The sequence below is a fragment of the Pseudomonas sp. NPDC089569 genome (genome assembly GCF_050280625.1).
Classification (GTDB): Bacteria; Pseudomonadota; Gammaproteobacteria; order Pseudomonadales; family Pseudomonadaceae; genus Aquipseudomonas.
In genome coordinates, this window is the sequence record NZ_JBNNVQ010000016.1 from 1 (window position 1) to 56,456 (window position 56,456).

Below are 56,456 nucleotides of genomic sequence, written 5' to 3' on the forward strand. Positions count from 1 at the left end.
GGGTTTTGATGTCGATCCATACCCATCGCAAGTGGATCGCGCAGGTTTGAATAAGGTGAAGAGTTCAATGCAAGTAATGCGTGGCTGGGCGACGCGAAACGCGCCGTGGGTCAGCCTGGTAAGCATCCTTGGCATCGCGCAGGAAGCGTTGGCCGGCGATTACGAAGGTTCACCCCAGGTGGCCGAATTTGTCGGTGAAATGACTCGCGATTATGGTTTTGCCGGCGAACAACTGATGGGCGTGTTCCGCGAGGCCGAGCGCAAACAATCGATTCTTGACGCGATTTCCAAACCTGCCGAACGGGTCAAGCAGTGGAGCGAATACCGCCCGATGTTCATCACCGACGCGCGCATTGCCCGTGGCGTGGACTTCTGGCGTCAGCATGAAGCGGTGCTGGCCCGCGCCGAGCAGGAGTATGGCGTGCCGGCCCAGGTCATTGTCTCGATTATCGGCGTTGAGACCTTTTTTGGCCGCAATACCGGTAACTATCGCGTCATTGATGCGTTATCGACCCTGGGTTTCGACTATCCTCCCCGCGCCGAGTTTTTCCGCAAGGAGTTGCGCGAGTTCCTCTTGCTGGCGCGTGAAGAACAAGTCGATCCTTTGACCCTGAAAGGCTCCTATGCCGGTGCCATGGGCTTGCCGCAGTTCATGCCCAGCAGTTTCCGCGCCTATGCGGTGGACTTCGACGGGGATGGCCACATCAATATCTGGAATAATCCAGACGATGCCATCGGTAGCGTTGCCAGCTATTTCAAACGCCACGGCTGGGTCGCCGGCGAACCGGTGGTCAGTCGTGCCGATGTGCGCGGCGAGCAGGTTGATGACGGTTTGACCGATGGCCTTGAACCGACGAAAACCGTTGGAGAATTGCGGGCCCTGGGCTGGTCAAGTCATGATGCGCTGCGCGATGATATGCCGGTTACCGCATTTCGCCTGGAAGGCGAGAATGGCCCGGAATACTGGATGGGTCTGCAGAATTTTTACGCAATCACGCGTTATAACCGCAGCGTGATGTACGCCATGGCCGTGCATCAACTGTCTGAACAGCTGGTCCAAGCACGGGGCGTCAAGTAATGCGGGCATTGCCTATGAGTAAACCCCTGAAGCTGATGGCATTTGTCACGCTGGCCGTGCTGGTCGCCAGTTGTTCGACCAGCCGCTCGCCGAAGCAATCATCGTCCAGCGCCGTGCGCTCGGCACCGGGACTGGACATCAACCGCGCCCACAAGGATGGCGCCCCCTGGTGGGATGTCGACATTTCCCGTATCCCGGACGCCACGCCGACCCTGCATACCGGCCCTTACAAGGCCAACCCCTACACCGTGCTGGGTAAAACCTACTTTCCATTGCAGGACTCCAAGAGTTACGTGGCTTCGGGCACGGCGTCCTGGTATGGCACCAAGTTTCACGGTCAGAACACCGCCAATGGCGAAGTCTATGATTTGTACGGCATGAGCGCCGCGCACAAGACCTTGCCGCTGCCGAGTTATGTTCGGGTGACCAACCTGGACAATAACAAGACCGTGATCCTGCGGGTCAACGACCGTGGTCCGTTCTACTCGGACCGGATTATCGACCTGTCTTACGCGGCGGCCAAAAAGCTCGGTTACGCCGAAATCGGCACCGCCCGGGTCAAGGTCGAAGGCATCGACCCGCAAGAATGGTGGGCCCAGCGTGGCCGTCCGGCGCCTTTGATGCTCAACGAGCCAAAAGTCGCGCAGAATAGCGCCCCGGCAATTACGGCTTCGGCCGGAACGGTCGAGCAATGGACGCCACCGCCGCAGCAGCATGCCGCCGCCGTTGTGCCCGTACAGGTCGACGCTAGAAAAAGCGCTTCCGCACCAGGGGCTGGCCAGTATCTGCAGGTCGGCGCGTTCGCCAACCCGGACGCTGCGGAACTGCTGAGGTCGAAGCTTAGCGGGATGGTGAGCGCTCCAGTGTTCATCAGTTCGATCGTGCGTAATCAACAGACCCTGCATCGGGTGCGCCTGGGGCCGATCGGTTCACCGGGTGAAGTCCAGCAAGTGCAGAACAGTGTGCGCATGGCCAATCTGGGTTCGGCGAGCGTTGTGACCGAATAAGCAACAGGTAATACGTAGGACTTGATTGACGGTTCGTTTGCGGTATGGGGAGCGAACCATGTTGTTGACTCGTTGAAGAACAAGAGCCCGGCAAAGGGTGACTGGAGTGAACAACTGAATACGCGATGACCCGTTAGAGGTCATTTGATTAGTTTTGCCCTTGGGCAGTTTCCATTAGCGATTTCGAGAGACGGATGAACATCACCACCTTTGCCAAACGCCTGTGCCTTTTAGTCCCGCTGCTTCTCTCACCTGCCGCATTTGCGGCCGAGATGATGCCGTCGCCACCGCAACTGGCCGCCAAGGCCTACGTGCTCATGGACGCCAGCAGCGGCAACGTGCTGGTCGAAAACAATGGTGACCAGCGTCTGCCGCCGGCCAGCTTGACCAAGCTGATGACGGCCTACATCGCGACCCTGGAAATCCGTCGCGGCCAAATCGGTGAAAACGATCCGGTGACCATCAGCGAAAACGCCTGGCGTACCGGCGGTTCGCGGATGTTCATCAAGGTCGGCTCGCAGGTGACCGTCAGCGATCTGCTGCACGGCATCATCATTCAGTCGGGTAACGACGCCAGCGTGGCGGTCTCCGAGCACATCGCCGGCAGCGAAGACGCATTCGCCGATCTGATGAACAAAACCGTCGCCGATCTGGGCATGACCAATACCCACTTCATGAACCCGACCGGTCTGCCGAACCCCGAGCATTATTCGTCGGCTCACGACATGGCTATATTGGCTCGCGCGATCATTCATGAGGATCCGGCGCACTACGCCATCTATTCGCAGAAAGAGTTCTTCTGGAACGGCATCAAGCAGCCGAACCGCAACCTGCTGTTGTGGCGCGACAAGACCGTCGACGGCCTGAAAACCGGTCACACCGACGAAGCAGGCTACTGCATGGTGTCGTCGGCCGTGCGTGATGGCATGCGTCTGATCGCCGTGGTGTTCGGCACCAACAGCGAGGTGGCCCGTGCTGCCGAAACCCAGAAACTGCTGACCTACGGTTTCCGTTTCTTCGAAACCCAGACTTTCTATCAGAAAGGTACCGAACTGGCTCAGGCCCCTGTCTGGAAGGGTTCCACCGGCCAGGTCAAGGCCGGTCTGGCTGAAGACCTGACCATGACCCTGCCAAAAGGCCAGCTGAAAAAGCTCGCTGCCAGCATGACCATGAACCCGCAACTGGTTGCGCCCATCGCCAAGGGTGACGTGATCGGTAAAGTCGAAGTCAAACTGGACGACAAGGTCGTGCATAGCGCTGATCTGATCGCTCTGGACGCTGTCGAGGAAGGTGGTATCTTCCGCCGCATGTGGGATAGCATCCGTCTGTTCTTCTACGGTTTGTTCAACTGAATTTAGTGTGCACCTGCATGCCCCTGCGCTGACCCGGCGCAGGGGCATGCCCGTCGCCACGGCTTACGCTTACGAGGCCGTTACGCCATGTCCGATACTGAAGTAAAGGCGCCAAAGATCGAATTCCCCAACGTTGATTATCCCGTTAAGGTGATCAGCGACACGGGTGTGGGCAACAAAGACAAGATCATCGAAATCGTCAAGAAACACGCGACGATCAATCATGACCGCGTGGATGAACGCCAGAGCACCAACGGCAAGTACACCACGATTCAGTTGCACATCGTTGCCACCGACCAGGACCAGCTGTACAACATCAACAGCGAACTGCGGGCTACCGGCTTCGTGCACATGGTGTTGTGATGTCCGGCACGCTGGGCTTCCGCGAGCTCGGCCAGATGGCTTACGAGCCGGTCTGGCATGCCATGCAGCGCTTTACCAACGAACGCGGCAGCGATGCCGCCGACGAAGTCTGGCTGGTCGAGCACCCCCCGGTGTTTACCCAGGGCCAGGCAGGCAAGGCTGAACATCTGCTGCTTCCCGGTGATATTCCGGTTGTGCAGGTCGATCGTGGTGGTCAGGTGACTTACCACGGTCCCGGCCAATTGGTGGCTTATCTGCTGCTGGACGTGCGCAAGCTCGGTTTTGGTGTGCGAGATCTGGTCACCCGGATGGAACAGTGCCTGATCGAACTGCTCGCCAGTTATGGCGTGACAGCCGCAGCCAAGCCGGATGCACCGGGTGTCTACGTCGACGGGGCGAAAATCGCTTCATTGGGCTTGCGGATCCGCCACGGTTGTTCCTTTCACGGCCTGGCGTTGAACGTGGACATGAACCTGGAGCCGTTTCGACGGATTAATCCCTGCGGCTATGCCGGACTGGCGATGACCCAGTTGAGCGATCACGCAGGATCGATTGAATTTGCCGAGGTAAGTGCCCGGCTGCGCGCGCAGCTCGTCAAACACCTCGACTATGCTGAGCAGACGACCCTAACGGGCGGAATCGACTGAATATGACTACTGATGCAGTGCAAACCATGATCCCGACGCAGGATGTCACCGAGCGTCCGGCCCCGCGTGCCAAGGTTGAAGCCGGCGTAAAGCTGCGCGGCGCCGAGAAGGTTGCACGCATTCCGGTAAAGATCATTCCGACCACTGAACTGCCGAAGAAGCCTGACTGGATTCGCGTACGCATTCCGGTGTCTCCGGAAGTCGACCGCATCAAGGCGCTGCTGCGTAAACACAAGCTGCACAGCGTGTGCGAAGAAGCGTCCTGCCCGAACCTGGGCGAGTGCTTCTCCGGCGGCACCGCGACCTTCATGATCATGGGCGATATCTGCACGCGTCGTTGCCCGTTCTGCGACGTGGGGCATGGTCGTCCGAAGCCGCTGGACGTCGACGAGCCGGTGAACCTCGCCGTGGCCATCGCCGACCTGCGCCTGAAATACGTGGTCATTACCTCGGTGGATCGCGACGACCTGCGTGATGGCGGTGCCCAGCATTTTGCCGACTGCATTCGTGAAATCCGCAAACTGTCGCCGAACGTGCAGCTTGAAACCCTGGTTCCCGACTATCGGGGCCGTATGGATGTCGCACTGGAAATCACCGCTTCCGAGCCGCCGGACGTGTTCAACCACAACCTGGAAACCGTACCGCGCCTCTACAAGGCTGCGCGTCCGGGGTCTGACTACCAGTGGTCGCTGACGCTGCTGCAACGCTTCAAGCAGTTGATGCCGCACATTCCGACCAAATCCGGCTTGATGCTGGGCCTGGGCGAGACCGACGACGAAGTGATCGAAGTCATGAAGCGCATGCGCGAGCACGACATCGACATGCTGACCCTGGGGCAGTACCTGCAACCGTCCCGTAGTCACCTGCCGGTGCAACGTTTCGTGCACCCGGACACCTTTGCCTGGTTCGCCGAGGAAGGTTACAAAATGGGCTTCAAGAACGTCGCTTCCGGTCCGCTGGTACGTTCCTCGTATCACGCCGACGAACAGGCGAAGCTGGTCAAGGCCGAGCTGATGTCGTCCTGATCGACAAACCGTCATGAAAATGCCCGCACGGCTTTGCGTCTTGCGGGCGTTTTTTTGCCTGGCTTACAGCAATGGCAGGCGTTTGCTCCAGTAATCAGGGTGACAGACCTCTTCTGTTTGTCCCCAATCCTGACTACTGTGTATTGATGTTTCACAGGGAGATTCATGGATGACCGCAAGCGTGCCATATACCCTTTGTCCTCACGCTCCGGTTCCGGCGTTACCGTCGCAGGGACTGATCGGCGTCATTGCACCTGCCGGTCCTGCTCCGCTGGACACCAACAAAGCCGTGAACTGGATGCGTGCCCGTGGCTATTTGCTGAAAGTGTTTCCTGGCGTATACGAAAAGGAAGGCTATCTGGCGGGCAGTGACGAGGTACGCCTCAATGATCTTCATGCCGCATTTGCCGACGACGAGGTCGATGCAATCATTTGCCTGCGCGGCGGTTACGGCACGCCCAGGTTGCTCGATCGCATCGATTTCGAGCTGCTGCGCGACAACGCCAAGCCATTCGTCGGCTACAGCGACATCACCGCGCTGCACCTGGCCATCAGTCGTTACGCAGGCTTCGTGACATTTCATGGCCCGTTGCTCAACGCTGACCTGCTGGGGGACAGGCAAAAACCCACTGAGCCTTCGTTTTTCAACATGCTGCGCGGGCAGATGAAAGCCGGCAGTGTCCTGGCGCATCCGGCAGCCTACCCGTTGACGACGATCGAGCCAGGCATCGCCCACGGGCGTCTGCTTGGGGGCAACCTTTCGATGATCGCTGCCACCATGGGCACGCCTTACGAGATTGATGCCGAAGGGGTCATCCTGTTCATCGAGGACATCAACGAGCCTTTGTATCGTATAGACCGGCTGCTGACCCATTTACGGCTGGCGGGTACCCTGGGCAAGTTGCATGGAGTGCTGGTGGGGGACGTGGCCGGGGTTGATGTGCTGGCACTGGAGCGCTTGCTCAAGCAGACGTTCGAGCCACTGCGCATTCCTGTGTTGTCCGGATGGCGCAGCGGGCACTGCGATCCGAACCTGACGTTGCCGATGGGGGCGCTGGTCAGGCTGGATGCAGGAAACAGGCAATTGGTTCTGGAACAGGATGTGGTGATCAGAGCGTAGAAGTCATTGTCCGACAGTCAGTCTTCGCGAGCAGGCTCGCTCCCACATTCGAGCGTATTTCCATGTAGAAATGCGTTCACCTGTGGGAGCCGACTTGCCCGCGAAGCTTTCAGCGGTTGCGCAGCCCTTCCAGCAACTTGTGCGTTGGATAACCATCCGCCGGCCAGCCGAATGACTGTTGTGCGCTGCGGATCGCCTTGCGCGTGTTGGCGCCGATAATGCCATCCGCCGTCCCGGCATCGTAATTCTGGGCGCTCAACAGATTTTGCAGCTCGATTCGCTCGGTGCGGCTCAATGGCAGGTCATCTTTGGGCCATGTGCCGCTGATCAGGCCGGCGCCGTTGAAGCGCTGGGACAGCAGGCCCACCGCTAGGGCGTAGGACGACGAGTTGTTGTACTTGAGGATTGCGCGGAAGTTATCCAGTACCAGGTAGGCCGGGCCACGATAGCCGGCCGGCAGCAGCAAGGCCGCGGACAGTTGCTCGGTACCTGCCGGAGCCTGGACACCATTGGGCAGTGTGATACCCAGTTGCCGCCATTCGGCGACACTCTTGCGAATCGTGCCGTCGGCAAGCACGTAATTGAAGTTGCCGGGCAACTGCACTTCGAAACCCCACGACTGGCCTTTTTGCCAGCCGGAGCTTTGCAGGTAGTGCGCAGTCGACGCCAGGGCGTCGGTGGAGCTGCCCCAGATGTCGCGGCGGCCGTCGCCATCGAAGTCTACGGCGTGGGTGTTATAGGTCGTTGGAATGAACTGGGTCTGGCCCATGGCGCCAGCCCAGGAACCCAGCATTTTCTCGGGTTCGATATCGCCCTGTTGCAGAATTTGCAGCGCGGCGATGAGTTGCGCGTGAGCGAAGGCTGGGCGCCGGCCTTCGTAAGCCAGGGTCGCCAGTGAGTTGATCACCGACTTGTTGCCCTGGAACTGGCCGAAGTTGCTTTCCATGCCCCATACCGCAACCAGTGCTTCACGGTCCACGCCGTAGCGCTGTTCGATGCTTTGCAGGATGCCGGCGTACTGGCTCAGCAAAGCCTGGCCCTTGCGCACCCGCACAGGCGACAGGGCGCCGTCGAGGTATTCCCACACCGGGCGGGTAAATTCCGGCTGGCTGCGGTCGGCACGAATCACGCTGGGGTCGAAGCTGACATTGGCAAACGCTCGATCAAAGATATCGGCACGGATACCGGCGGCCAGGGCGTCCTTGCGGAAACCGGCCTGCCATTCGGCGAAGGTCTGGGTCGGCTGAATGTAGAGGTTGTCATCGCTCGGTACGACAGGTGCAACGGCTGCCGGGGCAGTGTTGACAGGAAGGCTCTGAAGCGGTTGTGCGTCGGCGGCGGTGGGTTTTTCCGCGCAGGCGACCAGCAGGACGAGACTGGAGGCAGCAAGCAGTTGGCGCAGATGCCAGCGACGGGGAAGACAAAGGAGCATGCACGGTTCCAGAGAATACGGATCAGGTGCAGACCTTAACATGTTGAGCGGTTGCTTGCCTTTCAGGCTGCCAGAAAGTAAGAAGCCTCCCAGTTTTTCGACTGGAAGGCTTCGCGGCGGTAGCTGCCTTTGCCCTTGCCGGGGCGTTCCTGGCGGCTTCGGAACAGTGGCTGGGCGATGATTGATTTGGCCTTGTTGGGGCCATGTCCGGACGGTTTCTTGCTCATGAAAGGCTCTCGCGCTCAGGTGGTTTTTGCGGGGCAAATCATCGGCTCAAGTGAGAGGTCTGTCCAGTCCTCAAGTTATGTTTGACCTTTCCGACGCCTTCGCGGGCAAGCCTCGCTCCTACAGCGAACAGCCGCACCACGGTTGAATGTCTTACTCGGCCGGCAAATTCAACCGCTGCCCAGCCATCAACAACGTCAAGCGACTCAGGCTCATCCACGCAGAGCCAGCGGCCTGCCCCTTGATCTGCGCGTCAATGCGCTGCGCTTCGAGCAGCAATTGTGCCCAGCGCTGCGCCGAATAGCGTTGCAAGGCCTTGCTCATCAGCGGTTTGCGCTTGTCCCAGACTGGTGGTTTGGCCTGGCTGAAGGCTTTGTCCAGCGGTGTGCCCTGGCTGTATTGCAGCGAAATATTGGCCAGCAGGCGCAGCTCGCGTGCCAGGGCCCAAAGAATGACGGGAGGCTCGACGCCTTCACCACGCAATCCCTCGAGCATTCGCAGGGCGTGGGAGGCCTCTCCGTTGAGAATGGCGTCGGTCAGTCCGAAAACGTCGAAGCGCGCACTGTCGGCCACTGCAGCCTGCACGGTTTCGACGGTGATCTGACCCCCCTCGGCCATCAGCTTGAGTTTTTCGATTTCCTGGGCGGCGGCCAGCAGGTTGCCCTCGACTCGCGCACCGATCAGTTCGACGGCGTCCTGGCTGGCGGACAGTCCGGCCTGGGACAGACGCTGGCGGATCCAACCCGGTAGTTGGCTGGCATCCACCGGCCAGATCTGCACGAACTGAGTCTGCTGACCTTCGATCAGTGCCTTGCCCCACTTGGTTTTCTGCGCGCTGCCATCCAGCTTTGGCAGGCTGATCAGCAGCAACGTGTCCTCGGCCGGTCGCGAGCAGTACTCAATAAGTGCGGCGGCGCCTTTGTCGCCGGGTTTGCCGGACGGCAGGCGAAGTTCCAGCAAGCGTTTTTCGGCGAACAACGACATGCTGGCCCCGGCCTGCAGCAACGTGCCCCAGTCAAAGCTGGCGTCGGCGGCAAAAACCTGGCGTTCGTCGAAACCTTGCTGGCGGGCAGCGGTGCGTATGGCGTCGGCGGCTTCCTGACACAGCAGGGGATCATCGCCACTGATCACGTAGACCGGTGCGAGCGGACCTTGCAGGTGTTTGCCGAGTTGGGCGGGTGCGAGCTTCATGGGAGAGGGCGAACGGGGCGCCTGAGCGCCCCGTAAGGCTTACTGCTGCGGCAGTTCGAGTGGGGACTGACGCGGGGTTTCCGCCTCAGCCTTCTGCGCCGCTTCCACTGCCGCGGCTTCCGCCTTGGCGCGGGCTTCGGCAGTCTGCTGCAGCTGCGCCAACTGGGTCGGCGAGATCTGTTGCAGGCGCAACATCATGCGTTGTACCAGTTCACGACGCATTTCCTTGCGTGCATCGCCGGCTTCCTGGTCGGAGCCCACCAGGTTGTTGCCGTCGTGCATGAAGACGCGCTGCACTTCGAGCTTGTCAGCCATCAGCGACAGGTTGCCCTGGCTGAGGATGCTGTAGTTGAGTACGGTGCTGATCTGGTATTCACCGGTGCGACCGGCACCTGCGTAGCTGAGAATGCGCTGGCTTTCCTGCTCATCGGTCAGCACCAGTTTGTAAGGCGCGCCTTTGTAGACCTTGACGCCGCTGCTATCGAGCACCTGACGCAGCTGAGTGACGGTTTCGCCATAGGCGTTACGGGCGCTGAGGTCGATTTCCTTGATCGCCAGCTCCGTGGTGCCGGTACCGCGCAGCTGGAAACCGCAGGCGCTCAGCAGGACCGCGAGGCCCATCACCAGCAAGTTGCGTTTGATCATTGTGTTGCTCCCCTTGAAACCATGTGGGCCGTTCGAGCGACCCGAAAGGTTTTACATGGCGCCGGCATCACCCGGCGCCCGATCCGATTAGCTGGCGACGATGTTGACCAGTTTGCCCGGTACAACGATCACTTTACGAATGGTCAGGCCATCGACGAAGCGCAGCACGTTTTCGTTGGCGCGTGCGGCGGCTTCGATTTCCTCGCGGCTCGCGCTGGCCGGCATTTCGATCTGGCCGCGCAATTTGCCGTTGACCTGAATGACCAGCGTCAAGCTGTCCTGCACCAGTGCGCTGTCGTCCTGCATCGGCCAGCCAGCGTCGATCACAGGATCGGCGTGACCCAATCGATGCCACAGTTCGTGGCTGATGTGCGGCGTGATCGGAGCCAGCAGCAGCGTGACGGTTTCCAGACCTTCGTGAATCAGTGCGCGATCCTGTTCGGTCGCTTGCGCGGCCTTTTCCAGTACGTTCATCAGCGTCATCACTTGTGCGATGGCGGTGTTGAACTTGTGGTTCTGGCCCACGTCCTGGCTGGCCTGCTTGATGGCCAGGTGGATCGAACGGCGAACGGCTTTCTGCTCGTCATTGAGGCTGGCGACGTCCAGTTTGCCCGGCAGGCCCTGAGTCACGTGAGCCTGGGCCAGACGCCAGACGCGCTTGAGGAAGCGATGCGAGCCCTCTACGCCGGAGTCAGACCATTCCGCGCTCATGTCAGGCGGCGAGGCGAACATCATGAACAGGCGGCAGGTGTCTGCACCGAACTGGTCAATCATCGATTGCGGGTCGACACCGTTGTTCTTCGACTTGGCCATCTTCTCGGTGCCACCGATTTCCACCGGCAAGCCGTCAGCTTTCAGCTTGGCGCTGATCACCTTGGCCTTGCTGTCACGTTCAAGCTCGACATCGGCCGGGTTGAACCAGGTGTAGGCACCGTTGGCTTCGCGGCGATAGTAGGTTTCGGCGATCACCATGCCCTGGGTCAGCAGGTTCTTGAACGGCTCGTTGGAGTTCACCAGGCCTTCGTCGCGCATCAGCTTGTGGAAGAAGCGCGCATACAGCAGGTGAAGAATCGCGTGTTCGATGCCGCCGATGTATTGATCCACCGGCAACCAGTGGTTGGCCGCGGCCGGGTCGACCAGACCGCCTTCATAACGTGGCGAGGCGTAGCGGGCGTAATACCACGAGGACTCGACGAAGGTGTCCATGGTGTCGGTTTCACGCTTGGCAGGCTGGCCGCATTTCGGGCAGTTGCACTCGTAGAACTCGGGCATGCGCGCCAATGGAGAACCGGCGCCATCGGGTACGACGTCTTCAGGCAGTACCACCGGCAACTGATCTTCCGGTACCGGCACGTCACCGCAGCTGCCGCAGTGGATGATCGGGATCGGGCAGCCCCAGTAGCGCTGGCGGCTGATGCCCCAGTCGCGCAGGCGGAACTGGGTGCGCGAGGCGCCGAGGTTTTTCTTGATCAGTGCCACTTCGATGGCGTCGAAGGCGCCTGCGAAGTCCAGGCCATCGAACTCACCGGAGTTGATCAGCGTGCCGTGCTCGCCGTAGGCGTCTTGCCACGGTGCAGGGTTGGTCTCACCAGAGCTGGTGCGCACCACCGATTTGACCGGCAGGTTGTACTTGTGGGCGAACTCGAAATCGCGCTCGTCGTGGGCCGGGACGGCCATGACCGCGCCATCGCCGTAATGCATCAGGACGTAGTTGGCGACCCATACCGGCAGTTTTTCGCCGGTCAGCGGGTGTTCGACGAACAGGCCGGTCGGCAGGCCTTTTTTCTCCTGGGTGGCGACGTCGGCTTCGGCAACGCTGCCGCCCTTGCATTCGGCGATGAAGGCCTGCAGCTCGGGATTGTTCTGTGCAGCCAGGGTGGCCAGGTGGTGTTCGGCCGCGACGGCAACGTAGGTTGCGCCCATCAGGGTGTCGGGGCGGGTGGTGAAGACTTTCAGTGTGCCGGTTTCGCCGATGGAGTCGACGTTGTACGGGAACTGCACTTCCATGCCGCGGGACTTGCCGATCCAGTTGCGCTGCATGGTCTTGACCTGCTCAGGCCAGCCTGGGAGATCGTCGAGGCTCTCCAGCAGTTCATCCGCATAGGCGGTGATCTTGAAGTAGTACATCGGGATTTCGCGCTTTTCGATCAGCGCGCCGGAGCGCCAGCCGCGTCCGTCGATCACCTGTTCGTTGGCCAGTACGGTCTGGTCGACCGGGTCCCAGTTCACGGTGCCGCTTTTTTGTAGATCACACCTTTTTCGAACAGGCGGGTGAACAGCCATTGTTCCCAGCGGTAGTAATCCGGCTTGCAGGTGGTCACTTCGCGCGACCAGTCCACCGCCAGGCCCAGGCTGCGCAGCTGGGACTTCATGTAGGCGATGTTTTCGTAGGTCCATTTGGCGGGCGCTACGTTGTTCTTCATCGCGGCGTTTTCCGCCGGCATGCCGAAGGCATCCCAACCCATGGGTTGCAGGACATTCTTGCCTTGCATGCGCTGATAGCGGGAGATCACGTCGCCGATGGTGTAGTTGCGCACGTGCCCCATGTGTAGCTTGCCGCTGGGATAAGGGAACATCGACAGGCAGTAGTAAGTCTCCTTGCCTGGCTGTTCGCTGACTTCAAAGGACTTTTGCTCATCCCAGAAAGACTGGGCGGCGGCTTCGATTTCACGGGGCTGATATTGTTCGTGCATGGCTACTTTTGAACTGAATAGGGGTGGCCTAATCCTCTTCAATGCAACGCTGGACGGTGAAGGCGCCAATTCGGCGTTTCAGTGTCCAGTCGAGCTGGAAGTGGAGTTACAGGAAGCGCCGTAGCATACATGACCGCGCTCTACCGAGGGAAACCCTGATTGCTGCCGCGCGTCTTGCAAAAACCGCTGGAAGGGCCGTTGGTCGCGGCGTCCAGCCGGTTTGTTCATGGAAGCTAAGCTCTAACTGGGGAGTAGGTCTTATCTTCCAATGAGGTGAGGGATGGTTGAGTCACGGCAGAAAGCTACAAAACCGGAGCTGTACGAAAGACTGATCGATCGTCTGGGCTTGGCCCTGGAAGCGGCAAGAACCGCGGGCCGGCTGCGTGACGAACGTCCGCTGGAGCTGGAATTGCGTGGCCTGAGCCCCGCAGAGTTTGCCCTGGTAAAGGCGTATCTGGATCGCAGTGAGCGTGAGACACACGGATGCTTGTCAGAGGCAGTGAAGCAACTCGACGCACCGCGTTCGGCCAAGATTATCTGGCTCAAGGACAAAGTACCCGGCAGAGACGCGGTAAAGGTCCGGTCTCTGCAATTCAAATAAGGGCATAGAGCCATGCCCCATGGCTTTTTGAAGCATAGTCCTTGCGTACTGATTGTCGCATTGCGTCAACCCACCTAGGCTTCGAGCATCTTTATGGAGATGCTCGATGCCTTTTCGCTATTTAGTCAAAGCACTGCTTTTGCCGCCTGGCCTTCTGTTGCTGCTGCTGGCGCTTGCCTGGTGGTGGCGCAGCTCAAGGCCGCGTCTTGCCGGTTTTTGCTTTGCCCTGGGACTGGTCGGGTTCTGGCTGATGAGCTTGCCGATCATGGTGCAATGGAGCGCTGCTCTGCTGGAGCGCGAACCGCCATTGGCGCTCGACGAGTGGGCGACGTTGGCCAAACGCGCGGATGCGATTGTGGTACTGGGCTCGGGGCGCGAGCGGGGCGATCCGGCGTGGGGTGGCGATCAGCCGACCGGTGTGGGACTCGAACGCCAGCGTTATGCGGCACGTCTGGCCAAGGCCTCGGGTTTGCCGATTCTGACCAGTGGTGGCCTGCACTACGGTTCACCGCCAACCGAAGCGCAATTGATGGCTGACTCGTTGCGCGACGATTTCGGCGTGACCGTACGTTGGCAGGAGGGGCGCAGCCGCACGACCTGGGAGAATGCGCAATTGAGCGCCGAGGTTTTGTTGCCTCTAGATATCAAGCGCGTTGTACTCGTCACTCAGGCCTGGCACATGCCGCGGGCGGTTTGGAGTTTCCGCAAGGCCGGGTTCGAAGTCGTGCCGGCACCGGTAGGATTTCTGGGTGTTGATAATGGTGAGCCGCTGGGCGGCTGGATGCCGGAGTTCAAGTCGATCTGGCGTAGCGGACAATTGCTGAACGAAGCGGTGGGACAGGTCGGGTATTCGTTGTTTTACCCATGACCCGTAGGAGCCAGCGGTGCGGCGATCCGACTTGCCAGCGAATGCGTTTTGGAAAGCGCCATACGACGTGAGGCCGCATTCGCCTGTAGGAGCCAGGCTTGCCGGCGAATGCGTTTTGGACAACGCCGCATGATATGAGTCCGCCTTCGCCTGTAGGAGCCAGGCTTGCCGGCGAATGCGTTTTGGAAAACGCCGCACGATATGAGTCCGCCTTCGCCGGCAAGCCTGGCTCCTACAAGCGAAGGCGTTTTCGAATGCACCGCACGACGTGAGGCCGCCTTCGCCGGCAAGCCTGGCTCCTACAAGCGAAGGCGTTTTCGAATGCACCGCACGACGTGAGGGCGCCTTCGCCGGCAAGCCTGGCTCCTACAGCGAGGGCGTTTTTGAATACGCCACACGACGTGAGGGCGCCTTCGCCGGCAAGCCTGGCTCCTACAGCGAAGGCGTTTTTGAATGCACCGCACGACGTGAGGCTGCCTTCGCCAGCGTGCTGGCTCCTGCAGGTTGTCAGACGGTCTTGGCCATCCGGCTGGCGATCAGTGCCCAGCCAAACAACAGCAGGCAAACGATGATCAACGGCCACGAACGCCATTGCAGATAAGGCGTCAGGTTGTGCATCGGCACGACCTCTCCGTAGAGAATGCCGCGTTCGAACTGTGGGATCTGTGCGGTGATGCGGCCGAACGGGTCGATCAGGCCGGTTACGCCGTTGTTGGTGGCGCGGATCATCCAGCGGCCGGCCTCCAGTGCTCGCATCTGGGCCATCTGCAGGTGTTGCAGCGGGCCGATGGAGGTGCCGAACCAGGTGTCGTTGCTGATGGTCAGCAGCAGATCGCTGTTGGCGGCGAGGCCGGCGGCGAATTCCGGGTACACCACTTCGTAGCAGATGAACGGTGCAATCTGATAGCCCTTGGCTTGCAGCATCGCCTGGTCGGCAGGGCCGCGGGCAAAATCGGACATCGGCAGGTCGAAGAAGGCGATCAGCCCACGCAACATATCCTGTAGCGGAACGTACTCGCCAAAAGGCACGAGCTTCTGCTTGAGGTAGGTGCCGTCGCCTTCGCCGACCACGGTGATGCCATTGTAAAAGCGCTTCTCGTGACGAACGACTTCCCGGATGGGGACGCCGGTAATGAATGCCGAATCCCTGTCGGCCGCGAATTTGCCCATCATGTCGAGGTAGCCCTGGGCGGACTCCTTGAGCACTGGAACCGCAGTTTCCGGCCAGATCAGGAGGTCGGCGCGCTTGGAGCTGAAGCTCATGTCACGGTATAGCTCCAGTTGCGCATTGAGCTGAGCCGGGTCCCATTTCATGCTTTGTTCGACGTTGCCTTGAATCGCGGCGACGCTCAGTGGCGCACCCGCGGGGCTGGTCCAGGCATGGTGTTTGAGCGCCATGGCGGCCACCCACGGGCCGACCAGCAGCAGGGCACCTGCCGCGATGAAGCCTTTGCGGCCACTACGAATCAGGCGTGCGCCGTTGTAGATCAGCGCCGCAGTCAGCGCCAGGCTGAACGAAATCAGCCAGATGCCGCCGACAGGCGCGAGCCCGGCCAAAGGGCCGTCGAGCTGGCTGTATCCGGAATAGAGCCAGGGGAAACCGGTGAGGAACCAGCCGCGGAAGGCTTCCTGGCCCACCCACAGGGCAGCGAAGGCCAGTGCATCGGCCAGTGGCGCTTCGCTGCGTCGTAGCCAACGGGCCCAGAGCCAGGCGGGCAGGGCGAAGAACCAGGCGATCGCCGCGGTGAACAACAGCATCAGGAAGCCGGCCAGCAGTACCGATGCGCCGCCGAAGTGGTGAATGCTGTAATAGATCCAGCTGGTACCGGCACCGAACAGGCCGAAGCCGAAACACCAGCCGCGACCCAGTGCCTGGCGCGGGCTCAGTTCGCGCAAGCCGGCATAGAACAACCCGACCGCCAGCAATGCCAGCGGCCAGATATCGAACGGCGCCAGGGCCAGTGTGGTGATTGCACCGGCCGCCACGGCCAGCAGGTTACCGGGCCAGCCGGGGCGGGTTATCCAGCGCATTTCTATCCTTGGAAATTATCGGGCAATAGGGGTCAGGCGCAGCAAATGAATCCGACGGCTGTCGGCGTTCAGAATACGGAAGCGATAGGCGCCGATCTCGGTGATTTCATTGCGTTTGGGCAGATGTCCGAACGCGCTCATCACCAGGCCTCCTACGGTATCGAATTCATCGTCGGAAAATTCGCTGTCGAAAAATTCGTTGAAGTTTTCGATCGGCGTCAGGGCCTTGATCAGGAAATCACCGCTGGGCAACGGCTTGATGTAGCTGTCTTCTTCGACGTCGTGTTCGTCTTCGATGTCGCCGACGATTTGCTCCAGCACGTCTTCAATGGTCACAAGACCCGCCACGCCGCCGTATTCGTCAATGACGATGGCCATGTGGTTGTGGTTGGCGCGGAACTCGCGCAGCAACACATTGAGGCGCTTGGATTCTGGCACGAACGTGGCCGGGCGCAGAAGATCCTTGATGTTGAAGTGGTCGCCGTTCTCCTTGAGGATCAACGGCAGCAAGTCCTTGGCCAGCAAAACACCCATCACATCATCATGGCTTTCGCCGATGACCGGGTAGCGGGAGTGGGCCGATTCGACCACGGCAGGCAGGAACTCGCGGGGTGTCTGGGTCGCCTTGATGCTGATCATCTGCGAGCGCGGGACCATGATGTCCCGTACCTGCAGGTCGGCCACCTGGATGGCGCCTTCGACGATGGCAAGCGCTTCGCTGTCCAGCAACTTGTTTTGATGTGCGTCGCGCAGCAGCTCAAGCAGCTCCTGGCGGTTCTTCGGCTCGTGGGCAAAAGCCTGGGTGAGCTTACCCAGCCACGACTTCTGCCCGTTGCTCGATCGATCTTCGCTCATAGCGATTACTCTGAATCCTTTGTTGTAACGGTTGGTGATGTTTCGATTTCGTCGTCCGCATACGGATCGGGGTAGCCCAGCTCTGCAAGCAACGTTCGTTCCAGTGCTTCCATTTCCTCGGCTTCCTCATCCTCGATATGGTCGTAACCGAGCAGATGCAGGCAGCCGTGAATGACCAGGTGCGCCCAATGGGCCTTGAGCGCCTTGCCCTGTTCGGCGGCTTCACGCTCGACCACGGCGACACAGATCACCAGGTCACCCAGCAACGGGATATCGAGAAACTCATCCGGCACTTCGGCAGGGAATGACAATACGTTAGTGGCGTAATCCTTATGCCGCCAGGTGCGGTTCAACTCGCGGCCTTCGGTTTCGTCGACCAGGCGAATGGTCATCTCCGAGTCGGCGCTGCGCTGGCGCAGCGCCAGTTCGCACCATTGGCGGAATTCGGCTTCGCTGGGGGCGGGGGATTCGCTTGCGATTTGCAGGTCAAGCTCAAGCATCGCGGCGGGTTTCCTTTGGCGTTTCATCAGCCACGCGATTTTCGAAGCGCTCATAGGCTTCGACAATGCGCTGCACCAACGGATGACGCACAACGTCCTTGGGCTGGAAGTGGGTGAAGCTGATGCCGGGCACGTCTTTGAGCACTTCAATCACGTGGTGCAAGCCCGACTTGGTGCCTCGTGGCAGATCGACCTGGGTGATGTCGCCGGTGATGACGGCCGTGGAGCCGAAGCCGATCCGGGTCAGGAACATTTTCATTTGCTCGACGGTGGTGTTCTGGCTTTCGTCGAGGATGATGAAGCTGTTGTTCAGCGTACGGCCACGCATGTAGGCCAGCGGAGCGACCTCGATAACCTGGCGTTCGATCAGTTTGGCGACGTGTTCGAAACCGAGCATTTCGTAGAGCGCGTCGTAGAGCGGGCGCAGGTACGGGTCGATCTTCTGGGTCAGGTCACCGGGCAGGAAGCCGAGCTTTTCCCCCGCTTCGACGGCCGGGCGTACCAGCAGGATGCGACGGATCTGTTCGCGCTCCAGTGCATCCACCGCACAGGCAACCGCCAGATAGGTCTTGCCGGTGCCGGCTGGGCCGATGCCGAAGTTGATATCGTTTCCGAGGATTTCCTTCACATAGCGCTGCTGATTCACGCCGCGTGGGCGAATCATGCCTTTTCTGGTGCGCAGGGCGACGGAGGCATCGACGGGCGAATGATTGTCCAGCTCTTCGACGGTGGATTCCTGCAGGAACAGATGAACCATGTCCGGCGACAGCTCGGTGCCCTTGGTTTCCCGGTACAGGCGACGCAGGATATTTTCCGCGGAGGTGGTGTGCTTGCGCTCGCCGATCAGTTCGAACTGGTTGCCGCGGTTGCGAATCTCGATGGTCAGGCGCTGTTCGATCAGGCGCAGATGCTCGTCGAACTGCCCGCACAGATTGGCGAAGCGACGAGCTTCAAACGGCTCGAGGATGAAACGATGGGGTTCTATGGGTGCGTTCAAGGTCGTATTTAGCCGCCCTGGGGCAATAGTGATGAAATCAAGGATAACGCCAGTGGCCTGGGTGCGAAAGGTCTTAAATATCGCATCCTGAGTCACTGCCGACCTCTGTGGGAGCGAGCCTGCTCGCGATGACGGTCTGACATTTGACCTATGTGGTCTGACCTTGCGCCATCGCGAGCAGGCTCGCTCCCACAGGGGGCCGGTATTATTGGATCAGCGAGCCCCGCAGTGAGTGCGGCTGTGCAGAGTCAATGTGCACATCGGCGAACTGGCCGATCAAGGTTGGATTGTCGCAGCGGAAGTTGACGATCCGGTTATTCTCGGTGCGACCTTGCAGCTCGCCCGGATCTTTTTTCGAATAATCGGTGACCAGAATGCGCTGGATCGAACCGACCATTTGTCGGCTGATTTCGAAACCTTGCTGGTTCAGGCGATGTTGCAGGGCATTCAGGCGCTCTTTTTTCAGTTCTTCCGGAGTGTCGTCGGCCAGGTCGGCGGCCGGCGTACCAGGGCGCTGGCTGTAGACGAACGAGTAGGAGAAGTCGAACCCCACGTCCTGGATCAGCTTCATGGTCTGTTCGAAATCTTTCTCGGTCTCGCCGGGGAAGCCGACGATAAAGTCCGAGCTGATGCAGATGCCCGGCACCGCGGCCCGCAGCTTGCGCAACTTGGATTTGTACTCCAGCGCGGTGTGGTTGCGCTTCATGGCGGCCAGGATGCGATCCGAGCCCGATTGCACCGGCAAGTGCAGGTGTTTGACCAGTTCCGGTACATCGGCGTGGGCCTGGATCAGGCTGTCGGAAAACTCCAGCGGGTGCGAGGTGGTGTAGCGGATGCGGTCGATGCCGTCGACAGCGGCCACCACCCGGATCAGTTCGGCCAGGTCCGCCAGACGACCATCATGGGTCGCACCGCGATAGCCGTTGACGTTTTGCCCCAGCAGCGTCACTTCGCGCACGCCGTTTTCAGCCAGGTGAATGATCTCGGCAATCACATCATCGAACGGACGACTGACCTCTTCGCCTCGGGTATAGGGAACCACGCAGAACGTGCAGTACTTGCTGCAGCCTTCCATCACCGACACGTAGGCGCTTGGACCATCGATGCGCGGCTCGGGCAGATGGTCGAATTTTTCGATTTCCGGGAAGCTGACGTCGACTTGCGGCAGTTTGCTGATGCGCGCGGCATCGATCATTTCCGGCAGGCGGTGAAGGGTCTGCGGGCCGAATACCACGTCCACATACGGCGCGCGATCGCGGATGGCGGCGCCTTCCTGGCTGGCCACGCAACCGCCGACGGCGATGACCATGTCCGGGTTGGCCTGTTTCAATTCGCGCCAGCGGCCCAACTGCGAATACACGCGATCCTGGGCACGTTCGCGGATCGAACAGGTGTTGAGCAGAATCACGTCGGCGTCTTCCGCACGAGCGGTGACCTCCAGGGCCTGGTGTTCACCCAGCAGATCGACCATGCGCGAGCTGTCGTACTCGTTCATCTGGCAACCGTGGGTTTCGATGTAAAGCTTCTTGGCCATGGAAAGGGTCATCACGTGATTCGAAGAACCGCGCATTATAGGGAACATGCTCCGAGGTTCCTACCGCTGTGCGTCCGGTGGTTATGCTATAGTTCGCGGCCTCTTTTTATTCCCCGATGTGTTGCTCGCCCACCATGACCAAACGTGAAGCTCCAATCTACAAGGTGATTTTCCTCAACCAGGGCCAGGTGTTCGAAATGTACGCCAAGCAGATCTATCAGAGCGATCTGTGGGGCTTTCTGGAGGTGGAAGAGTTCGTCTTTGGCGAGCGCACTCAGGTGGTTGTCGATCCGAGCGAAGAGAAGCTCAAGGCGCAATTCGAAGGTGTCGTGCGCAGTTTCGTGCCGATGCATTCGATCGTGCGCATCGACGAGGTCGAGCGTTTGGGCACCCCGAAAATCAGCGAAGCCCGCGGCGGGGTCGGCAATGTGATGCCGTTTCCGATGCCGATGCCCGAGAAGTAGGCCTGAAGACCGATTTGTCCCCTTCGCTGTAGGAGCGAGGCTTGCCCGCGAACGAGGGCAATGAAGTACTCAGGGAAGAGGCGAAAACGGCGTGCGCCCGTCGGCGCTTTGCAGTTCCAGCAGGTACTTGCGGAAGATCTGGCCCAGTACCTGGGTGGCGACCTCCAGCTCCTGGCGAGGCATTTGCTCGGTGACTTCATCGGCGGTGTCCAGCGCATCTTCCGCGCCATTGACCGCAGCCATTTTCAGCAGGATATAAGCCTGGATGTTATTGGCCGGGACGCCTTCACCGTGGAAAAACATGGTGCCCAGCTTGAATTGCGCCTGGGCGTGACCCTGCAGCGAGGCCTTTTCGAAGTAGCCAAGGGCTTGATTGAGGTCGCGCGGGGTGTTCCTGCCTTCGTAATAGAACATACCCAACTCGTATTGCGCTTGCGCATCCCCTTCATCCGACGCTTTCTGGCAGGTGGCGAGTGCCTGTGCCTGGTCTTGCGGCTGGGTATTGAGGGTGCAGCGACCCATCGCTGGGATCAACAACGAGTTACCGCCTGCTTGTGCGAGCGCGAGCAGGGGCTGAAGGAGCAACAGGCAGCCCAGTGAAAGGGCGCGGCCGGTGCGGTTCATGGGAATCGACTTACCTCTGAAGGGCGCGCGGACCCATCGAGGGGATCCAATAAGCGCGCATTATGAAATAAGCAGGGCCAACCTTACAAAGTCTTTACTCGTTTTTCTGCTGCGCGGGAAATATATCGCCAGCTTTGCTGGGAAATTTCGGGCAGATGAATCAAAAAAAACGCGAGCGCACAGGTAAAAGCTGACGCTGGCCAACGCCTGCGTCAGCTTCGACACCCTTACTTCAATGCTGCGAAAGCGCGTTCTGCGGCGTCCAGGGTCAGTTTCAACTCGGCTTCGCCGTGGGCGATGGAGGTGAAACCGGCCTCGAAGGCGCTCGGTGCCAGGTACACGCCGCCTTCGAGCATCAGATGGAAGAAACGGCCGAACAAGGCGGCGTCGCTGGCCATGACGTCATCGAAGGTCACGATGTCATCGGCACCGCTGAAGTACAGGCCGAACATGCCGCCGGCCTGGGTGGTCACGAACGGGATGCCCGCGGCATCGGCACGTTCTTGCAGGCCGTCGAGCAGGCGCGTGGTGTAGTCGGTCAGCTCGGCGTGGAAGCCCGGACGACTGATCAGTTTGAGGGTGGTCAGGCCAGCCGCCATGGCCAGCGGGTTGCCCGACAACGTGCCGGCCTGGTAGACCGGACCCAGCGGGGCGATGCGCGACATGATTTCACGCTTGCCGCCGAAGCAGCCTACCGGCATGCCGCCGCCGATGATTTTGCCGAACGTGGTCAGGTCTGGCGTTACGCCGTAATAGGCCTGGGCGCCGCCGAGGGCAACACGGAAACCGGTCATCACTTCGTCGAAGATCAGCACCACGCCGTGCTTGTCGCACAGGGTGCGCAGGCCTTCGAGGAAGCCCGGGGCCGGCGGTACGCAGTTCATGTTGCCGGCGACCGGCTCGACGATGATGCAGGCTACCTCCTGGCCGACCTGGGCGAGCATGCTTTCAACGGCATCGATGTCGTTGAATGGCAGGGTCAGGGTGTGTTTGGCAAAGGCCGCCGGTACACCGGCCGAGCTTGGTACGCCCTGGGTCAGGGCGCCGGAGCCGGCCTTGACCAGCAGGCTGTCGGAGTGGCCGTGGTAGCAGCCTTCGAACTTGATGATGCTGTCACGACCGGTAAAACCACGGGCCAGACGGATGGCACTCATGGTCGCTTCGGTACCGGAGCTGACCATGCGCACCATTTCCATCGACGGCACCAGCGAGCAGACCAGGTCTGCCATTTGGGTTTCCATCTCGGTCGGTGCGCCGTACGACAAGCCGTGCTCAAGCTGCCTGCGCACAGCGTCCAGCACGTCCGGATGGCTGTGACCCAGAATCATCGGGCCCCAGGAACCGACGTAATCCACATAGCGCTTGTTGTCTTCGTCGGTGACGTAGGCGCCTTCGGCGTGCTTGAAGAACAGCGGCGTACCACCGACGCTCTTGAAAGCGCGAACCGGTGAATTCACACCACCGGGAATGTGTTTCTGGGCATTGGCAAACAGCGTTTCGGAACGAGACATGATCGGGCTCTCAAATCAGGTTTTAAGCGACTTAAATGGAAAACAGTTCGTTGAAGGCGCGGGCGCGACGGGTCACTTCAGCTGTGCTTTGGGCGCCGAACAGGCCGTGTACGACGGCCAGCAGATCGGCCCCGTGGGCCACCAGCGGGGCGGCGTTATCCAGGGTAATGCCGCCAATGGCGCAAATCGGCAAATGCACTTGCTTGCGAGCCTGGTCGAGCAGTTCGAGGCTGCAGGTGGGGGCGCCGGGCTTGGTGTTCGAATTGAAGAAGCGGCCGAACGCAACGTAGCTGGCACCTTCCCTGGCCGCTTGTTCGGCGAGTTCGAGTTGCGAGTGGCAGGTCGAACCGATGATCGCCTGGCGCCCCAGCAGGGCACGTGCCGGGGTCAACGGGCCATCGGTCTGGCCCAGGTGCACGCCCACATTCAGACGTGCGGCGAGTTCAGCGTCATCGTTGATGATCAGCCGGGTTTTGTAGCGTTCGCACAGCTCGCGCAGCGCTTCGGCTTCTCGCAGGCGGCGGGCCTCATCGCCGCTCTTGTCGCGGTATTGCAGCAGGGCAACGCCACCTTCCAGTGCCGCCTCCACATACTTGAGCAACTTACCGTCCAGCAAATGACTGTCGGTAATGGCGTACAGGCCACGTAGTTTCATCGAGCAGGCCTCATGATGTTACGAACAGAAATCCAGCGGCAGACGGCGCGGCACGAATTGGCCCTTGCCCAACTGCTCGGCATCACGCAGCGTGCGCCAGGTGTAGCCAAGGGCGGTCTGTACGGCGCTGGCGAGGTTTTCGCCCTGGGCCAGGCGGCCGGCGAGGGCGCTGGCCAGGGTGCAGCCGGAGCCGTGGTAACTGCCGGGTAGGCGCTGGCAGGTGTAGGTTTCCCGCAGACCGTCGCGGCTGTACAGGCGATTGTGGATTTCGGTTTCATCGCCATGACCGCCGGTAATCAGCAGGTGTTTGACGAATGGCAGGAGTTTTTCGGCGCACTGGTCCGCGGTGCCTTCAGGCAACTCCGCGAGAATACGGGCTTCGGGAAGGTTGGGAGTGGCGATGATCGACAGGGGCAGCAGGAGTTCGCGCATGGCGTAACCGACTTCGTCCTTGCCCAGTCGTCCGCCGCCACCGGCGCGCAGCACCGGGTCGCAGACCACTGGCAAATGCGGGTTCGCCGAAAGCAGTTCGACCACGGTGTCGACCATTTCCAGGGAACCGAGCATGCCCAGCTTGACGGCAGCGACTTCGGAGTCGTTGAGCACGGCATTGGCCTGGGCCAGCACCCACTCGCGGTCGAGGACGCGGAAGTCAGTGACATTGACCGTGTCTTGCACGGTCAGGGCGGTGACGGCCGGAGCCGCATGACATCCCTGTGCGAGCAGGGCTTCGATATCTGCCTGCAAGCCGGCGCCACCACTTGGGTCGTGGCCGGAGAGACAGAGGACAACGGGGCGGGAGCTGTAGATATTCATGGTGCGCGAGCTTACCACCAGTCGACCAGCGAGTCATGGCGCGTCCCGACAGCAGCAGGCGAATGCCGTCAGGTTGTTTGCCTCCTCTGATCGAGTCAACAGCTCTAACTCAATGATCTTTGCTGAAACGCCCGTTCTAGAGCCTTTGTAGGAAAAATTTCAGTAGTGCTCATTGGCCATCAACGGCTATGCTAGAGTGGATCCAAATCAATAACAGGTAACACCGGTTCAACGTCTACTCAAAAGGAATGGGGGGCTTCCTGACAGAACCGGACAGGCCACGCTGGGGCATCAATGCGCTATTTGCTGATTTTGCTGTTGTGTTTGCCCCTCCTGGCAAACGCGGTCGAATTCGATGAATTCACTCAAAGCCTGCCCTTGGGCCGGGCCCTGCAAGTCTTCGAAGACACCGCCGGTCAGGCGACCATCGACGACGTGCGTGCACAAGCCGCCGCGGGCAATTTCAAGTCCCACGATAAAGCCACGCTCAATGCCGGTTACTCGCGTTCGGTTTTCTGGTTGAAAATCGACCTGCAATATCGCCCGACCGATCCGGCAGCGAAACGCAACTGGCTGCTGGAGCTGGCGTATCCGCCCCTGGATCACCTTGACCTGTACTTGCCGGATGTCAGCGGACACTATCGATTGGTTCGCCAGACCGGCGATGCCTTGCCGTTCGCCAGCCGCGAGATAGCCCAGAACAACTACCTGTTCAATCTGGATTTCACCCCAGGTCAGGCGCAAACCCTGTATCTGCGTCTGCAAAGCCAGGGCTCGATCCAGGCGCCGGTGACCTTGTGGTCGAGCACGGCTTACCTCGAAGACCAGCCGGTGCGCCTCTATGTGCTGGGGCTGATCTATGGCGTGCTGCTGGGGATGCTGGTCTACAACCTGTTTATCTACCTCAGTGTGCGCGACACCAGTTACCTCTATTACATTTTCTATATCGCTTCATTCGGCTTGTACCAGCTGTCGGTGAACGGTGCTGCCGTGCAGTACTTCTGGCCGGACAATCCCTGGTGGGCCAACGCGGCGACACCGTTTTTCATTGGTTGTGCCGGGCTGTTCGGCAGTCAGTTCGCCCGCAGCTTCTTGCAGACGTCCACCCACAGTCGCTGGCTCGACCGCTTGTTGCTGGTGTTGGCGATGTCGGGTGCGTTGGTGGTCGGCCTGTCGCTGATGACCAGTTACGCGCTGGCACTGCGCCTGGCTACGGCCCTGGCGTTGAGCTTCACCATAGTGATTTTTGCTGCGGGGATCCTCGCCTGGCTGCGGGGGTTGCGAGTCGCGCGATATTTCATCATCGCCTGGTCGGCGTTCTTGCTGGGCGGCATCATCAACACCCTGATGGTGCTCGGCTATTTGCCGAACGTGTTCCTGACCATGTACTCCAGCCAGATCGGCTCGGCGATCGAAGTGGCGTTGCTGTCCCTGGCCCTGGCTGACCGCATCAATGCCATGCGCGAGCAGCAGGCGCAAACCCTCTTCGACGCAGGGCAGAAGCTGGAAGTGCTCAACCAGCAACTGGCGCGCAGCAATCGGCTCAAGGACGAATTCCTCGCGACCCTGACCCATGAGCTACGCACGCCCATGAACGGTGTCATCGGTTCGCTGGAACTGATGCAAACCGTCGAAATGGATCCGGAACTGGAGCAATACCAGCAAACGGCCGCAGGCTCGGCGCGAGACATGATGCGCATGGTCAACGGCATTCTGACCCTGACCGAATTGCAGGCCGGAAAGCTTGCCGTTGCTGCCTCGACCTTCAGCCTGCGCGGCTTGGTGGAGGCCTTGCGTGTGCAGTTCGATGGCAACGCTTCGAGCAAGTCGCTGGACTTCAAGGTCGATGTGGCAGCGGGCGTGCCGGACCGTCTACATGGCGACAGCGCCAAGTTGGCGCAATGCCTGGAGTGTCTGCTGGATAACGCCATCAAATTCACCCGGGTGGGTGGGCTGGCGCTGCGCGTGACCGGAAAACCACTCAATGCCGATCGGCTGGCGCTGTCCTTTGCAGTGATCGACACCGGTATCGGCTTCACCGATCTGGGCGAGGCGACTATGTATCAGCGGTTCTTCCAGCTCGATAGCTCGATGACACGCGAATACGGCGGTCTTGGTGTCGGACTGGCGATCTGCCGGCAGCTGGTCGAGTTGCTCGGCGGTCGCCTGACTCACCGTTCCGAGCCGGGGCGCGGCAGTCGCTTCCAACTGGATGTCGAGTTCGACATCCCGGCGGCTCAGCCCCCTTCGGTGCCTTTGATGGCCCGGGACTTCCCGCGTTTGCGCCTGCCGCAGGATTGCGACGTCTTGCTGGTGGATGACAACAGCATCAATCAACTGGTGTTGCGTGGCATGTTGCTCAAACTCGGATTTCGGGTGCGCACGGCCGACAGCGGTAGCGCCGCGCTCGAACTGCTTGGGCATGAAGCCTTCGATGCCGTGCTGGTCGATTGTCAGTTGCCGTCGACGGAGGGCGAGTCGCTTTGTTGCCAGATCCGTGCCCTGCCGGGGTGTGCGGAGCTGCCGCTGTTCATGATCGCCCTGGGTACTGATCGCGAGCGTTGTCCGACCGGCGCGCTGATCGACCACCTGAGCAAACCGGTGAAATTCGAAGACTTGCAGGCGGCGCTCTATCGCCGGGTGCTCTGTCCAAGGCAGGGCGAAAGCGCCGATATTTAGGCGCATATGACACTTTTTTCAGTCAGGGGGCGGTGCTTAACTGAAATCCCCTGGCTGACCAAAGAAGCCCCGTCATGAACCTGCATCAGTTCGCAGAAACCCACGAAGTCACCAACCAGCCGCCGTCACTGGATGGCGTAAACCTGTATCGCATCGATTTGCCATTGCAGGAGTGGTCGCGGCGTTTCGGTGCCGGTTGGGCCGAGTCGCGGATTGATGCATACGGTGCATTGGCCGGCGGGCCGCTCATGGAAGCGGGATTCCTGGCCAATCAGAACAAGCCGGTATTCAACAGTCACGACCGTTACGGTCACCGCATCGATCTGGTGGAGTTTCATCCCGCCTATCACCAATTGATGCGCACGGCGATCGAGCATGGCCTGACCTCGCTGCCCTGGGCGCATCCGCAGGACGGTGCCCATGTCGCCCGCGCGTCCATGACGTATTTGCACAGTCAGGCGGAAGCCGGCAGCGGTTGCCCATTGACCATGACGTTCGCCAGTGTCCCGGCGATGCGCCTGCAGCCGGACCTGGCGGCTAAATGGCTGCCGAAGATCCTGGCTACCGAATACGACCCGCGCAATGTCGGCATGGCCCACAAGAACGGGGTCACCATCGGCATGGCCATGACCGAAAAACAGGGCGGTACCGATGTGCGGGCCAACACCACCAAGGCTTATCCGGTGGGGGCGAGCGGTCCTGGCCAGGCCTATGAACTGGTGGGCCACAAATGGTTCTGTTCCGCGCCCATGTGTGATGCCTTCCTGACCCTGGCCCAGACCGACAAGGGGCTGACCTGCTTCCTGCTGCCCCGGCATCGTCCGGATGACACACGCAACCAGTTCTATATCCAGCGCCTGAAGAACAAGCTCGGCAACTGCTCCAATGCCTCCAGCGAAGTGGAATTTCGCGGTGCCTTGGCATGGATGATCGGCGAAGAAGGGCGCGGTGTTCCGACTATTATTGAGATGGTGGCCATGACCCGCTTCGATTGCATGGTCGGTTCCAGTGCCTTGATGCGTCAGGCGCTGACCCAGGCCAGTCATCACTGCGCTCACCGCAGGGTTGGCGGCAAACTACTCAGCGAGCAGCCCTTGATGCAGAACGTGCTGGCCGATCTGGCGCTGGAAAGCGAGGCGGCTCTGGCCTTGAGTTTGCGCATGGGGCGGGCGCTCGATCATCTGAATGACCCGCAAGAGGACAAATTTGCCCGACTGGTGACAGCGGTGGGCAAGTACTGGATCTGCAAGCGCGCGCCGGCGATGATCAACGAGGCCGCCGAGTGCATGGGCGGGGCCGGCTATGTCGAAGAAAGCATCCTGCCGCGACTTTACCGCGAGGCACCGGTCAACTCGACGTGGGAAGGCTCCGGAAACGTGCAATGCCTCGATGTACTGCGGGCCCTGTCGAAAGAGCCGGGCGTGCTGGATGCCTTGTTCGGCGAGCTGGGCGATGGTCACGGCGACAAGCGCCTGGCGGCACACATCAATCAGTTGCAGGCGGCCTTCAAGGACACCAGCGATATCCAGTACCGTGCCCGGCAACTGACCGAAGACATTGCGCTCGGGCTGCAGGCCAAACTGTTGCTGGAGGCGGGGAATGAGGCGGTCAGCGATGCGTTTATCGCCAGTCGCCTGAATGGCGGTGGCCGTGTTTATGGTGCGCTGCCGCGCGGGCTGGATGTTGAAGCCATTGTCGCCCGCTCGACTCCGCAGGGGTTCTGATCACATTCAACAAAGCACTGCAGTTCCCTGTGGGAGCGGGCTTGCCCGCGATAACGGTGGTTCAGTCACATATTTGTTGAAACTGCCATCGCCATCGCGGGCAAGCCCGCTCCCACAGGTATCGTTGTGCCTGACAGAATGCTGAATTGCCTACACACCACTGTTCCCGTGACGCGACGATGCAGGCAAGATGAATATCTGCAAGTCAGAACACAGGATGCTGATCGTGACCGAAGCTTTTATTGTCGTTCAAACCGCCGAGCAAGCCGTGGATCGGCTTGCGCTCTTGCACAATCGTGCAACCACCGCATTGAGTCAGGCGCTCAAGCGCTATCTCAAGGATCGAGTCGAGCCGGATGCCGAGCAGCGGGCGATGTTTCGTTATCCAGAGCTGCGTCTGACCTATCACTGCCAGGGCGAAGTCCCGCAGACCACTCGCGCCTATGCCAAGGTCCAGCTTCCGGGCACGTACAGCGTCACCGTCACCCAACCCGCGGCGTTCCGCAAGTACCTGCTGGAACAGTTGGTGCCGTTGATGCACGACTTCACCGTGACCGTCGAAGTCGGTGTCAGCCAGCAGAACATCCCGTATCCCTATGTGGTCGAGCAGGGTGATGAGCTGGCCGGCTCCGGCGTTACTGCTGCCGTGCTGGCGCGGGTGTTCCCGAGTACCGACCTGTCGGCAGCCACCGACGGCATCGCCGATGGCTTGTACGACTGGGAAAACACCGATCCACTGCCCCTGGCGCTGTTCGACGCGGCGCGGGTGGATTTTTCCCTGCGTCGACTGGTGCATTACACCGGCAGCGACTGGCGCCATGTGCAGCCCTGGATTCTGTTGACCAACTACCACCGTTACGTCGACCAGTTCATCGTTCATGGCCTTGAGCAGTTGCGCAGCGATCCGCGATTCGTGCGCATGGTGCTGCCCGGCAACGTGATCATTGAAAAGAGCATGAGCCATGAGCAAGCCACGGCGGTTGCCGCCGGTGTGGTCTGGCACCGTTACCAGATGCCGGCCTATCACCTGATCGCCAGCGACGGTCATGGCGTGACGCTGGTGAACATCGGCGTCGGTCCATCGAACGCCAAGAACATCACCGATCACCTGGCGGTACTGCGTCCGCACTGCTGGCTGATGATCGGTCACTGCGGCGGCCTGCGTCAGTCGCAAACCATCGGTGACTACGTGCTCGCTCACGCCTACATGCGCCGTGACGGGATTCTTGACCGGGTAGTGCCGCCGAACATTCCCATTCCGGCCCTGGCCGAAGTACAGATGGCCTTGCAGCAAGCGGCTGCGAACATCACCGGCGAGAAGGGCGACGAACTGAAGAAGCGCCTGCGTACCGGTACGGTGTTGACCTACGACGACCGCAACTGGGAGCTGCGCTGGGCTCAGGAGCGTCCGCAGATCAATCTGTCCCGCGCGGTGGCGGTGGATATGGAAAGCGGCACCATTGCCGCCCAGGGTTATCGTTTGCGGGTGCCTTATGGCACGTTGCTCTGTGTTTCGGACAAACCGCTGCACAGCGAGATCAAGCTGCCGGGCTCGGCCAACGCCTTCTATGAGCGTGCGGTCAGCCAGCATTTGAAGATCGGTATCGAAGCGGTGGATCTGCTGCGTACCGAGCTCAACTCGTTGCACTCACGCAAACTGCGCAGCTTCGACGAGCCGCCGTTCCGCTGATTGTTTCAATGGTCATTTGACGGTCGGGCTACTAGCATTGGCAGCCCTGACCGTTAATTGTTGTTCTGCCCATGCCACGCCCACCTCGTCCACCTTCCCGCCGTCCTGGCGTGAAACCACCGTCTACAGCCCCGCGCCGTGTCGCCAAGGCGCCTCCGGTCGAACCGAAGCTGATCCTGTTCAACAAGCCTTTCGATGTGCTGACGCAATTCAGCGACGGCGAAGGGCGGGCGACGCTCAAGGATTTCATCGACGTTCCCGGCATTTATCCGGCCGGGCGCCTGGATCGCGACAGCGAAGGTTTGTTGCTGTTGACCAACGACGGCCAGTTACAGGCGCGAATTGCCGACCCGAAACACAAATTGGCCAAGACTTACTGGGTGCAGGTCGAGGGCGAGCCGAACGCCGAGCAGTTGCAGCGCTTGCGCGATGGCGTGGAATTGAACGATGGCATGACCCTGCCCGCCGAGGCGCGGCAACTGGACGAGCCTGAGTTGTGGCCGCGCAACCCGCCGGTGCGCTTTCGCAAAAGTGTGCCGACCAGCTGGCTGGAACTGGTGATACGCGAAGGCCGCAATCGGCAGGTGCGGCGCATGACGGCCGCGGTCGGGCTGCCGACGTTACGGCTGGTGCGGGTCAGGATCGGTGACTGGACGATCGAAGGGCTCGATCAGGGCCAGTGGAAGCAAGTACCGGCACGCTTATAGAGTGCCGGTTTCGATCAGGCCGATCACCACGCTCTTGATGACGAATGCCGCGACGCCAAGACCCAGCACGAAAAACAGAATGAACGAACCGAAGCGCCCGGCCTTGGACTTCTTCGCCAGGTCCCAGACGATAAAACCCATGAAAATGATCAGGATGCTGACCAGGCCGGTCATCATCCACTCTTCGAATACTGCAGGATCCATCGACATCTCCCGCGCTCGCGGCTAAAAAGGCGAGGCGAGTATACGGCAAGGGAGAATGGCGGTGAGTTGACCTGCGGCAGTGTGTCGCAGTCATCTGTCGGACTGTTGTACCTGTAGGAGCGAGCACGCTCGCGATGGTCGTCAACGATGACGCGGGTTGTCTGGATGCCCGCGGTGCCTGGACCTCCATCGCGAGCATGCTCGCTCCTACAGGTAAAGGCGTCAGCTGCGCAGATGGGTCAGCGGCAATTCGGTGCTGTTCAACACCTGGTTCAACACAAAGCTGGAACGCACGCTGGTCACGCCTTCGATCCGGGTCAGGTGGCCGAGCAGCAGTTTCTGATAGTGGTCCATGTCCGGTACCACGACCTTGAGCTGATAGTCGGCATCCATACCGGTCACCAGGCTGCATTCCAGCACTTGCGGCAAAGTCCGGATGGCCTGTTCGAAGTTCTCGAAGCGCTCAGGGGTATGGCGGTCCATACCGATCAGTACGTATGCGGTCAGGCTCAGGCCGAGCATCTTGCGGTCGAGCAGCGCCACCTGGCGGGAGATGTAGCCGTCGTCTTCCAGTTGCTTGACCCGACGGGAGCAGGGGGAAGGCGACAGGCCGATGCGTTCGGCCAGTTCCTGGTTGGAGATGCGCGCATCGCGTTGCAATTCAGCCAGAATGCTCAGGTCGTATCGGTCGAGTTTGCTCATCAAACGGTCCCTTGTCGTAACTATTGCGGCAGATTATCTATCCAGGGTTAAAAATTGCGCAAGTGATGTTTATTTGAGCAATCTTCGCAATCCTCTGCCGGCGCTACGGGCCTATTCTTATCACCAGAATCACTGCTCGGACAAACAGTCCAGTGCGGCTCGCCCAAACAGGCCAGCCGCGGCCACCACCCCCACAGGGGATGCGCAGGCCCCCGAGCTACACACTGTCCAGAAGACGGCGTGAGGTGAGCCGGCGTCAAAAGCGCCGAGCACGGACGAAGTTCTCAAGGGGAGGCCGACGGGTCTCCCCTTTTTCTTGCCCGCAATTTACCGTCCGGCCTCAATAAATAAGTTGCGCGACTGATAACCTGTTGCAGAACCGGCCTTTGGTTTTCCAGTCTTACATATAAGGCTGTGATCCCTGTAGGAGCGAGCATGCTCGCGAGAAACTCAAAAGCGCCGCGTTCAACCAGCGAGTACGCGCCATCGTTCACGACCATCGCGAGCATGCTCGCTCCTACAGAAAGATAAAGACCCCAACCCACGCAATAACCCGCAGTGAGGAAAAGCATGAAGTCGCGCATCTGGCGTTTGGCCGGAGTTGGTTTGTTGTGTGTCAGTGTCACTGCGCAAGCGCTGGCCGACGAGCCGCAGAACCGTGGCCCCGATGGCGGGCAGCACGGACAGGGCGGTCATCAAGGCAACGATCAGGGGCATGGCAACAACAATCAGTCGCGCCCGCAAAACAACGAAATCATTCGCGGCGACAACAGTCGTCAATTTGAGCACAACGGCCAGAACCCGAATGGCCAATGGCAGAACCAGCATAATAACGGCCAATGGCAGAATCAGAACGGCGGGCAGCGCCAGCCCCATCCGCAACCGGACTTCAACAGCCCGGTACGATCCCCTCCGCCGCCTCCACAACTGCCGGCCAATGACCTGCCGATTCAGCCCCGGCCCGACACCGTGCAGCAGACCCAACAGCCTCGGCGTGGTTACTATCAGGACGAGCAGCGGCGCAATGATCCGAACCAGCATTGGAATGGCTACATTGGTGCGCCGACCAACGACAATCACTGGCAAGGTCGCCCGAGCGGGCACGGCAATGGCTGGGGCCCCGGCCCACAGTATCGGCCAGGGCATGTGATTGACCGCTTCCCGGACCGTGATTTCCGCGTACCTTATGGCGGGCGCGATTACTTCTACTCCGGCGGCTACTGGTATCGCCCTCAGGGGCCGCGCTACGTCGTGGTTCAACCGCCACGAGGCATTCGCATTCAATACCTGCCCGATTACGCCCGTGAAGTCTGGATCGGCGGCTCGCTGTTGTTCCTGGCGGCCGGATCGTATTACGCCTATCAGGAAAGCACACAGGATTACATGGTGGTCGAACCGCCGGGCCAGCCGCTGGCGACCGGCAACAGCTATGACGTGGAGGCTTATCCGGCCAACGGCCAGACGCCGGAGCAGGTCAATCAGGACGGTTACGACTGCTATCGCTGGGCGGTTGAGCAGAGCGGTTTCGATCCGCGTGTCGACACCTATCAACCCGACCCGAACGTGGTGCAGAACTACCGTCAGGCCCAGGGCAACTGCCTGAGCAGTCGTGGTTACCGAGTGACGTTCTGAGCCCTGGCAGCTTTCACCACTTCCTGCGGATCGGCGTGCACCAGCACTTCGGCTCGCGGGTAGGCGGCATGAATGGCATCGGCGGCCTGATCGCTGATGCCATGGGCGACTGAAAGGGTCAACTCGCCGGGTAACTCCAGGTGCAACTGCACAAACCACTGGTTCCCGGAAATGCGCGTGCGCAGGTCATGCGCACCCAACACCCCCGGTACGCTGCAAGCCAGCTCCAGCATGTGCTGGCTGACATCCGGCGGCAGTTCCTCATCCATCAACACTGCAAAACTTTCCCGGGCGATCTGCACCGCGCTCCAGAGGATGTACGCGGCAATCCCCAGGCCGAACCAGGCATCGACTTGAGACCAGCCAAACCCGGCCAGCACCAGCGCGACCAGAATGCTGCCGTTGAGCAGCATGTCCGAACGGTAATGCAGGGAGTCGGCGCGCACGGCATTGGAGCCTGTGGCCTTGATCACCCGATGCTGCAGCATCAGCAGCACCAGGGTCAGGAACAACGAGAACACAATGACCCCGATACTGAGCCAGGCCGCACCGATCGGTTGCGGATACTTGATCCGGTCGAACGCCTGCAATGCAATCAGCACCGCACTGGCGCCGATGAACAACGCCTGCGCCATGCCGGCAAGGGATTCCGCCTTGCCATGTCCATATCGATGGTCGTCATCGGCAGGGCGCAAGGCGTAGTGCACGGCCAGCAGGTTGAGCAGGGATGTCACACCGTCCAGCGCCGAGTCGGTCAGCCCGGCGAGCATGCTCACCGAACCGCTCAACCACCAGGCCATGGCCTTGGCGACGATCAGTGTGCAGGCCACTGCCACCGAGGCTCGGGTCGCCAACTTCAGCAGGCGGGCGTGTTCGACGCTTGAGATCATGAGTGTGATTGTTCCTTCAAATACACCGATCAGGCGGCGGGTTGCAGACCGAGCGTGGCCAGCTGCTGGACGCTGCCCTTGTGCTGGATCAGGCGTGGATCATCCAGCGGCAGGCTGCGGCCCGTTTCACGTTGCAGAATAGCCTGCAACTTGAGGTTATCGACTTTGCCGTCGGCACCAATGGCCTGCTTGAGCGTTTGCGGGTCAACGTGCGCGGTCTTCTCACCCGGTGCGAAGTAAATCGCTCCGGTGGTGAAGTCCACGGCGAACGCGATGAGGCCGGGGATGATGTAGAACAGCAGGCCCACGGCATCGAGCGCGGCAATGGCCGGGTCGATCTTGCCGTCGATCTGGCCGCGGCGGTCAGGGTAGAAAATCGAACCGCAGGCGGTGACCTGGGTCAGCAGAGTCGCGATCAATACACCGCCAATCAGTCGAAAGGGAACACGCATATGAAGTCTCCTGGGTCATCTCGAAACGAAGCGTCGTCGATATGATTTAAGACCTCGACGAACGCCCGGCAGTTCGCCGTTATACTCGGCCCTCTGTTTTGGAGCCAGCATGATTTCTTTGCCGATTGATGAAGTTTTACCCGCCTTGCGTGAAGCCCTCGCGACACGCCACGAAGCCGTGCTCGAAGCACCGCCCGGCGCCGGTAAGACCACCCGTGTACCGCTGGCCTTGCTCGATGAGCCGTGGCTGGCCGGGCAGACCATCCTGATGCTCGAACCGCGACGCCTGGCCGCACGGGCGGCGGCCGAGCGCCTGGCCAGTGAGTTGGGCGAGAAGGTCGGCGAAACGGTGGGCTATCGTATTCGGCTCGACAGCAAAGTCGGCCCCGGCACGCGTATCGAAGTGGTGACCGAGGGCATCCTCACCCGGCGCTTGCAGGACGATCCGGCACTGGAAGGCGTGGGGTTGCTGATCTTCGATGAATTTCATGAGCGCAGCCTCGATGCCGATCTGGCATTGGCCCTGAGCCTCAATGGCCGGGAGCTGTTTCGTGACGACCAACCGCTGAAAATCCTCTTGATGTCGGCCACTCTGGAAGGCGAGCGCCTGGCCGGGTTGCTCGATGATGCGCCGATCCTGCGCAGCGAGGGCCGCATGCATCCGGTGGCGATGCGCTGGGGCCGTCCCTACCAGGCGGGTGAGTTCGTCGAACCACGGCTGGTACAGACCGTTCTCGAAGCCTTGAACGACGAAACAGGCAGTGTGCTGGTGTTCTTGCCGGGACAGGCGGAAATCCGTCGCGTTCATCAACAGTTGGCCGATGCGCTGGGCGAAAACCCACAGGTATTGCTCTGTCCGCTGCACGGCGAACTGGACCTGGCTGCACAGCGGGCAGCCATCGAGCCGGCACCACAGGGCAAGCGCAAAGTGGTGCTGGCCACCAACATCGCCGAGACCAGCCTGACCATCGACGGTGTACGGGTGGTGATCGATGCCGGGCTGGCGCGGGTGCCGCGTTTCGATCCCGGCAGCGGCATGACCCGCCTCGACACGCAACGCATCTCCAGGGCCAGCGCCACTCAGCGCGCGGGCCGCGCCGGACGCCTGGAACCCGGTGTGTGTTATCGCCTGTGGTCGCAGGACCAGCACGAGCAACTGGCGGCCTACGGCAGCGCGGAAATTCTCTCGGCGGATCTCGCCGGCCTGGCCTTGCAACTCGGTCGCTGGGGCGTGGCGCCGGGGCAACTGGTCTGGCTCGATGTGCCGCCGACGGCGGCCTATGCGCAAGCGCAGGATCTGCTCGAACGCCTGGGTGCACTGGACGGCGAGGTGTTGACCGGGCATGGCCAGGCCATGGCCGAGTTGCCGGCACACCCGCGCATCGCTCATCTGTTGTTGCGCGGGCAGGCGCTGGGGCTGACGGACATGGCCTGCGATGTCGCGGCACTGCTGGGCGAGCGCGATATCCTGCGCGGTGCCGGTGCGGATCTGCACAGTCGTCTGGTGCTGTTGTCCGGCGAAGAGCGGGCGGCACGCGGTGCCCAGGGCGGGGTGCAACGCGCCCGGCAGTTGGCACGGCAATATCGTGGCTACCTGCGCGGCAAGGCAACGGAGCCGGTCGGCGATCCCGATCACCCGCGCTGGCTCGGTGCGCTGTTGGCGCTGGCGTATCCGGATCGCGTGGCCCAGCAGCGCCGCGCCGGTGGCGCCGAGTATCGCCTGGCCAACGGTCGTGCGGCATTGTTTGCCGAAGCCGACAGCCTGATGAAACAGCCGTGGTTGGTGATCGCCGATCTCGGCAGTCGGCAGGGCCAGCGTGAGGAGCGGATTTACCTGGCGACGGATTTCGACCCGGCGCTTTTTGACTCCGTGCTGGCCGAGCAGGTGCGGTGCATTGATCAACTGGATTGGGACGAGCGTGAAGGCGTGCTGCGCGCCGAGCGCCAACGCAAGGTCGGCGAGCTGATACTCAGTCGCGAACCACTGACCGGGCTCGATGAAGCGGCACGCAGTCAGGCGCTGGTCAATATGGTGCGGCGCAAAGGCCTGGAGCTGTTGCCGTTGACCCCGGAGCTGCGCCAGTGGCAGGCGCGGGTGACGTTGTTGCGCCAACTGGACATGGATGGCAAAGGCGAAAGCCAATGGCCGGATGTCAGCGACAAGGCATTGCTCGACAGCCTTGAGCGCTGGTTGATGCCGTACCTGGGCAAAGTCTCGCGGCTCAGTCATTTCGCCAGCCTGGATCTTTCCAGCATCGTCCACAACCTGCTGCCGTGGCCATTGCCGCAACGCCTCGATGAACTGGCGCCGCATCATCTGAGTGTGCCGTCGGGCTCTTCGATTCGTCTGGACTACAGTGAACAGCCGCCGATTCTGGCGGTGCGCCTGCAGGAACTGTTCGGCCTGGCGGAAACGCCGCGCATCGCCGGCGGGCGACAAGTGGTCAAGCTGCACCTGTTGTCCCCGGCGCGGCGGCCGGTGCAGGTGACCCAGGACCTGGCGAACTTCTGGCGCAGCACTTACGCCGAGGTCAAGAAGGATTTGAAAGGACGTTACCCCAAGCACTACTGGCCGGACGATCCGCTGGTGGCCGAGGCGACCGCACGGGCCAAGCCCAGAAAGTGAGCCGCGTGAAGGGGGCGATTCAGTAAAGGTGGTCCCGGAAAAATAAATCAGTCCCGTTTCCGGGCGCCGCCCGCCACTGTGCACTAATGTTCAGTCTGTCTGCCTGGACAATCTGGCGTGCCCCTGTGCTTCGCTGGAGCGTTCTGCGCAATCACTTTGCATTTTTGTACGTTGGCCAGCGATAAATTCCGCGTCATCTCACTCAGGATTGTCGGGGCACCACGTTTATCTCGAATGGATCACGCGCAGTAGGTAAACCCAATGCAGGATACCCGCCCGAACCCAAGGCTCAGTCTGGACTATTGCGTCGAACGTCCGATTTTCATGGATTTCTTGCAGCAGGCGCAGCGCTCGCCGGATGCAATTGCGCTCATTGCTCAAGAAGCGACGTGCAGCTACCGTCAACTGGAAACAATAAGCCGTGGCATTGCTGCCTTCCTGGTTGCAAATGGCGCGACCGAATCGGACCGTGTTGTCATTGTCTCGAGCCGCTGTGCAGGGCTTGTCTATGCCATGCTCGGTGCCTCGCGCGCCGGACTGACCTTTTCGGTGGCCGACGCCGCCTACCCACCTGCGCGTATCGGGCAAATCATTCGAGCGCTGGAACCGTCCTTTGTCCTGCTATGCGGTGACGCTCACCTTGAGGCATCCGCGGGGGGCTCCGGTGCGCGTGTCGTCAGGATCCCCGAGCCTGCCGACGAGGCGCTGCGTGAATTCGCCGACCATCAAGCGATTTTGCCGCAGGTCGATCCTGCGCATCCCGCCTATATCACGTTCACATCGGGCAGCACCGGTGAACCGAAGGGAATCGTGACGCATCATGCACCGCTGGTGCATTTCATCGAGTGGCATGTCAGGCAGCACTCGTTTTCGAAAGACGATTGCTTTTCCATGCTTTCCGGGCTCGGCCATGACCCCGTGTACCGGGACGTGTTTACGCCGCTTTCCATTGGCGCAAAAGTGATCGTTCCCGCGCAGTCGACGGTCATCGATCCTTCGGCACTGGCCAAATGGATACACCAGCATGCAATCACGGTCATTCACCTCACGCCGCCACTGGGGAAACTCATCGAAACCGGCGCGAAACTGGTCGGGCTGAAATTCAACAGCCTGCGCTATCTGTTTTGGGGGGGAGACGCATTAAGCCAAACGCTTTATGAGCAAATGCGCGTTATTGCACCCCATGCCGCCAGCGTGAACTTCTACGGCACCACCGAAACGCCACAGGCCATGGCCTGCCACCCTGTGGACCCTGACGCCGACAACAGCAAAATCCCGCTTGGCAAAGGGATTGAGGGCGCACAGCTGTTGCTGGTGGACGAAAGGAACCAGTTGGCCCTTGCAGGGGCAGTCGGGGAGATTTTCATCCGCAGCCCTTATTTGTCGTTGGGTTACTGGAACGATGCAGCGCAAACCGCAGAGAAGTTCGTGGTAAATCCCTTTACCCATGTCGAAGGCGATATCTGCTATAGAACCGGTGACCTGGGCACTTACCTTGCGGACGGCAGTGTCATGTTCCTGGGGCGAGGTGACAGCCAGGTCAAGATTCGCGGGCATCGCATCGAACTCAGTGAAATCGAAGGTGCGGTCGCACGGCATCCTCGCGTCAGGCAGTGCGTCGTTCTGGCCGTCAATGAGGGTTCAAACCCGAGGCTGGTTGCCTATTGCACGTCAACGCAGTCTGTTTCATCCGCCGAGTTGCGAGAGCATGTCAGTGGCCAACTCCCGGATTACATGGTGCCGGCAGTGTTTGTCTTTCTCGAAAGCATCCCGCTGACCCCCAACGGAAAGATTGATAAACGGGCGTTGCCGGCGGTGACAGGCAACACCGACGCAGGGACAGCAAGAGCGAACCAGAATCTGTCGCCGCTGGCGCTCAAACTGGTGGGCGCATGGGCCGAAATACTCGAAGTCCGGCAAGTCGATGCAAACTTGTCGTTTGTTGAACTGGGTGGGGATTCGCTTTCGTTCGTTCAGGCTTCAATGGTGCTTGAGGAGCTTGTCGGCCACTTGCCGGATCAATGGGAAGTCAAACCGATCCGTGAGCTTTGTGAGCTGGCCGGCAATACCAGGACTTCGAAACTATCGGTTCGCGCCGTCGAGATTCCCGTGTTCCTGCGCGCCGTGTCCATTCTGCTGATCGTCATGGGGCACTTTCATCTTTTTTCACCGTGGCCCTTTTCAGGCGAGACGGCGGTGCTGTTCGTCATCTCCGGGCTCAGCCTGGCAAGGTTCCAACTTCAAGCCATCAATGAGCGCGGTAACGTACGCACGTTGGCCAAGTCGATTGCCAGCATTGCGGTGCCGACCGTTCTGTACACGGTATTGATTCAAATGCTGTTCGGTCATGTTCACTGGCAAACCGTGCTGTTGATTTCGAACTGGTTTCCACCGGATCTCACGGGTGGTTTTGCCTATTGGTACATTGAAGTCCTCGTGCAAATGATCGTGATCATTGGTTTGGCGCTGTCGTTCGAACGCGTGCGAAGAGCAATGATGTCGGCACCGTTTACCTGTCTTGTGATTGCCTGTTGCGCACTGGCCGTGGCAGACGTATTGAGCGACGCGTACGTGTTCGATACTTCGTCGCTCTATCACCGAGTGCCGCAGCATTACCTTGCAATCATGGTGCTCGGCATGGCCATTCACTATGCCAACTCAACAGTCCGCAAGTGTGTCGTCAGTGCCCTGACGGTGATTGTGATCGGCTGGCAGGATGCCCAGGCATTCTTCGGGCCTGGATCACACGATTTCGCGCTGGGCGAATATGCCGATATCGCCCTGCCTGGCATTCTTGCCGTGATCTGGATCCGCTCCGTTCCCGTGCCAGGCATCATGGCGCGGGCAGTCGCACTGATCGCCTCGTCGACCTTGTTTATTTATCTGACGCACTTTCAATTCCAGTCCCTGGCCCGTCACATCATCGACCAGCCGATGCTCGCGGTCGTTCTCGCCATCGTCGGTGGGATCGGGGTGGGTTATGGTTGGAACAAGGCGCTGCGGATGGTTTCGATGCGCTGGGGAGGAAGAGGGAAGAAGAGCAGGGCGGATGCGGTTGAGCCTGTTGCGTGATCAGTGCTCCATCTGAAGGTCCTGCGGACCTTATCGCGGGCAAGCCCGCTCCCACAGGGTTCCGAGGTGCTCAAAAAAACACGTGACCGCCACAAAACTTGTGGGAGCTGCGGTGCGGCGATCCGACTTGCCAGCGAAGGGGCGTTACTGACGCTGAATCAGTCCCTTTAAATCATCAAGACAGTTGCTTCCACAAGGTTTGTATTGCTTCAGCTCTACGGTGCGGCGGGCAACAGGAAACGGGCAATCACCGGCAGGTGATCGGAAATGCGTAACGTATCGTCTTGCCTGACCGTCGCCTCGACCCGCTTGATGCGCGGGCTGTAGAACAGATAGTCAAGGGTACGGTCCGGGCCGTTCAGGCCCGGATCGTTCGGGTAATGGGTCAGCCACCGGTCGCGGTCGATTCCGCTGGCTTCGTTGTTGGTCGGAATCATCGGGTACTTGTCCCACAACAAATGCAGTGCGCTGTCAGCGGAGTAGGGCGTGCGTTGCTCGTTGGGCAGGCGCTGATATTGACCCAGCGGCAAAAGGTTGAAATCACCACCGATCAGCCATGGCGTGCCGCGGCTTTCGAATTTGTCGAGTACTTTGGCCACGGCTGAGACTTGCGTTTGCAGGGTTTCGTCGGGCTGCGTCGCGCGGTCCAGATGGGTATTGAGCACGGCGATCTGACCGCCGTCGCTCAGCGGCAGGTAGGAGAGCAAGAGGGCGTTTTTTGGCTGGAACTGGCGGCTGATCAGGTTGACCGGCGCCACCGGCAATTGCAGGCGCTGGGCATGCTCGATCTGGTAGCGACTCAGGGTTGCCAGTTGCCGGCCAACGGCGCCGAAGATGTGCGGATCGGGCACGAAGTCCGCTTTCCAGTCGAACGCATGGGCACTGCAGGGGTACAGGTCGGCAACCCGTTCCTGCAACAGTTTGAGCTGGTTCTGATAGTCGCTGGCCTTGGCGCCGTCATCGAGTTCCTGCAACAGCACCACATCGGGATGCTCGTCGCGAATCACCCGCGCCACTTCATCGAGGCTGAAGGCCATATCCTCCGGCGTGGGTTTTTCGTCGGTGCCGGCGGCCAGGTCATTCCAGAACACATAACGCTTGCCCGCCAGGTACTGGACGTTCCAGGTCATGACCTTCAACGCCTGGCCGGGCGCCAGGGTCGGTGCGTGGGTGCTGCAACTGACTGGCAGCACTTCCCTGGCGCCGGGACGCCAGGTCAGGCTGTAGATCATCAGGGCAGCCAGGGTGATTACGATCAGCAATCCCGTCAGGGTGTAGCGCAGCAGTCGGGTCATGGCTCGGCTTTTAGCGTTACGCAAATGGATCCCGAGCATAACCGAGTGACGGGCGGTCGCCCAAGATCAGCGTGGGCCGTCGATTTTTTCCGGCACTTCATCGATCAGCATGAACAGGCGGAACAGCACCACGCTGGTGAACAATTGCAGGAAACTGTGGGCACTGTCGATCAACAGCGAGAGTATCGGGCTCTGAGGCTCGGGGTAGGCCGCCAGTGTCGCGCCCTTGAGCAGCCACAACGGCCCCATCACGCACAGAATGCAGACCAGAATGCGCATGAAGTGCCCACGGGTCATTCGCAGGCTTTCCTTCATCGCCGCCAGCGGGGCCAGGCCGTGCAGCACCAGCAAGTACTCGCCGAACGCCAGGGTCACCATCAGGTAGATGCCGGGCAGGAAATACAGCGACAGCCCAAGCAGAATCAACACGGTATTGAGGGCGGTCAGCAGGGCGAAGCGTGGCCACAGGTAAGCGGCCCTGGACAGCAGGGCGCGGTTGCTGGGCGACTCGCCGCGACTGCGCGCATCGAGGAACAGGATCAAGGCCGCCGTATACAACGGATACACCAGCAGGCCGACGATAACGCTGATGCCGGGAATGCTGTCCGGCTCGGTGGAGTGCTCGACCACCTGTTGCAACAGTGCCTCGATGACCACCAGCGGCAGGCACAACTGCACGATCTGGCCCAGATTGCGCTTGAAGAAATACAGGGAGTCACGCAATACATCTAACGGATTCATCGGTCGATATCGCAGGTCATGAGCTGTTACACACTGTAACCGATGATGTACTGCCAATAGCAAACGTAAAGGTTCCGTAAACGTCATTGAAACATCATGTTTCAGCCTCCATTAAGGTGAGGCACCTTATCCTCAAGTGGGTAAAGGCAACGATTTTCCCGGCAATCTACGAGGTCGCCATGAACAGCGAAGAGCAAACCCTGATCGATGGACTGTTTTCCCGACTGCAACAGGCCGAAACGGAGGCAGCCCCGCGCGACGCCCAGGCTGAAGCGCGGATCAAGGAACACCTGACACGCCAACCGGCGGCAGGTTATTTCATGACCCAGGCGATTCTGGTGCAAGAGGCAGCGATCAAGCGCCTCGATGAACAGAACAAACAGCTCTCCCAGCAAGTCCAGCAGTTGCAGGCCGACCTGCAACAGGCCAGGTCGCAGACCGCGCCTGCGGCGGCGCCGAGCAGTGGTGGTTTCCTGTCGAGCATCTTCGGTGGCAGTTCCCGCGATTCGCAGCCCGCGCCCAGCCAGAGCGCGCCGGTATCGAGCGGTGGCGGCTGGCGCGAGCCGGGGCGGCCCTCGTTCAACGCGCAACCGCCACAACAGAACTATGCGGCCCCGCCACAACAAAACTACGCCCCGCAGCAAGCGGCACCCGCCGCGGGCAGCAGTTTCCTGGGCGGTGCATTGAAAACCGCCGCGGGCGTGGCGGGTGGCGTAATGCTGGCGCAAGGCATCAGCAGCCTGTTTCATCACAATCAGCAGCCGGAAGAAATCGTCGAAGTCATCAAGGAAGTGCCGGCGCAGGTCAACGATCAAGGCAACAATGGCTGGGGTGACGACCAGCGGGTTGCCGGCAACGACTCCTGGGGCAATGACCAGGGTGGTTTTGCCAACACCGACTACAGCGATGACGACTCATCGTTCTTCGGCGGCGACGACGACTCCTTCGTCTGACACGCCATTCGTCCGGAGCGCTGCGGCGCTTCCGGGCGATTATTCGCGGAAAACTCCCTTCGGCTGGCATACTGGGCGACTTTTCGGGCCTGGTGCCTGATTCCGCCTGCGCTTTGAGAGGTGCCCGGTGAAGAAAATCGCAGTGTTCGCCGACGTCCAGAACCTCTACTACACGGTGCGTCAGGCTTACGGTTGTCACTTCAACTATGCCGCCCTGTGGGCTGAAATCAGCAAGCAGGGGCAGATTGTCGAGGCCTATGCCTACGCCATCGACCGTGGCGACAGCAAACAGCAGCAGTTCCAGCAGATCCTGCGCAACATAGGCTTTACCGTGAAGCTCAAGCCCTATATCCAGCGCAGCGATGGCTCGGCCAAGGGCGACTGGGACGTGGGCATCACCCTCGACATCATGGACGCGGCGGATCATGTCGACGAAGTGGTGCTGGCCTCCGGCGACGGCGATTTCGACATGTTGCTCGAACGCATCATCAGCAAGCATGGTGTGCAAGCGGTGGCCTTTGGCGTGCCGGGCCTGACGGCCAACTCGCTGATCCGCGCCGCCAGCCGCTACGTGCCGATCGAAGGCGCGTTGCTGCTCAAGAATTGATTTTTACGGAGTTCAAACGGGTTTGGAACGCATTGCAGTCATCGACTTCGAAACCACCGGGATCTCCCCGAGCAGCAGCTGCCGGGCCACGGAAATTGCCGTGGTGATCCTTGAACAGGGGCGCATCGTCGAGCGTTACCAGAGCCTGATGAATGCCGGCGTGCGCGTTCCGGCATTCATCGAACAACTGACCGGCATCAGCAACGCCATGTTGCGCACTGCGCCTTCGGCCGAACAGGTGATGAACGAGGTCAACGAATTCGTCGGCACGACGCCGTTGCTGGCGCATAACGCAGCGTTCGACCAGAAGTTCTGGGATTTCGAGCTGGGGCGGATCAAGCGCACACGCCTGCAGAACTTCGCCTGCTCGCTGTTGCTCGCCCGTCGCCTGATGCCCGCCGCGCCGAACCACAAACTCGGCACCCTCACCACCTTTGCCAACCTGCCCCACACCGGCAAGGCCCACCGGGCCATGGCCGATGCGGAAATGGCCGCCAACCTGACAGCGCACCTGGCCGAAGAACTTCGGGACAAGCACGGCGTGCGCGAGTTGTCCCATGACTTGCTGTGCAAATTGCAGAAAGTGCCGGCAGCGAAAGTGGGCGAACACCTCAAGCGCTATCGCGGCGCCTGACCTGTAGGAGCGAGCATGCTCGCGATGGACGCAAGAACACCGCGGGGTGTCAGAGTTCCCGCGTAATCGTTGACGACCATCGTCGGAACGCCGCCCGGAGCATGCTCGCTCCTACAGAGGGCGTCACATCATGCCTTGCCATTCGATTCCAGTTGCCCCAGCGGCACGCGCTTTTCGATGGCGCTGGACAGCACGATCGACGTCTTGCTGAACCCGAACGTCGCAATTCGATTGATCAACTCTTCCAGCTCCGGCATCGAGCCCACCGCCGCTTGCATGATCACGCAAGGATCGCCAGTCACGCGGTGGCATTCGGTCAGTTGCGGGATCTTGATCAACTCGTCGTAGGCTTTCTGGTTGCCATGCTGGTTCAGGCGTAACTCGATGACGCACTGGATCGGCAGCCCGATCCTGGACATGTCGATTTTTGCCTGATAACCGGTGATCACGCCGCTGGCTTCGAGCTTGGCCACGCGCTCGGCCACCGCCGGGGCGGACAGATTGACCTTGCGCGCCAGTTCGGCATACGACGCGCGCCCGTTTTCCAGCAGCGCGCTGAGCAGCATGCGGTCGTATTTATCCATCGTGGCGGCTCCTGAAAAATGGCGTACTTTCGAAAGCACGGTTTATAGCCACGAACTCCGTGTTTTGAAAAGTGTACCGGCGCTTTAAACAGGTTTTGTAACTTATTTTCCGGTGTCGGCCTTTCTAGAATAGCCCTTCACCTGTTCTGCCTGTGAGTTGCCCTCATGTCTGGCCTTCGTCGCTTCTCCTTGCCCTTGATCGCTGCCTTCTTCGCCTTGTACGTGATTTGGGGCTCGACGTACCTGGTGATCCGTATCGGCGTTGAGTACTGGCCACCCCTGCTGCTTGCCGGTGTCCGTTTCGTGATTGCCGGAAGCCTGATGTACGCCTTTCTGCGCTGGCGCGGGGCGCCGGCGCCGACCTGGGCGCAATGGAAGGCGGCCGGGATCATCGGTGTGTTGCTGCTGGCCTGCGGCAACGGTGCTGTCAGTGTGGCCGAGCACACGGGCGTGGCGTCCGGGGTGGCGGCTTTGGCGGTCGCGACGGTGCCGCTGTTCACGTTGCTCTGCGGCTATTTCTGGGGGGCGCGCAATACCCGTCTTGAATGGGCCGGCATTGTGTTGGGCATGATCGGTATTGCCATGCTCAACCTGGGCTCCAACCTGCAGTCGAGTCCACTGGGCGCGGCCTTGCTGGTGTTCGCAGCCGCGACATGGGCCTTCGGCTCGGTATGGAGTAAACACTTGCCGTTGCCTCAGGGCGCCATGGCCAGCGCCGTGGAAATGCTGGTGGGCGGTGTGGTGTTGCTGATCGGCAGCGCTGTCAGCGGCGAGCATATGGAGAAGATGCCGCCGATCGAGGGCTGGGCCGCGCTGGCGTACCTGACGGTGTTCGGTTCGATCATTGCCTTCAATGCCTACATGTACCTGCTCAAACACGTGCGTCCGGCGGCGGCCACCAGTTATGCCTACGTCAACCCGGCGGTGGCGGTGTTGCTGGGGATCGTGTTTGTCGGCGAGACCATCGGTATCGAGGAAGCGTTGGCCATGCTGGTGATCATCAGCGCCGTGGTGCTGATCGGCCTGCCGCAGTGGCGACGCAAGCCTGAACGGCCGGTAGTCTCTACGGTGTCGAGGACAGAATCCCGTGTGAATTAGGGTAAACTGCGCGCCATTGCACACTCGTTCGCACAACCGCGCTGAATTTTCCTACGGTATTCCCATGACTTTCGCCACCCTTGGCCTGATCGAACCCTTGCTGCGCTCCCTTGAGAAGCTCGGCTACCAGACTCCGACGCCGGTTCAGGCGCAAGCCATTCCGGCGGTGCTGGCCGGTCGCGACCTGATGGCCGCCGCCCAGACCGGCACCGGCAAGACCGCAGGTTTTGCCTTGCCGCTCCTGCAATTGCTGGCGATGGAGGGGCCGAAAGTCGCGGCCAACTCGGTGCGTGCACTGATCCTGGTGCCGACCCGCGAACTGGCCGAGCAGGTTCACGAAGCCGTGCGCCAGTACGCCGAGAACCTGCCGTTGCGCACCTATGCGGTGTACGGCGGTGTCAGCATCAACCCGCAAATGATGAAGCTGCGTGGCGGTGTCGATCTGCTGGTGGCAACACCGGGTCGCTTGCTCGATCTGTTCCGCCAGAACGCACTGAAGTTCAACCAGTTGCAAACCCTGGTGCTGGATGAAGCCGATCGCATGCTGGACCTGGGCTTTTCCGAAGAGTTGGCGAACATTTACCGCGCGCTGCCGAAAAAACGTCAGACGCTGCTGTTCTCCGCGACCTTCTCCGATGACATCCGCCTGCTGGCCGGGCAGATGCTCAATGACCCGTTGAGCATTGAAGTCAGCCCGCGCAACGTGGCGGCCAACACCGTCAAGCAGTGGATCGTGACGGTGGACAAGAAGCGCAAGCCGGAACTGTTCGTGCATTTGATGCGCAAAGGCAAGTGGAAGCAGGTGCTGGTGTTCGCCAAGACCCGCAATGGCGTGGATGCGCTGGTGGAAAAACTCCAGGGGCTGGGCGTCAATGCCGACGGTATCCATGGCGACAAGCCGCAGGCGACTCGTCAGCGTGCGCTGGACCGCTTCAAGCTCGGTGAAGTGCAGATCCTCGTTGCTACCGACGTGGCCGCCCGTGGCCTGGATATCGAAGACCTGCCGCTGGTGGTCAACTTCGACCTGCCGATCGTGGCCGAGGACTACATCCACCGCATCGGTCGTACCGGCCGTGCGGGTTCGACCGGTGAAGCGATTTCCCTGGTGTGTGCCGATGAAGTGAATCTGCTGTCGGCCATCGAAATGCTGACCCGCCAGACCCTCAAGCGCCAGAACGAGCCCGACTTCGAACCCGAGCACCGGGTGCCGGAAACCGACGCCAGTGGTCAGGTGATCAAGAAGCCGAAAAAACCGAAGAAACCCAAGACCTCCGGTGGCGGCGGCAAACGCAATCTCGGCAAGTGGATCGACAGCGGTGAGGTTGCTCCGGAACCTTCGGTAAAACCTGTGCGAAAAGTGCCGGTGTTCAACACCGGGCCGCGTAAGCGCAAGCCTTAACCAGCGGGGCGTTGGTTAAACCGCTTCGCGAGCAGGCTCGCTCCCACAGTTGACTGCGTTCTGATCAATGTGGGAGCGAGCCTGCTCGCGAAGGGCGCGCCTCGGTCTTGAGCCATTCAACGATGCCGAGTCCCGCCGCACGCCCACTGGCAAAGCACGCCGTCAGCAGGTAGCCCCCTGTCGGCGCCTCCCAATCGAGCATTTCGCCGGCACAGAACACGCCGGGCATTTGCTTGAGCATCAAGCGTTCGTCCATCGCTTCGAACGTTACGCCGCCCGCGCTGCTGATCGCTTCGTCCAACGGGCGAGTCTTCACCAATGTCAGGGGCAATGCCTTGATCGCCTTGGCCAGTAGCGCCATGTCGGTAAAGGTTTCGGCAGCGGTGAGTTCCCGCAGCAGCGCTGCTTTCACCCCATCAATTCCCAATTGACTGTGCAAATGCTTGGCCATGGAGCGCGAGCCACGGGGTTTGCTCAAAGCAGCCTGGATCTTATCCACAGGCTTGCCCGGCAAAAGATCCAGATGGATAGTCGCCGAGCCCTGCCGGTTGATCGCCTCGCGGACCTGCGCCGACAGGGCATAGATCAAACTGCCTTCGATGCCGGTGGCGGTGATCACACACTCACCGAGTCGGGGGATATCGTCGTTCAGGCCGATGGCGACGTTTTTCAGGGGGGCGCCGGCGAATTTGCTGACCATCAATTCGCTCCAGGCCTGCACCTCGAAACCACAGTTACTCGGTTGCAGCGGTGCGAGCTGAACACCCTGTCGCTCCAGTGGCGACATCCACGCACCGTCCGACCCCAGGCGCGCCCAACTGCCGCCGCCGAGGGCGAGCAGGGTGGCATCCGCCTGCACGGTTATCTCGCCTTCGGGGCTGGCAATGCGCAAACCGCCGTGCTCGTTCCAGCCGATCCAGCGATGGCGGGTGTGGATAACCACGCCACTGTCGCGCAAACGCTTGAGCCAGGCACGCAGCAAGGGGGCCGCTTTCATGTCGGTCGGAAAGACCCGGCCGGAAGTGCCGACAAAGGTCTGGATACCCAAGTCATGAATCCACTGGCACAGCGCCTCGGCGCCAAAAGCGCGCAGCAGCGGCGCGATCTGCGGCGCCCGTTCGGCGTAGCGCGAGAGAAACGCCGGATACGCCTCGGAGTGGGTGATGTTCATGCCGCCGACGCCGGCCAGTAGAAACTTGCGGCCCACCGAAGGCATGCCGTCATACAGATCGACACGGATCCCGGCCTGGCTCAACACTTCAGCCGCCATCAGGCCGGCGGGACCGCCGCCGATGATGGCGACGCGGGAAGGGGAGGTGGCGAAGGGTTGGGTCATGGCGTGCGCTGCGGTTTGGCGGAATAAGCCGCGCATTCTACCAGCCCCGCCCTCTTCTGTAGGAGCGAGCCTGCTCGCGATAGCGGTGTGTCAGATTGATGTGCGTTAAGTGTGCCGACGCCATCGCGAGCAGGCTCGCTCCCACAGGGATAATGGTGTGGTCAAAAAATAATCAGTGCTCTGTGGCCCACGCCTTGCGCGGGCTGCAGTCCCTTTCACTCAGGTTATCCACAGGCGGCTCCACAGCCATTGTGGGTAAAGCATCCACAACTCAGTGACAGCCTGATGACTGCCAGACGCGCTGCGCGCTGTGGTGCAGGATGCCATGGCGCCGGGCCAGGGCCTTGCGATCCTTGCTGTAGCCGCCGCCAATCACCCCGACCACGGGAATATCGCGTCCCAGGCAATGGCGCATCACGCTTTCATCGCGGGCGGCGACGCCTTCGTCTGTCAGTTTCAGGTAACCAAGCGCGTCATCTTTGTGCACATCGACGCCGGCGTCATACAGCACTAGATCCGGTTGGTAGAGCGGCAACAGATAGTTGAGCGCATCGTCCACCACCTTCAGGTAATCGGCATCGCCCATGCCATTGGGCAACGGGATGTCCCAGTCGCTTTCGGCCTTGCGTGCCGGAAAGTTCTTCTCGCAGTGCAGGGAAACGGTAACGGCCTGTGGGGTGTTGTGCAGGATTCGCGCAGTGCCGTCGCCCTGATGCACGTCGCAGTCGAAAATCAGCACCCGGTTCACCCGGCCGCTTTCCAGCAGGAAATGGCTGATCACCGCCAGGTCATTGAAGATGCAGAACCCGGCCGGGTAATCGTAATGCGCATGGTGAGTGCCACCGGCCAGGTGACAGGCCAGGCCATGCGCCAGTGCCTGTTCGGCCGCCAGCAGCGAGCCGCCGACCGCGCGCACCGTACGCCGGGCCAGGGCTTCGCTCCAGGGCAGGCCGAGACGTCGTTGATCTTCGCGGGACAGATCCCCGCTCATGTAACGCTCGATATACGAAGGGTCATGCGCCAGGGCGAGAATGTCCGGTGGGCAGAGCTCCGGGCGCAGCAAGTCGGCGTCGCGGGTCAGGCCCGTCTCCACCAGGTGATCGCGCAGCAAGCGAAACTTGTCCATGGGGAAACGGTGATCGGCCGGAAACTCGGGGCTGTAGTCGTCGTGATAGATCAGCGGGAGAGGCATGACTGCTTTGTCTGAAAAGGCATACAGGAATGAGTGAACGATCCTACCAGCGATGTAGACTTGCGACATCCAAATGCGGGGGGCGGGGCACGATGGAGCCAATACTGGAACTCGAAAGCGCACGACTGCTGTTACGGCAATGGCGAGATGACGACTTGCCGGACTTTGCCGCGATGTGTGCCGATCCACAGGTCATGCGCTATTTTCCGGCACCCTTGAGCCGACTTGAAAGCGCTTCGCTGATTGGCCGGGTTCGCGGACATTTTGCCGAGCATGGCTTTGGCTTGTGGGCGCTTGAGCGCAAGGATACCGGACAATTCATTGGCTTTACCGGCCTGGGAGTGGTCGGTTTCGATGCGCCGTTCACCCCGGCCACCGAGATCGGCTGGCGCCTGGCGCGCGAGCACTGGGGATTGGGTTATGCCAGTGAAGCGGCGTGGACCGCTCTGCGCTGCGGGTTTGACCGTCTGACGCTGAATGAGGTCGTTTCGTTCACGGCCGACAGCAACTTGCCGTCGCAGAAAGTCATGCAGGCAATCGGCATGCAGCATGACCCGGCCGATGACTTCGAACACCCCAACCTCGTTCTCGACCATCCCTTGCGTCACCACGTGCTGTATCGAATCAATCGTGAGCAATGGCTGCAAACCTTGCATGGATAAGCGGACACAGACGTTTACAATGGCCCCGTGTTGGCACGGGCCAGAAACTGAATCGACCGACGCAGCCAGGGCTGCGCGGCATTGTGTTGTGTGAGGAGAGTCTGAATGAGCCAAGTGTTGGAAGATCTGGTCGACCTGCTGACCCTGGAACCGATCGAGGAAAACCTGTTCCGTGGCCGCAGCCAGGACTTGGGATTTCGTCAGCTGTTCGGCGGGCAGGTGCTGGGCCAGTCTCTGTCGGCGGCCAGCCAGACCGTCGAAGAGACTCGTCACGTACACTCGATGCATGGTTACTTCCTGCGTCCGGGCGATGCCGGGCTGCCAGTGGTCTATCAGGTTGACCGGGTTCGTGACGGCGGCAGCTTCAGCACGCGCCGGGTGACGGCGATCCAGAAGGGCAATCCGATCTTCACCTGCAGCGCATCGTTCCAGTACGACGAAGCAGGCTTCGAGCACCAGAGCCAGATGCCGCAAGTGGTCGGCCCGGAGAACTTGCCGTCGGAACTTGAACTGACCCAACAGCGCGCGCACCTGATCCCCGAGAAGATGCGTGAAAAACTGCTGTGCCCGAAGCCGATCGAGTTTCGCCCGATCACCGAAAAAGACCCTTACAACCCGCCGCCTTCCGATCCGATCAAGTACGTCTGGTTTCGCGCCGACGGTGCCCTGGCCGATTCCCCGGCGTTGCACAAATACCTGCTGGCCTATGCCTCGGACTTCGGTCTGCTGACCACCTCGATGCAGCCTCACGGCAAATCGGTCTGGCACAAGGACATGCAGGTCGCCAGCCTTGACCACGCGTTGTGGTTCCATGCCGATCTGCGGGCTGATGACTGGCTGCTGTACGCGATGGACAGCCCCTGGGCGGGCAACTCCCGCGGGTTCTCCCGTGGCAGTGTGTTCAACCGTGCCGGGCAGCTGGTGGCCTCGGTCACTCAGGAAGGCCTGATCCGCCACCGCAAGGATTGGGCATGAGCCTGGTCGATGTGCGCCATTGGGTGTTCGACATGGATGGCACCCTGACGGTGGCCGTGCATGACTTCGCGGCGATTCGAGTCGCCCTGGGGATTCCGGCCGAACACGACATCCTGACCCACCTTGCCGCGCTGCCGGCCGACGAAGCGGCGGCCAAGCACGCCTGGCTGCTGGAGCACGAACGGGACCTGGCACTGGGGTCGAAGCCGGCACCGGGCGCCGTGGAGCTGGTGCGGGACCTGGCCGGCCGCGGCTATCGACTGGGCATCCTCACGCGCAATGCCCGTGAGCTGGCGCACGTCACTCTGCAAGCCATCGGCCTGGCCGACTGCTTCGCGGTAGAGGATGTGCTCGGTCGTGACGAAGCCCCGCCAAAACCGCATCCCGGTGGTTTACTGAAACTGGCCGAGGCTTGGAACGTGCCGGCGAGCGAAATGGTGATGGTCGGTGATTACCGTTTCGATCTGGATTGCGGGCGTGCGGCGGGCGCGCGGACGGTGTTGGTGAATTTGCCGGACAATCCCTGGCCGGAATTGACCGATTGGCATGCGGCGGATTGTGTGGCGTTGCGGGAAATGTTGTCGGCTTGAGGGCTTGTGGCCCCGAAATCCGTAGGAGCCAGGCTTGCCGGCGAAGGCGTTTTTAATGGCGTCGCATAACGTGTGGGGGCCTTCGCGGGCAAGTCGGATCGCCGCACCGCTCACTCCTACTGCCCGAACAACGCCTTTTGCCCCTCCGGCGATGTAAACATCCCACCCCCGTTGTGCCCCACCCCTGGCACTTCGATCAGTTGCTGACTGAACCCTTGCGGTTGCAGCCGCTTCAGGTAATCGAAATAAAAACGCCCGCGAGCCAATCGGTAGGGGCCCTGGGCCTGGGCTTCGCAGCTTTTGTCCAACGCCGGATGCCTGGGGTCGATGTCCTGTTGACCCAGCAGATAGACGATGTCGCGCTTGAGGTATTTTTCCTGCAGTTGCCCGGCGGTTTGACCTTCGGCGTAGGCGGGTAAATCTGTCAGGCCGTACTTCCAGCGATTGAACTGCGGGCATCCGGCATGGTTGAAGGCCACGGGTCGGCGCTCGTCGAAATAGGCATAGGAAGACGGGTTGGCGATCACGTAGCGCACCTGGATACCGGCGGCCTCCAGGGCGGGCTGATCATGGCCGAGCATGGCGTAGCGTTGTACCAACTGAGCGCCGCCGGAGTGACCGGCGATGACGATCTGTTTGATATCCGGGAACTGCTGGCGATCGCCCAGGCGAGTCACGATTTCGTCCAGCGCTGCGTAGGAACTCAGGTGAAAGGGGGCGAGGGAATCGCCACCCGCCATCCACTCATTGCCCTGCCAGCGCAAAACGGTGTCGGCGACCGGGTGCAACGCAACGTCGCTTTCGTTGAGAAATTGTGGGGCGATCACCAGGGTCGTCGCACTCTGTCCGGCCAGTTCGGCGGCCTTCTCGCCATTCTTGAGGTAGGTTTGCGCATTGCGCAGGCGACCATGGACGATGATCAGCACGCGTTCGATTTTTGTCGGGGCGGGGCTGATGCCTACCGCTATCTCGCCCGATTTCAGCAACAGGCGTCCGGGGCTGACTTCCCTGACGCCATGTTCGTCAGCCCAAGTGTTTGTGCACAGACTCGTGTAAGTGATCAGCAACGCCAACAGCCATTTTTTCATCTACAGATTTTTCGCCGCAAAGGTGTCGCACTGGCCGACCTGGCCCTGGGCGAATCCGGTTTTGAACCAGCGCACCCGTTGCGCCGACGTACCATGGGTAAACGAGTCCGGCACCACACGGCCCTGACCCTGTTGCTGCAAGCGATCGTCGCCAATGGCATTGGCGGCGTTCAGCGCTTCTTCGATGTCACCAGGCTCCAGCCAGTTCAACCGTTTCTGTGCATTGTTGGCCCAGACCCCGGCCAGGCAGTCGGCTTGCAACTCCTGGCGCACCAGCAGGCCGCCGTCGCCTTCCATTTGCCGGCCTTGCTGGCGGGCTGCCTGGATTTTCGCGGAAACACCGAGCAAGGTCTGCACATGGTGTCCGACCTCGTGTGCAATCACATAGGCCTGGGCGAAGTCGCCCGCCGCGGAAAAGCGCTGAGACATTTCCTGGAAGAACGCCATGTCCAGGTAGACCTTCTGGTCTGCCGGACAGTAGAAGGGCCCGGTCGCCGACGTTGCCAGGCCACAGGCCGAGTTGACACGGTTACTGAACAGCACCAGCGTCGGGTCGCGGTATTGGCGGCCATTCTGCTGGAAGATCTGCCGCCAGGTGTCCTCGGTGTCGCCGAGGATCGAACGGACGAATTCGGCGCCTTCATCGTTGGCGGGCGGTGCCTTGCGCGATTGCGTCGTGGCCGGTGTTGATTGTTCGCCCATCTGCCCGGCCAATTGACCGAGGATCTGCATCGGGTCCTGGCCGGTGATCCAGCCGATTCCGACAATCAGAATGATCGCTGTCAGGCTCAGGCCCTTGCCGCCACCAAAGCGCATTCCGCCGCCACCGCCGGTGTCATCGCCACGGGCATCGACCACGTTGTCGCTGCGGCGGCCTTTTCTCCATAGCATGTGGGAATCCTCCGTTTGTCCGTGGGATGAGTGTTGCTGTTGAGTGGGAGCGGCGCCAGTCCGGTCGTCAGACCGCCCCGGTCTGCCCCGGTTCTGTTTGTGCGGCATCATTCGTGGCCTGGCTGACCGGCGGGGCTTACAGGTCTGTTGCGGCGAACGTGTCGCAGGCACCCTGGCGCCCTGTGGCGAACCCCGTTGTGAACCAGTTCAGCCGTTGCCGGGAGGTGCCGTGGCTGAAGGTTTCCGGGCGAACGCTGGCGTTGCGCAAGCGTTGCAGGTGGTCGTCACCGAACACGGTCGCCGCGTGCAAGGCCGCTTCGATATCGCCCGGTTCCAGCCAATTCAGGCGTTGTTGTGCATGGTGTGCCCAGACCCCGGCCAGGCAATCGGCCTGCAATTCGGCGCGCACTTCCAGCCCTCCATCGCCAGTGACGGTTTTTTGTTCAAGCAGCGCCTCCTCGAATGGAGCGGAAAGTCCCAGCGCAAGCTGGACGTGATGTCCGATTTCGTGGGCAATGATGTAAGCCTTGGCGAAGTCACCGACTACGGAAAACTGCTGCTCCAGTTCGGCGAGGTAATCCAGGTCCAGGTACACCTGTTGATTGGCCGGGCAATAGAAGGGGCCGCTGGCAGCACTTGCATACCCGCACGCCGAACTCACGCCCTGGCTGAACAGGGTCAGCGTGGGCAATGGATAGTGCCGTCCCGATTGCGCAAACAGTTGTGTCCAGGTGTCTTCGGTATCGCCCAGCACAGACCTGATGAACCTGACATGCGGATCTTCGTCGGGGGCTGTCGACATGGGGAGCGTCAGGGTGTTTGAAGGGGTAAGCGGTGTGTCGATAACCGGGTAGAGTGCCGCGCTGGCCAGGGCGGCGGTGATCAGCCCGGCGCCCAGTGTTTTCCCTGTCAGCGTGCGGGCATCCTTGCCCTTGCGAGTGTCGTTCACCTTGTCGCTGGGTCTTGCCTTGTTCCATAACATGTCTGCGGTCTCTCATGGATGAATCGGGTTTCCATGAATAACCGCTATGGCCAAGGCGTGAGGTTGAAAACTTGTAAGGGCAGGTAAGGCTGCTCTTTATACGAGTTTTCGTACAGCCTCAGTGGCCGTTTCCGCTTACTCGTCGTATGCGTCCCACACGGGTGCAAAGTCCGGGCTGACCTGGCGCTCGCGCTTGGACAGGCTGGCAATCAGGCGCCGATCCTCATCGTCCAATTGCACATCCAGGGCCGCGAGATTGGCCCGTTGATTGGCCTCGCTGCTGGCCTTGGGAATCGCCGCCACGTTCGGTTGATCCAGCAACCACTTGAGTGCGACCTGCGTTGGCAGCACGCCATGCTTGGCGGCGATCTGCCGGATGGCCGGGATATCGGACACCTTGTTGCGCGCCAGTGGCGAGTAGGCCGTCAGCGCCATGTCGTGTTGACGGGCGTAGTCGAGCAGCGCGTTTTGTCCGAGCAACACGTGGTACTCGACCTGGATCGCTGATAGTGGAATGCCGAACACTTCGACGACTTCGCGCAACAGGGGCAGGGGAAAATTCGCCACGCCGATGTTGCGTGCCAGACCCTGCTCCTTGAACGACGCCAGCGTTTCCAGGGTGCGGGGCAAATTCCAGTCGACGCTGGGCCAATGGATCATGAACAGGTCGACGTAGTCACTGCGCAGGGCCTTGAGACTGCGGTCCATGGAGTGGCGTATGGCGTCGGGCTGTAATTGATCCCACCAGACCTTGCTGGTGACGTGAATCTGCTCACGCGGTGTCGGACTGTTCGCCAGTGCCTGACCGACGGCCTCT

52 protein-coding genes and 1 pseudogene (1 of these 53 running past the window's edge) are annotated in these 56,456 nt (G+C 60.7%); 25 read left to right on the top strand and 28 right to left on the bottom strand.

Features of this window, described 5'->3' with window-relative positions:
- Positions 1–67 precede the first annotated feature (67 nt).
- From mltB to ACQKP2_RS09970, 7 genes are all read left to right on the top strand, one after another.
- Entirely contained in the window at positions 68–1,078 is a 1,011-nt protein-coding gene (mltB, locus tag ACQKP2_RS09940) for a lytic murein transglycosylase B (protein ID WP_427576097.1), read from the top strand.
- A complete protein-coding gene (locus ACQKP2_RS09945) occupies positions 1,078–2,085 on the top strand; it encodes a septal ring lytic transglycosylase RlpA family protein (RefSeq protein ID WP_427576098.1) in 1,008 nt (335 codons plus the stop codon). Before mltB ends, ACQKP2_RS09945 begins: the two co-directional genes overlap by 1 nt.
- Before the next feature lie 194 nt (positions 2,086–2,279).
- Positions 2,280–3,437: a D-alanyl-D-alanine carboxypeptidase family protein gene (locus tag ACQKP2_RS09950; protein ID WP_427576099.1), complete on the top strand. Its 1,158-nt coding sequence runs from the start codon at positions 2,280–2,282 to the stop codon at positions 3,435–3,437.
- Between the two features lie 87 nt (positions 3,438–3,524).
- Positions 3,525–3,800, top strand: a complete 276-nt coding sequence (locus ACQKP2_RS09955) for a DUF493 domain-containing protein (protein ID WP_427576100.1) — start codon at positions 3,525–3,527, stop codon at positions 3,798–3,800.
- The gene (lipB, locus tag ACQKP2_RS09960; protein WP_427576101.1) at positions 3,800–4,447 is read left to right on the top strand and encodes a lipoyl(octanoyl) transferase LipB; all 648 of its coding nucleotides are present in this window, start codon (positions 3,800–3,802) and stop codon (positions 4,445–4,447) included. Before ACQKP2_RS09955 ends, lipB begins: the two co-directional genes overlap by 1 nt.
- 2 nt (positions 4,448–4,449) lie before the next feature.
- Positions 4,450–5,472, top strand: coding sequence for a lipoyl synthase (gene lipA / locus ACQKP2_RS09965; protein WP_427576102.1), 1,023 nt, complete (start codon positions 4,450–4,452; stop codon positions 5,470–5,472).
- Positions 5,473–5,641: 169 nt separating this feature from the next.
- Positions 5,642–6,592, top strand: coding sequence for a S66 peptidase family protein (locus ACQKP2_RS09970; RefSeq protein WP_427576103.1), 951 nt, complete (start codon positions 5,642–5,644; stop codon positions 6,590–6,592).
- A 109-nt stretch (positions 6,593–6,701) separates the two neighbouring features.
- Here the strand turns inward: ACQKP2_RS09970 and ACQKP2_RS09975 are convergent, their stop codons facing one another.
- The 5 genes and pseudogenes from ACQKP2_RS09975 to leuS form a co-directional block, all read right to left on the bottom strand.
- The gene (locus ACQKP2_RS09975; protein WP_427576104.1) at positions 6,702–8,024 is read right to left on the bottom strand and encodes a lytic murein transglycosylase; all 1,323 of its coding nucleotides are present in this window, start codon (positions 8,022–8,024) and stop codon (positions 6,702–6,704) included.
- A gap of 62 nt (positions 8,025–8,086) precedes the next feature.
- On the bottom strand, positions 8,087–8,251 hold the full coding sequence (gene arfA, locus ACQKP2_RS09980) for an alternative ribosome rescue factor ArfA (protein WP_427576105.1): 165 nt from the start codon (positions 8,249–8,251) through the stop codon (positions 8,087–8,089).
- A gap of 151 nt (positions 8,252–8,402) precedes the next feature.
- Positions 8,403–9,440, bottom strand: coding sequence for a DNA polymerase III subunit delta (gene holA, locus ACQKP2_RS09985; protein ID WP_427576106.1), 1,038 nt, complete (start codon positions 9,438–9,440; stop codon positions 8,403–8,405).
- A gap of 39 nt (positions 9,441–9,479) precedes the next feature.
- Positions 9,480–10,085, bottom strand: coding sequence for an LPS assembly lipoprotein LptE (gene lptE, locus ACQKP2_RS09990; protein ID WP_427576107.1), 606 nt, complete (start codon positions 10,083–10,085; stop codon positions 9,480–9,482).
- A gap of 87 nt (positions 10,086–10,172) precedes the next feature.
- Positions 10,173–12,778 (bottom strand): annotated as a pseudogene (leuS, locus tag ACQKP2_RS09995) (leucine--tRNA ligase).
- 280 nt (positions 12,779–13,058) lie between these two features.
- Here leuS and ACQKP2_RS10000 point away from each other — a divergent pair.
- Together ACQKP2_RS10000 and ACQKP2_RS10005 are read left to right on the top strand one after the other, a co-directional pair.
- Complete coding sequence (locus ACQKP2_RS10000) at positions 13,059–13,379, top strand: hypothetical protein (protein WP_427576108.1); 321 nt, start codon at positions 13,059–13,061, stop codon at positions 13,377–13,379.
- Between the two features lie 106 nt (positions 13,380–13,485).
- A complete protein-coding gene (locus ACQKP2_RS10005; protein ID WP_427576109.1) occupies positions 13,486–14,247 on the top strand; it encodes a YdcF family protein in 762 nt (253 codons plus the stop codon).
- A gap of 507 nt (positions 14,248–14,754) precedes the next feature.
- Here ACQKP2_RS10005 and lnt read toward each other — a convergent pair.
- The 5 genes from lnt to miaB form a co-directional block, all read right to left on the bottom strand.
- Entirely contained in the window at positions 14,755–16,278 is a 1,524-nt protein-coding gene (lnt, locus tag ACQKP2_RS10010) for an apolipoprotein N-acyltransferase (RefSeq protein ID WP_427576110.1), read from the bottom strand.
- A 15-nt stretch (positions 16,279–16,293) separates the two neighbouring features.
- Entirely contained in the window at positions 16,294–17,133 is an 840-nt protein-coding gene (locus tag ACQKP2_RS10015) for an HlyC/CorC family transporter (RefSeq protein ID WP_427576111.1), read from the bottom strand.
- Positions 17,134–17,138: 5 nt separating this feature from the next.
- Positions 17,139–17,633, bottom strand: coding sequence for an rRNA maturation RNase YbeY (ybeY, locus tag ACQKP2_RS10020; RefSeq protein WP_427576112.1), 495 nt, complete (start codon positions 17,631–17,633; stop codon positions 17,139–17,141).
- On the bottom strand, positions 17,626–18,630 hold the full coding sequence (locus ACQKP2_RS10025) for a PhoH family protein (protein WP_427576113.1): 1,005 nt from the start codon (positions 18,628–18,630) through the stop codon (positions 17,626–17,628). Before ACQKP2_RS10025 ends, ybeY begins: the two co-directional genes overlap by 8 nt.
- Positions 18,631–18,835: 205 nt before the next feature.
- The gene (gene miaB / locus ACQKP2_RS10030) at positions 18,836–20,164 is read right to left on the bottom strand and encodes a tRNA (N6-isopentenyl adenosine(37)-C2)-methylthiotransferase MiaB (protein WP_427576114.1); all 1,329 of its coding nucleotides are present in this window, start codon (positions 20,162–20,164) and stop codon (positions 18,836–18,838) included.
- A 134-nt stretch (positions 20,165–20,298) separates the two neighbouring features.
- Here miaB and ACQKP2_RS10035 point away from each other — a divergent pair, with 134 nt between their 5' ends.
- Entirely contained in the window at positions 20,299–20,628 is a 330-nt protein-coding gene (locus ACQKP2_RS10035; RefSeq protein WP_027617776.1) for a DUF1820 family protein, read from the top strand.
- Positions 20,629–20,697: 69 nt separating this feature from the next.
- Here the strand turns inward: ACQKP2_RS10035 and ACQKP2_RS10040 are convergent, their stop codons facing one another.
- The 4 genes from ACQKP2_RS10040 to ACQKP2_RS10055 all read right to left on the bottom strand — a co-directional run bounded on the left by ACQKP2_RS10040 (position 20,698) and on the right by ACQKP2_RS10055 (position 24,234).
- A complete protein-coding gene (locus ACQKP2_RS10040; RefSeq protein WP_427576115.1) occupies positions 20,698–21,252 on the bottom strand; it encodes a tetratricopeptide repeat protein in 555 nt (184 codons plus the stop codon).
- 227 nt (positions 21,253–21,479) lie between these two features.
- Positions 21,480–22,763, bottom strand: a complete 1,284-nt coding sequence (gene hemL, locus ACQKP2_RS10045; protein ID WP_427576116.1) for a glutamate-1-semialdehyde 2,1-aminomutase — start codon at positions 22,761–22,763, stop codon at positions 21,480–21,482.
- A 31-nt stretch (positions 22,764–22,794) separates the two neighbouring features.
- On the bottom strand, positions 22,795–23,418 hold the full coding sequence (gene thiE / locus ACQKP2_RS10050) for a thiamine phosphate synthase (protein ID WP_427576117.1): 624 nt from the start codon (positions 23,416–23,418) through the stop codon (positions 22,795–22,797).
- 18 nt (positions 23,419–23,436) lie between these two features.
- The gene (locus ACQKP2_RS10055; protein WP_427576118.1) at positions 23,437–24,234 is read right to left on the bottom strand and encodes a hydroxymethylpyrimidine/phosphomethylpyrimidine kinase; all 798 of its coding nucleotides are present in this window, start codon (positions 24,232–24,234) and stop codon (positions 23,437–23,439) included.
- A 294-nt stretch (positions 24,235–24,528) separates the two neighbouring features.
- On the opposite strand from ACQKP2_RS10055, the gene ACQKP2_RS10060 reads away from it, so the two are divergent.
- From ACQKP2_RS10060 to ACQKP2_RS10075, 4 genes are all read left to right on the top strand, one after another.
- Positions 24,529–26,913 carry a 7TM diverse intracellular signaling domain-containing protein gene (locus ACQKP2_RS10060; RefSeq protein WP_427576119.1) on the top strand — a complete coding sequence of 795 codons (2,385 nt, stop codon included), beginning with the start codon at positions 24,529–24,531 and terminating at the stop codon, positions 26,911–26,913.
- 74 nt (positions 26,914–26,987) lie between these two features.
- Positions 26,988–28,637 (top strand): acyl-CoA dehydrogenase family protein, encoded by a 1,650-nt coding sequence (locus ACQKP2_RS10065; RefSeq protein ID WP_427576120.1) that lies wholly within the window; start codon positions 26,988–26,990, stop codon positions 28,635–28,637.
- A 190-nt stretch (positions 28,638–28,827) separates the two neighbouring features.
- A complete protein-coding gene (gene amn / locus ACQKP2_RS10070; RefSeq protein ID WP_427576121.1) occupies positions 28,828–30,327 on the top strand; it encodes an AMP nucleosidase in 1,500 nt (499 codons plus the stop codon).
- A gap of 71 nt (positions 30,328–30,398) precedes the next feature.
- The gene (locus ACQKP2_RS10075) at positions 30,399–31,034 is read left to right on the top strand and encodes a pseudouridine synthase (RefSeq protein ID WP_427576122.1); all 636 of its coding nucleotides are present in this window, start codon (positions 30,399–30,401) and stop codon (positions 31,032–31,034) included.
- Here ACQKP2_RS10075 and ACQKP2_RS10080 read toward each other — a convergent pair.
- From ACQKP2_RS10080 to ACQKP2_RS10090, 3 genes are all read right to left on the bottom strand, one after another.
- The gene (locus ACQKP2_RS10080) at positions 31,029–31,238 is read right to left on the bottom strand and encodes a DUF2788 domain-containing protein (protein WP_046815823.1); all 210 of its coding nucleotides are present in this window, start codon (positions 31,236–31,238) and stop codon (positions 31,029–31,031) included. The genes ACQKP2_RS10075 and ACQKP2_RS10080 overlap by 6 nt on opposite strands.
- Positions 31,239–31,460: 222 nt before the next feature.
- Complete coding sequence (locus tag ACQKP2_RS10085) at positions 31,461–31,940, bottom strand: Lrp/AsnC family transcriptional regulator (protein ID WP_056855781.1); 480 nt, start codon at positions 31,938–31,940, stop codon at positions 31,461–31,463.
- A gap of 284 nt (positions 31,941–32,224) precedes the next feature.
- Positions 32,225–32,449, bottom strand: a complete 225-nt coding sequence (locus ACQKP2_RS10090; RefSeq protein ID WP_427576123.1) for a hypothetical protein — start codon at positions 32,447–32,449, stop codon at positions 32,225–32,227.
- 61 nt (positions 32,450–32,510) lie between these two features.
- On the opposite strand from ACQKP2_RS10090, the gene ACQKP2_RS10095 reads away from it, so the two are divergent.
- Positions 32,511–33,572: a DUF6515 family protein gene (locus ACQKP2_RS10095; protein ID WP_427576124.1), complete on the top strand. Its 1,062-nt coding sequence runs from the start codon at positions 32,511–32,513 to the stop codon at positions 33,570–33,572.
- Here the strand turns inward: ACQKP2_RS10095 and ACQKP2_RS10100 are convergent.
- Both ACQKP2_RS10100 and ACQKP2_RS10105 read right to left on the bottom strand, forming a co-directional pair.
- On the bottom strand, positions 33,554–34,462 hold the full coding sequence (locus ACQKP2_RS10100; RefSeq protein ID WP_427576125.1) for a cation diffusion facilitator family transporter: 909 nt from the start codon (positions 34,460–34,462) through the stop codon (positions 33,554–33,556). The two genes, ACQKP2_RS10095 and ACQKP2_RS10100, sit on opposite strands and share 19 nt — an antisense overlap.
- A gap of 29 nt (positions 34,463–34,491) precedes the next feature.
- Positions 34,492–34,914 carry a polyribonucleotide nucleotidyltransferase gene (locus ACQKP2_RS10105; protein WP_427576126.1) on the bottom strand — a complete coding sequence of 141 codons (423 nt, stop codon included), beginning with the start codon at positions 34,912–34,914 and terminating at the stop codon, positions 34,492–34,494.
- Positions 34,915–35,023: 109 nt separating this feature from the next.
- Here ACQKP2_RS10105 and hrpB point away from each other — a divergent pair, with 109 nt between their 5' ends.
- Both hrpB and ACQKP2_RS10115 read left to right on the top strand, forming a co-directional pair.
- On the top strand, positions 35,024–37,540 hold the full coding sequence (hrpB, locus tag ACQKP2_RS10110; protein ID WP_427576127.1) for an ATP-dependent helicase HrpB: 2,517 nt from the start codon (positions 35,024–35,026) through the stop codon (positions 37,538–37,540).
- Between the two features lie 261 nt (positions 37,541–37,801).
- Complete coding sequence (locus ACQKP2_RS10115) at positions 37,802–40,612, top strand: amino acid adenylation domain-containing protein (RefSeq protein WP_427576128.1); 2,811 nt, start codon at positions 37,802–37,804, stop codon at positions 40,610–40,612.
- A gap of 215 nt (positions 40,613–40,827) precedes the next feature.
- Here the strand turns inward: ACQKP2_RS10115 and ACQKP2_RS10120 are convergent, their stop codons facing one another.
- On the bottom strand, positions 40,828–41,907 hold the full coding sequence (locus ACQKP2_RS10120; protein WP_427576129.1) for an endonuclease/exonuclease/phosphatase family protein: 1,080 nt from the start codon (positions 41,905–41,907) through the stop codon (positions 40,828–40,830).
- Positions 41,908–41,973: 66 nt separating this feature from the next.
- On the bottom strand, positions 41,974–42,648 hold the full coding sequence (locus tag ACQKP2_RS10125; RefSeq protein ID WP_427576130.1) for a YciC family protein: 675 nt from the start codon (positions 42,646–42,648) through the stop codon (positions 41,974–41,976).
- Between the two features lie 179 nt (positions 42,649–42,827).
- On the opposite strand from ACQKP2_RS10125, the gene ACQKP2_RS10130 reads away from it, so the two are divergent.
- From ACQKP2_RS10130 to ACQKP2_RS10140, 3 genes are all read left to right on the top strand, one after another.
- Positions 42,828–43,601: a DUF2076 domain-containing protein gene (locus ACQKP2_RS10130; protein ID WP_427576131.1), complete on the top strand. Its 774-nt coding sequence runs from the start codon at positions 42,828–42,830 to the stop codon at positions 43,599–43,601.
- Positions 43,602–43,728: 127 nt separating this feature from the next.
- Positions 43,729–44,208 carry an NYN domain-containing protein gene (locus ACQKP2_RS10135; protein WP_427576132.1) on the top strand — a complete coding sequence of 160 codons (480 nt, stop codon included), beginning with the start codon at positions 43,729–43,731 and terminating at the stop codon, positions 44,206–44,208.
- A 22-nt stretch (positions 44,209–44,230) separates the two neighbouring features.
- Positions 44,231–44,842, top strand: coding sequence for a 3'-5' exonuclease (locus ACQKP2_RS10140; RefSeq protein WP_427576133.1), 612 nt, complete (start codon positions 44,231–44,233; stop codon positions 44,840–44,842).
- Between the two features lie 128 nt (positions 44,843–44,970).
- On the opposite strand, the gene ACQKP2_RS10145 is transcribed toward ACQKP2_RS10140, so the two are convergent.
- Positions 44,971–45,426, bottom strand: coding sequence for an Lrp/AsnC family transcriptional regulator (locus tag ACQKP2_RS10145; protein WP_427576134.1), 456 nt, complete (start codon positions 45,424–45,426; stop codon positions 44,971–44,973).
- Positions 45,427–45,591: 165 nt separating this feature from the next.
- On the opposite strand from ACQKP2_RS10145, the gene yedA reads away from it, so the two are divergent.
- Both yedA and ACQKP2_RS10155 read left to right on the top strand, forming a co-directional pair.
- On the top strand, positions 45,592–46,524 hold the full coding sequence (gene yedA, locus ACQKP2_RS10150; protein ID WP_427576135.1) for a drug/metabolite exporter YedA: 933 nt from the start codon (positions 45,592–45,594) through the stop codon (positions 46,522–46,524).
- A 64-nt stretch (positions 46,525–46,588) separates the two neighbouring features.
- A complete protein-coding gene (locus ACQKP2_RS10155) occupies positions 46,589–47,923 on the top strand; it encodes a DEAD/DEAH box helicase (protein ID WP_427576136.1) in 1,335 nt (444 codons plus the stop codon).
- Between the two features lie 64 nt (positions 47,924–47,987).
- On the opposite strand, the gene ACQKP2_RS10160 is transcribed toward ACQKP2_RS10155, so the two are convergent.
- Positions 47,988–49,259 carry a TIGR03862 family flavoprotein gene (locus ACQKP2_RS10160; protein WP_427576137.1) on the bottom strand — a complete coding sequence of 424 codons (1,272 nt, stop codon included), beginning with the start codon at positions 49,257–49,259 and terminating at the stop codon, positions 47,988–47,990.
- A gap of 271 nt (positions 49,260–49,530) precedes the next feature.
- Complete coding sequence (locus tag ACQKP2_RS10165; RefSeq protein WP_427576138.1) at positions 49,531–50,451, bottom strand: histone deacetylase family protein; 921 nt, start codon at positions 50,449–50,451, stop codon at positions 49,531–49,533.
- A gap of 92 nt (positions 50,452–50,543) precedes the next feature.
- Between ACQKP2_RS10165 and ACQKP2_RS10170 the strand changes: the two genes are divergently transcribed.
- The 3 genes from ACQKP2_RS10170 (at position 50,544) to ACQKP2_RS10180 (ending at position 52,678) form a co-directional block, all read left to right on the top strand.
- Positions 50,544–51,113 carry a GNAT family N-acetyltransferase gene (locus tag ACQKP2_RS10170; RefSeq protein WP_427576139.1) on the top strand — a complete coding sequence of 190 codons (570 nt, stop codon included), beginning with the start codon at positions 50,544–50,546 and terminating at the stop codon, positions 51,111–51,113.
- 105 nt (positions 51,114–51,218) lie between these two features.
- A complete protein-coding gene (gene tesB, locus ACQKP2_RS10175; RefSeq protein ID WP_427576140.1) occupies positions 51,219–52,088 on the top strand; it encodes an acyl-CoA thioesterase II in 870 nt (289 codons plus the stop codon).
- Complete coding sequence (locus tag ACQKP2_RS10180) at positions 52,085–52,678, top strand: HAD family hydrolase (protein WP_427576141.1); 594 nt, start codon at positions 52,085–52,087, stop codon at positions 52,676–52,678. The genes tesB and ACQKP2_RS10180 overlap by 4 nt, the downstream gene beginning before the upstream one ends.
- Before the next feature lie 116 nt (positions 52,679–52,794).
- Here ACQKP2_RS10180 and ACQKP2_RS10185 read toward each other — a convergent pair whose 3' ends face one another.
- From ACQKP2_RS10185 to ACQKP2_RS10200, 4 genes are all read right to left on the bottom strand, one after another.
- Positions 52,795–53,766 (bottom strand): alpha/beta fold hydrolase, encoded by a 972-nt coding sequence (locus tag ACQKP2_RS10185; RefSeq protein WP_427576142.1) that lies wholly within the window; start codon positions 53,764–53,766, stop codon positions 52,795–52,797.
- On the bottom strand, positions 53,767–54,657 hold the full coding sequence (gene ypfJ / locus ACQKP2_RS10190; protein ID WP_427576143.1) for a KPN_02809 family neutral zinc metallopeptidase: 891 nt from the start codon (positions 54,655–54,657) through the stop codon (positions 53,767–53,769).
- A gap of 136 nt (positions 54,658–54,793) precedes the next feature.
- The gene (ypfJ, locus tag ACQKP2_RS10195; RefSeq protein ID WP_427576144.1) at positions 54,794–55,639 is read right to left on the bottom strand and encodes a KPN_02809 family neutral zinc metallopeptidase; all 846 of its coding nucleotides are present in this window, start codon (positions 55,637–55,639) and stop codon (positions 54,794–54,796) included.
- 135 nt (positions 55,640–55,774) lie between these two features.
- Positions 55,775–56,456, bottom strand: partial view of an aldo/keto reductase gene (locus ACQKP2_RS10200; RefSeq protein WP_427576145.1) — the 3' portion only. It continues 152 nt past the right edge of the window; 682 of the gene's 834 nt are visible here — the last part of the coding sequence; its start codon lies beyond the right edge, outside the window; it ends in the stop codon at positions 55,775–55,777.

Bases quoted from the DNA above. Each gene is read 5' to 3' on its own strand.
- ACQKP2_RS10040 (WP_427576115.1), bottom strand. From the start codon at position 21,252: ATGAACCGCACCGGCCGCGCCCTTTCACTGGGCTGCCTGTTGCTCCTT.
- ACQKP2_RS10060 (WP_427576119.1), top strand. From the start codon at position 24,529: ATGCGCTATTTGCTGATTTTGCTGTTGTGTTTGCCCCTCCTGGCAAAC.
- ACQKP2_RS09970 (WP_427576103.1), top strand. From the start codon at position 5,642: ATGACCGCAAGCGTGCCATATACCCTTTGTCCTCACGCTCCGGTTCCG.
- lipA (WP_427576102.1), top strand. From the start codon at position 4,450: ATGACTACTGATGCAGTGCAAACCATGATCCCGACGCAGGATGTCACC.
- lipB (WP_427576101.1), top strand. From the start codon at position 3,800: ATGTCCGGCACGCTGGGCTTCCGCGAGCTCGGCCAGATGGCTTACGAG.
- ACQKP2_RS10145 (WP_427576134.1), bottom strand. From the start codon at position 45,426: ATGGATAAATACGACCGCATGCTGCTCAGCGCGCTGCTGGAAAACGGG.
- ACQKP2_RS10035 (WP_027617776.1), top strand. From the start codon at position 20,299: ATGACCAAACGTGAAGCTCCAATCTACAAGGTGATTTTCCTCAACCAG.
- ACQKP2_RS10005 (WP_427576109.1), top strand. From the start codon at position 13,486: ATGCCTTTTCGCTATTTAGTCAAAGCACTGCTTTTGCCGCCTGGCCTT.
- ACQKP2_RS10120 (WP_427576129.1), bottom strand. From the start codon at position 41,907: ATGACCCGACTGCTGCGCTACACCCTGACGGGATTGCTGATCGTAATC.
- ACQKP2_RS10065 (WP_427576120.1), top strand. From the start codon at position 26,988: ATGAACCTGCATCAGTTCGCAGAAACCCACGAAGTCACCAACCAGCCG.
- ACQKP2_RS10080 (WP_046815823.1), bottom strand. From the start codon at position 31,238: ATGGATCCTGCAGTATTCGAAGAGTGGATGATGACCGGCCTGGTCAGC.
- ACQKP2_RS10170 (WP_427576139.1), top strand. From the start codon at position 50,544: ATGGAGCCAATACTGGAACTCGAAAGCGCACGACTGCTGTTACGGCAA.
- ACQKP2_RS09950 (WP_427576099.1), top strand. From the start codon at position 2,280: ATGAACATCACCACCTTTGCCAAACGCCTGTGCCTTTTAGTCCCGCTG.
- ybeY (WP_427576112.1), bottom strand. From the start codon at position 17,633: ATGCTTGAGCTTGACCTGCAAATCGCAAGCGAATCCCCCGCCCCCAGC.
- ACQKP2_RS10095 (WP_427576124.1), top strand. From the start codon at position 32,511: ATGAAGTCGCGCATCTGGCGTTTGGCCGGAGTTGGTTTGTTGTGTGTC.
- ACQKP2_RS10105 (WP_427576126.1), bottom strand. From the start codon at position 34,914: ATGCGTGTTCCCTTTCGACTGATTGGCGGTGTATTGATCGCGACTCTG.
- ACQKP2_RS10125 (WP_427576130.1), bottom strand. From the start codon at position 42,648: ATGAATCCGTTAGATGTATTGCGTGACTCCCTGTATTTCTTCAAGCGC.
- ACQKP2_RS09975 (WP_427576104.1), bottom strand. From the start codon at position 8,024: ATGCTCCTTTGTCTTCCCCGTCGCTGGCATCTGCGCCAACTGCTTGCT.
- arfA (WP_427576105.1), bottom strand. From the start codon at position 8,251: ATGAGCAAGAAACCGTCCGGACATGGCCCCAACAAGGCCAAATCAATC.
- ACQKP2_RS10055 (WP_427576118.1), bottom strand. From the start codon at position 24,234: ATGAATATCTACAGCTCCCGCCCCGTTGTCCTCTGTCTCTCCGGCCAC.
- tesB (WP_427576140.1), top strand. From the start codon at position 51,219: ATGAGCCAAGTGTTGGAAGATCTGGTCGACCTGCTGACCCTGGAACCG.
- ACQKP2_RS09955 (WP_427576100.1), top strand. From the start codon at position 3,525: ATGTCCGATACTGAAGTAAAGGCGCCAAAGATCGAATTCCCCAACGTT.
- ACQKP2_RS10130 (WP_427576131.1), top strand. From the start codon at position 42,828: ATGAACAGCGAAGAGCAAACCCTGATCGATGGACTGTTTTCCCGACTG.
- thiE (WP_427576117.1), bottom strand. From the start codon at position 23,418: ATGAAACTACGTGGCCTGTACGCCATTACCGACAGTCATTTGCTGGAC.
- ACQKP2_RS10015 (WP_427576111.1), bottom strand. From the start codon at position 17,133: ATGAGCGAAGATCGATCGAGCAACGGGCAGAAGTCGTGGCTGGGTAAG.
- ACQKP2_RS10180 (WP_427576141.1), top strand. From the start codon at position 52,085: ATGAGCCTGGTCGATGTGCGCCATTGGGTGTTCGACATGGATGGCACC.
- ACQKP2_RS10075 (WP_427576122.1), top strand. From the start codon at position 30,399: ATGCCACGCCCACCTCGTCCACCTTCCCGCCGTCCTGGCGTGAAACCA.
- ACQKP2_RS10165 (WP_427576138.1), bottom strand. From the start codon at position 50,451: ATGCCTCTCCCGCTGATCTATCACGACGACTACAGCCCCGAGTTTCCG.
- ACQKP2_RS10085 (WP_056855781.1), bottom strand. From the start codon at position 31,940: ATGAGCAAACTCGACCGATACGACCTGAGCATTCTGGCTGAATTGCAA.
- ACQKP2_RS10160 (WP_427576137.1), bottom strand. From the start codon at position 49,259: ATGACCCAACCCTTCGCCACCTCCCCTTCCCGCGTCGCCATCATCGGC.
- ACQKP2_RS10100 (WP_427576125.1), bottom strand. From the start codon at position 34,462: ATGATCTCAAGCGTCGAACACGCCCGCCTGCTGAAGTTGGCGACCCGA.
- ACQKP2_RS10115 (WP_427576128.1), top strand. From the start codon at position 37,802: ATGCAGGATACCCGCCCGAACCCAAGGCTCAGTCTGGACTATTGCGTC.
- ACQKP2_RS10185 (WP_427576142.1), bottom strand. From the start codon at position 53,766: ATGAAAAAATGGCTGTTGGCGTTGCTGATCACTTACACGAGTCTGTGC.
- lnt (WP_427576110.1), bottom strand. From the start codon at position 16,278: ATGCGCTGGATAACCCGCCCCGGCTGGCCCGGTAACCTGCTGGCCGTG.
- holA (WP_427576106.1), bottom strand. From the start codon at position 9,440: ATGAAGCTCGCACCCGCCCAACTCGGCAAACACCTGCAAGGTCCGCTC.
- mltB (WP_427576097.1), top strand. From the start codon at position 68: ATGCAAGTAATGCGTGGCTGGGCGACGCGAAACGCGCCGTGGGTCAGC.
- hrpB (WP_427576127.1), top strand. From the start codon at position 35,024: ATGATTTCTTTGCCGATTGATGAAGTTTTACCCGCCTTGCGTGAAGCC.
- miaB (WP_427576114.1), bottom strand. From the start codon at position 20,164: ATGGCCAAGAAGCTTTACATCGAAACCCACGGTTGCCAGATGAACGAG.
- ACQKP2_RS10000 (WP_427576108.1), top strand. From the start codon at position 13,059: ATGGTTGAGTCACGGCAGAAAGCTACAAAACCGGAGCTGTACGAAAGA.
- ACQKP2_RS09945 (WP_427576098.1), top strand. From the start codon at position 1,078: ATGCGGGCATTGCCTATGAGTAAACCCCTGAAGCTGATGGCATTTGTC.
- lptE (WP_427576107.1), bottom strand. From the start codon at position 10,085: ATGATCAAACGCAACTTGCTGGTGATGGGCCTCGCGGTCCTGCTGAGC.
- hemL (WP_427576116.1), bottom strand. From the start codon at position 22,763: ATGTCTCGTTCCGAAACGCTGTTTGCCAATGCCCAGAAACACATTCCC.
- ACQKP2_RS10155 (WP_427576136.1), top strand. From the start codon at position 46,589: ATGACTTTCGCCACCCTTGGCCTGATCGAACCCTTGCTGCGCTCCCTT.
- amn (WP_427576121.1), top strand. From the start codon at position 28,828: ATGAATATCTGCAAGTCAGAACACAGGATGCTGATCGTGACCGAAGCT.
- yedA (WP_427576135.1), top strand. From the start codon at position 45,592: ATGTCTGGCCTTCGTCGCTTCTCCTTGCCCTTGATCGCTGCCTTCTTC.
- ypfJ (WP_427576144.1), bottom strand. From the start codon at position 55,639: ATGTTATGGAACAAGGCAAGACCCAGCGACAAGGTGAACGACACTCGC.
- ypfJ (WP_427576143.1), bottom strand. From the start codon at position 54,657: ATGCTATGGAGAAAAGGCCGCCGCAGCGACAACGTGGTCGATGCCCGT.
- ACQKP2_RS10090 (WP_427576123.1), bottom strand. From the start codon at position 32,449: ATGCTCGCGATGGTCGTGAACGATGGCGCGTACTCGCTGGTTGAACGC.